Here is a 57,671-nt window from a genome sequence, read left to right on the forward strand (position 1 = left end):
TACTAAGAACGCACACGTCCTGTGTGCAACGTAGAAGTCACCACTTCCTGTGGAAGCACGTCCTGTGGCGGGCGTTGAAGTCACCACTTCCTGTGCATCTGAGCGAGCAGGCGCTTTTTCTGGACCATGAAAACGCCGAACTTTTATCCTTTCTTTCCTTATAAACATAGAAAAGGCTGTCTAAAGGGCAACCCCTTTTTAAGACAGCCTTTTCACTTTTACTTTTCACGTTTAAGTGAACGTTTCAAGTTTTGTACTGTTTCTTTGCGGTGTTCATTCTTTTTTTCAATTTGCTGCATTTCGTCTTCACTCAGCGCAGCTCCATGTTCTTTCGCAAATTCCGTCGTGCGGTTTACATTTTCTTCGGTATCAGAAATGATGTTTTGAATTTCTTCTTTTCGGTTATGACGCGGACGGTTATTTTTATGGGTCATGGTTGATACCTCCTTTAAGGTTCATCGTTAGTTTGTGACGATTTCCGGCCTGTATGAGATGAAAAAAATGCCGGCTTATAAGAAAAGCCTAAGCGCCTGGCAAGAGGTATGTTCGGCTACGGGGAAGGGACTTCGGTTGTGCATGTTTTTAAAGTATTAGAAAAGACGGTTTCATAATCCTAACGCTTCTTCTAATGCTTGTCGGTTCATTGGGCCGTAAAAGGTTTCGCGCAAGACCCCATTTTCATCAATGGCGTATGACACTGGTACTCCTTGCACTCGAAATGCTTCGATGCCATCTCCGCTCTCATCCAGCAGTACCGGCATTTTCAGCTGTGCCTGTTTGACAAATTGTTCTACATCTTCTTTTTTATACTCTTGTGTTGTTGCATTCACCGCAATAATGTTTATATCGTTTTTATTTTCTTCATAGTATCTTGATAATTTCGGCAATTCTTCCTGGCAAATGCCGCACCAGCTCGCAAAAAATACAAATAAAGACGGCTTGTTAAAAAAAGCATCTGTTTTATACACGTGTCCGTCTAGCCCGCCAAGTTCTATCGATGGAGCCTGCTGGCCCGTTTGTGCTACTTGGCTGCCTGCGGCTACTTGTACCGCTTCTTTTGCTGGATTGTTTGAGGCTTGATAAAATAATCCGGTAAGCAAAATCACACCGCATAAAGACAGAAACATGAGCCGTTTTCGTACGTAGTGCATAAAGAAACACTCCTTTCAGCAAAATGTGAGGTGAGAACATGCTGGTAATATTACGCACACTTGTTTATATGTTCACGGGACTGGTTTGTATTGCCATTCTTTTTTCTGCACAGTTCCCTGTTCTTTCAGAATGGCCGCTCGCTCTCCTGCTTGTGGTAACCGTTGTGCTGCTGGCGGTATACATGGGGTTGAAACATCGTTTGTAGCGCATCGTTTTTTGCAATCGAGAGAATCACTTCTGCACTGTTTTCCTCTCTAATTCGACGCAGCCGGCGTTTCATCTGTTCTTGTTTCAATGGATGAAGCAGTAACTCTTCGGTTGTTTTTTTTAATTCAGAAGGTGATTTCACCCATACTGCCGCCTGATGTTTTGTTAAACAATGGGCATTGTGCTCTTCGTGTCCAGGAAGCGGTGCATAAATCAGGATCGGCACTTCACTATGAACAGCTTCAGCCATCGTCATGCCGCCTGCTTTGCTAATAAGAAGATCCGCTGCCCGCAGCATTTCTTTAAAATCGCGCGTAAACGGAATAATATGAATGTCGTGATTGTCCGATGCAGTGTCATACACCCAATTGCCTCTCCCGCTTATCATCACAATCGTTGCTGGAACACAAAGCGATTTTAAAATATCTCCTGCCTCTTGATAAGGAAAAATACCGTCACCGCCGCCGCTAATAAGGATAAGCGGTTTATTTGGACTCCATCCGTATTTTAGACAGCATTCTTTTTTTGACAGGCGATAGTCACTCATATGAATCGGAATGCCAGCCGGATATACCATTTGATCGACTTTTTTCCAGCTTGTCTCTTCTGCTTCCGAGACGAACAAACCATTCACGGCAGAATGATGAGAAAGCGGCGGTGTCCAATAATCGGTGGAGACACTATAGAGAGGGATGTCCCATTTTTTGCGCTGCTTCACTTCACCAGCCATGGCAGTTAAGAGCGGATGAACCGACAAGACGATGTCTGCTTGCAGCGCTTGTTCGATTTGCTTTTGGTATAAGAATGATAAACATGTCACTATGGTGGATAATAAAGCAGAATGCGATGACTGCATCCATTTCCTCCATATTTGTGGACAAGTCAGCAGCATGCGTTCATATACTTTTTTACTCATCTCATAGAGAGAAGGTATTTTTGTTTCGAGCGGTTTCACAATCGCAGCTGTATCATTGTGCGCGGTAATGGTTTTTTTTAACTGCATTGCTGCTTGGTTATGACCGCTGCCATAAGAAGCAGTTAAAATATGAATATGCATGCGTTCGTCTCCTTCATCGGTTTGCCATAGTATATGCGGACAATTTTTGAGACATGCATAGCGCGCAAAACCGGTTTACTCATGCCGGGAGTTTCGATATGATAGAAAAGAGATGATACAAGGAAACGCCGTTTACATAGAAAGGAATGGAGAAAAATGACACGAGTTTTTTCAGGAATTCAGCCGAGCGGAACGTTAACGCTCGGAAACTACTTAGGGGCATTACAGCATTTTGTCGGGCTTCAAGATGAGCATGAATGCTTTTTTTGTATCGTGGATCAGCACGCAATTACTGTGCCGCAAGATAAAGTAAAACTGCGCCAAAACATTCGCAAGCTGGCAGCTCTTTATTTAGCGACAGGTATCGACCCAAAAAAATCGACGCTGTTTATCCAATCAGAAGTTCCGGCCCATGCGCAAATGGCTTGGATTATGCAATGTGTGTCCTATATCGGTGAGCTGGAGCGAATGACACAGTTTAAAGACAAGTCTGCCGGCAAAGAAGCCGTCTCTTCCGCTCTGTTAACATATCCTCCACTAATGGCTGCGGACATTTTATTATATAACGCCGATATCGTTCCCGTTGGAGAAGACCAAAAGCAGCACATGGAGCTGACACGCAATTTAGCGGAGCGTTTTAACCGCAAATATAACGATATTTTTACCGTGCCGGAAGCACAAATTCCACAAGTTGGAGCGCGGATTATGTCCCTGCAGGAACCAACGAAAAAAATGAGCAAATCAGATGAAAACCAAAAAGCATTTATTTCGATGCTTGATGACGAAAAAACGGTTATCAAAAAAATCAAAAGTGCTGTCACAGACTCAGAAAATGAGATTCGCTTTGACCGTGAAAACAAACCAGGCGTATCCAACCTCATGTCTATTTATTCTTTGTCGACTGGAAAGAGCTTGGAAGAGATTGAACAGGACTTTAGCGGCAAAGGTTATGGGGATTTCAAACAAGCAGTGGCAGAAGCAGCAGCCGGCTTGCTTCGGCCAATCAGAGAACGCTATGAGGAACTGATTCACTCCGACGAACTCGATGATATTTTAGATGAAGGAGCAGAACGTGCTCAACGTGCGGCCTTTAAAACCTTGAAAAAAGCTGAACGAGCAATGGGGCTTGGCCGCAAACGCAGATAACACATACGATAACAACGTTCTATAGACGTTATTGGGGGATTCCCTTATTCTCTTCTGCTGACAGAGTATTCGCCTGCTGTCTGCGGGGCGGCGGCGAAATGCCGCAAAAAGAAACCAGCTGCATAAGCTGGTTATAAAAAAATACCATGGTTACCATCTGGAGGGATGGCGTCCATGGTATTTTACGTTAAGGGCTTTTGATACAGCCCCTTTATTATGCTATGTTCTCTGTTCCTGCTGTGCGTTACGTGATGTATTTTCGTTCCAATTAATACCCTTTTTGTTTTCTCCAAATCTTACCTATTATAACACTGAAAACAATCGTACCGACCGCATACAAAACAGTCAAAATCTGCATTGATAGATAAGCTAGTCCGTCCACTACTACCCCTCCTGTCTTACCTTCTATTCCTCTTTATTATATGGAATGACAGGCATTCTGTAAAGACGGCCAGCCGAAAGGGAAATATGAGGCAATGGCTCACATTTCTTTCGGTTTTTCTACTTCACTTCTTCTTCGTGATGCAGATTCCAGATCTTTTCAAAAAACGGCTGGCCTTTGATCATTTTTTTGCATAATTCATAATGAGCGTCGGACCAATCATGCTTCACTTCTTGATACAGCCTTTGCCAAGCCGACTCTTTGTCAATATGCTGCATTTCTTCGTATCCGGCTGGATTCCACTCCGTATACCAATAGCGGACTTCTGCTGTTTCCCCAGACGTATACAATTGATCAAGTGCCATGAACAACAATTGCTTTAATTGGCGTTCTTTTCTCGTTAATCCCGCCATATATTGTGGATGCGGAGATAAAATGTGGTATTCTTTTGGCGGCACCTGCTCTTCTACATCAAAACATTTTTCTTCTTTTGTTTCATCCATGATTTCGTTGACAAGGCGCTCATGCTTTGGAGTAAGACGGCTTTTTCTAATTGGTGTCTTATAGCCCAGAGTGTCAATGGCCATAGCACGTTCACCATCAAACATAATGAAACAGTAATCCAATGTTACTCTTGTCATGTTTTTACGCAGTGTACTTTTTTGAAACACTTCACTCAGCAGTTCTTCTGGAACATCTTCCATTCGATTTTCAATGTAGTCAAATAACTTTTCTGTGACCTTCACAATTTCCGCTTGATCCAGCACTTCAATTTGATCTTCAGAGTGCCATTCATGGAAAGGACATACATTGTACCCGTTTTCTTCGCCTTCAAACCAATTAATCCAGACATCACGGATCCGGGCCATGGTTAAACCCTCCTTGCTATCCATTAGTATCCACAGTATAGTCAGAGAGAAAATGTTTTATTCTTCCTGCCCTTTCTTTCTTTTACTTTTTTTCCGGCCAATAAATACTCCCAACGATAAGAAGAAGTCCCGCTGCAAAAACCATCGCTTCCGTGCTTTTTACGATAAACTGCAAATATTCGACCATTGTCAGTCCAGCAGGAATATAGTTCATGTAAGCAATTAAACTAATTCCACCGGCCGCTGCCAGCCCAAAGCCTACCATCATCATGAATATTCTAGCGAACATCTCTTTTCGCTCCCTTGTCTTTCAAGTCAAAGACAATTTCTTTGTCATGTTCTATCATTAAAAACGAGGAAGCGCCATGAGTGACAGCTTTTTTTCTAATACTTGTCGTGCAAATGGTCTTGTAAATAGAGAGACTTTCTTGATGTGCAAAGGAAAATCCTCTATTCGCCTAACATTTTCCTAGTAATAATTGTTCGACATGGGCTTTATTTTATAAAATATGACTATATGCCAATCATCAGGAACAACGATAATCCATAAGGCGCTTACGTTTTATTCTAATGTATGCAGGAGGGATGCTTATGTCCACTCATCGGGAATATCTTCAACAAAAATTTTATAAAAAAATGGAAAACTATGATGAGCTCGTTCGTGATATTAATGAGCGTGCCCGCCATTTAGGCAACGAAACCTATTTAACCCACCTTCGGCTTTATAAAGAGCAAAAAGATCAAATGGAAGATATTATGCGTTATTTTGACCAAGCAGGGGTTGAGCCTTCCAAAAACACAACAGAAGCTATTTTAACGCTGGCTTTACAGGAATTTCACCAATACTTAATGGGAATAAAAAACGGAGAAAAATAACAAACATGGAGGACATATATGCGTGTGATTACAACACATAAAATGATGGATTTTGATGGACTGGCTTCTTTAATTTGTGCCGCCAAGCTTTATCCAGACGCGGTAATGGCTCTGCCTGCGGAGCAGACAGCACCCGTGCGTGACTATCTAGCACTCTACAAAGACACATTTCCATTTGTTTCAGCCAAAGATGTAACCTGGGAAGAGGTGAATCATCTTGTCATTGTTGATACGAACAATGTTCACAGAACGGATGCACCAACCGGACTTATCAAAGCAGACGATGTATGTATAACAGTGTATGACCATCATGCGCTTTTAGAAGAAGAAAAGTCGGACGTTATCCAGTATTATGTCGAACGGACTGGCGCCGCGGTAACAATACTACTAGAAGAATTAATCAAACAGCAGATTCCTCTTTCTTCCTATGAAGTAACGTTGTTTGCACTCGGCTTGTATACAGATACCGGTTCCTTCATGTATCCGTCGACGACGGTTCGTGATCTGCAGGCAGCGGTTTACTTAAAAGAAAATGGCATGGACTTAGATGTTGTGCAGCAATTTGCAGAACGTTCGCTGTCCGAACCGCAGCAAAACGCTTTCCAATCGCTGTTACAGTCTGCAGAACACGTACCGCTCGAGGGGCTTGATATCGTTATTGTTTCGATGGAAACAGACAACTATATAGCGGGGTTAAATGACATCACATCCAAAGTGTTAGAGATGACAGGCGCCCATGCTGTTTTTAATGTCACACAGCTGAAAAATAAAGTGGTCGTCATTGCCCGGGCAGCCTCCGACAGAATAAATGTCCTCCCTCTTATTAAGACGTTAAGCGGCGGAGGACATGAAAAAGCCGCTGCTGCCACAATAAAAAATGCGGCGCTAGATGAGACACTGCCAACAGTGAAAGAACAGCTGCCTTCCATTATCACACGAGCGCTAAACGCAGAAACGCTCATGTCCTCCCCTGTCAAAACGCTGGAGGAAGAAACGACGATAGATGAAGCAAAACAGCAAATGCTTCACTTTGGCCATAATGGATTTCCAATTATCAATCATGACGGAAACCTCGCAGGTGTCATTTCAAGGCGTGATGTTGATAAAGCACACGCTCACGGCCTTGGACATGCTCCTGTCAAAGGATTTATGACTAAAAATCCTGTCACTATTACAAAAAGAACCTCATTCGAAGAAATGCAGCAACAGATGATCAGTCATAATATCGGACGTCTTCCTGTTCTGGAAAAAAAACGTGTTGTTGGTATTGTGACACGTTCGGATGTGGTAGAACATATGCATCAGCATGCAGACAATCATCTGCCCATGGACTTAACTGCCCGCATGCGGGAATATATTCCATCTGATTATTATCAATTGATCCAAACGGCAGGCCGCCTTGCAGCCGGCATGAAGATGGAAGCGTATTTGATTGGCGGCATCGTTCGGGATATTTTATTAAAAAAACCAAATGAAGATGTCGATATTGTTATTGAAGGAGACGGCACAGCATTTGCTGATGCTTTTGCCAAAGAAACCGGCGGCAGCGTCACATTGCATGATACGTTTCAAACAGCAACCATTTCCACAAACACGGGAAGAAAGATTGATGTATCAACATCACGAGCTGAATATTATGAAGAACCGGCTGCTCTGCCTGTTGTTGTCCGCTCGCGGCTAAAAGAAGACTTGAGCCGGCGTGACTTTACGTTAAATGCCATGGCCATATCTCTTTCACCAGAATCATTTGGCACGTTAATCGATTATTACAATGGCCATAACGATATGCAGCAAAAACGTTTACGCGTCTTGCATAACCTGAGCTTCGTTGAAGATCCGACACGTATTTTGCGTGGTATCCGTTTTGAACAACGCTTTTCCTTTCATATGGATCCACAAACCAAGAGCTTTCTCCGCTACGCAACACGCTCGATTGCTTTACTCAGCCATACACGCATTGTCGCCGATATGAAGCGCCTGTTCGACGAAACAGACCCAGTAAAAAGCATAGCACGCCTGCATGAACTAGGCGTACTAGAACACTTTTTACCTGGAGCTGTGTGGAATGAAAAAGCATCTGCGTCGCTGCAAGCACTGCTTGGTTTCTTACAAACGTATCCCCGCTTTATAGAAGCGGAGGACAAATGGTTCTTTGTGACAGCTTGTCTGTATACAGACAGTGAACGCTCAGCAGATACATTGGAGAATATAGCCGTGACAAAGCCGCAGAAAAAAACAGCACACCATTTTATCACGTGGCTGCAACACGACAGCGAAGAGATATACACTTCTTTTGGAACATTTCATCATGCTGCCCGCTCCCTTGAAGACGGTGCGCTGCTTTTAGCTGCTGCCAGTGCGGCTGGCAGCCAGCAAGAAAACAAAGCCTCCTTTATTTTGTCCTATATAAAAAAACGGCAGCACATGCCTGCCTGGATTTCCGGGGATGATATCAAAGCACGGGGGGCAGCACCCGGTCCTGCTTTTGCCGATTATTTACTTGCCGTAGAGAAAGCTACATTAGACGATGACGTAAAAAATCGCCAAGAGGCACTAGCATATTTAGACGATGAAATGCGAAAAAAGGAAAAATAAACCGATAACACTCAAATTTTCACATGATCTTGTCATTTAATATTCAAACAGATGTAACATATCTGTTATAATCAAGGTTGAGTGTTTGAGGGGGTTAATTTCGGTGAGTAGAAAAAAGAGAAGAACATCATCGATGAAGAAAAAATTATACGTGCTCATGGCGTTGATTATTTTATTGTTTGCTGGCATCAGCATGTTTACAGTCTCTAAAAGCGCACAACCTTTTGCAGATGAACATAACGACCAGCAATCCAGTGAAGATTTGTCACATTCCAATGCTACCAGCCTGGCAAAAGAAAATCATGACCCAAACGGTCAGCCTGCAAAAGAAACACAGCAAAATACAAAGGAAGACCTTACTTTTTTGCTGGTAGGAGTGGATGATGAAGAATCAGGTGCCGCCCGCACCGATACGATTATGGTCGCAAACGTGCAGCCTAAACATGGAGAGGTAAAGCTTGCTTCCATCATGAGAGATTCTTATGTAGAAATACCAGGATATCAAAACAATAAAATTAATGCTTCCTTTGCTTATGGGGGCGTCGAATTATTGAAAGAAACGGTTGAACAAAACTTTGGCATCGACATTGACTATCACGCGACCGTCAACTTTGACGGTTTTGTAGATGTTGTTGATACACTCGCTCCTGATGGACTAGAGGTAAACATTGAGGAACGTATGTATTATCAAGATCATTCCGGGGAAGTGAGTATTGATTTTCATCCCGGCACCCACCATTTAAATGGCGAAGAAACACTGGATTACGTCCGCTTTCGAAGCAACGACAAAAACGATTTTGGACGAGTGGCACGTCAACAAGAAGTACTTGCTTTATTAAAGGATGAATTGTTTTCTGTTGCAAGTATCACGAAAACACCACAGCTAATCGGAGCCATTCATCCAAATTTTGAAACCGACGTATCCACGAGCAAAATGCTGTCGCTCGGAAAAGACATCTTATTAAATCCAGTAGAAAATATTAACACACTTCGCATTCCGGTAGAAGATTCATTTGTAGACGAACGGTACAGTCATGCTGGAGCTGTGCTGGAGTTAGATATGAAAGAAAACAGCCAGCAGCTGCAAAATTTTCTTGATGGGAACCTCGAGGAAAACAGACAAACGGCCTCTCGCAGCGACAGCACAAAGACAGAATAAAAACGACTGCCAGCTCGTCCTCTGCCGAGCAGCAGTCGTTTTTTCATTACGCTTCAAATTTTTTGAACACTAACGTTGCGTTATGGCCGCCAAAGCCTAAGGAGTTGCTTAATGCTGCTTGAATATCCACTTCACGTTTTTCATTGGGCACATAATCAAGGTCACAGTCAGGATCTGGTTCCATATAATTAATGGTTGGCGGAGCAATGCTGTCGTTCATAGCTTTTATCGTAAATATCGCTTCTATAGCACCTGCTGCTCCTAACAGATGACCTGTCATCGACTTGGTGGAGCTGATCATCATATTCTCGGCATGATCACCAAATACATTCCGCACCGCCAATGTTTCAAACTTATCGTTATACGGCGTACTTGTTCCATGGGCATTCACGTATTGCACTTCTTCAGGCTGTAAGCCGGCGTCGTTCATTGCCTGGCTCATTGACCTCGCAGCCCCTTCGCCTTCTGGAGCCGGTGCTGTCACATGGTAAGCATCTCCTGTTGCGCCGTAGCCTACAATTTCTGCGTAAATATCCGCTCCACGCTTTTTGGCTGATTCCAATGACTCGAGCAGCAAAATACCTGCTCCTTCTCCCATCACAAATCCACTGCGATTTTTATCAAATGGACAAGACGCCGTTTTTGGGTCATCTGATGTGGTCACTGCTTTTGCAGTGCTGAACCCTGCAACAGCCATACTTGTGATTGGCGCTTCAGCACCGCCTGTAATCATCGCATCCGCCTCGCCGCGCTGGATGACTTTGAACGCATCACCAATGGAGTTGGTTCCAGATGCACATGCTGTAACCGTACAAGAGTTAATCCCTTTTGCACCAGTAATAATCGATACTTGACCGGAAGCCATATCTGGAATCATCATCGGCACAAAAAATGGACTCACCCGCTTATAGCCTTTTTCTTTAAATTTATTAAATTGCTGCTCATACGTTTCCATGCCGCCGATGCCAGATCCAATCCACACTCCTACGCGTTCCGCATTTTCTTCGGTAATTTGATAATCGGCATCTTCTAGTGCCATCAGCGCCGAAGCGACTGCAAACTGCGTAAACCGGTCCATTTTTCTTGCCTCTTTTTTATCAATAAATGATGTCGCATCAAATTCATCTACTTCAGCAGCCACATTCATTGGAAAATCGTCTTTATTTACCCGCGTCAATTCTCCGATGCCTGAGACACCATCTTGAATATTCTTCCAAGAGGATTGAACATCCAATCCCACTGGATTGACAGTTCCCAACCCAGTAATTACCACACGGTTCTTTTTGTCCATTTGTTTTCTCTCCTTTGCCTAAATTTCCGGTTCAAGCAGGGAAGATTAACGTCCCCAGCGAATTGCTGCTCCTCCCCATACAAGACCTGAGCCAAAACCGACCATGACGACGAGATCTCCGTCTTTTATTTTACCATTTTTTATTTCTTCTACGACAGCTATCGGGATAGATGCTGACGAGGTATTACCGTATTTATGAACAGTTGCTGCCATTTTTTCTTTAGGAAGTTCGAGTCGCTGGCGCGCTGCTTCCATGATCCGGATATTGGCCTGGTGCGGCACGAGAAAATCAACATCATCTTTTGTCAGCCCTGCTTTTTCAACGACTTCTAGAGAGGTTTCTCCCATTTGGCGCACAGCAAATTTAAATACTTCACGCCCGTTCATAATGACTTTCGGATCTTGGCGAATATGCATCGCACCACTGCCATCTGCACCCAAATCCCAAGCAAGTATTCCTTTTCCTTCCGATACGGGTCCGAGCACCGCTGCTCCTGCTGCATCTCCAAATAAAACAGCCGTGTTTCTATCTTCCATGTCCATCACTTTCGATAACTTCTCGGCTCCAATAACAAGGACATGATTGTACGTGCCATTTTTAATAAACTGTTCGGCGGTAGACATCCCATAAATAAACCCTGCACAAGCAGCACTAATATCCATCGCTGCTGCGTTTACAGCTCCGAGTCTGTCTTGTAACAGTGCGGAGACAGATGGAAACGGATAGTCCGGTGTAACCGTTGCTACTAAAATCAAATCCAGCTCTTCTGCATGTAAGCCGGCGTCTTCTAGTGCATCCACAGCTGCATAATATGACATATCTGATGTGTTCACATCATCATGGGCAAATACTCTTCGCTCAATACCTGTTCTTGTTCGAATCCATTCATCACTGGTATCGAGTGTTTTTTCAAATTCCTTATTTGTAATTTCTCTTCCTTCATTATAACTTCCTATACCCCAAATACCCACATTTCTCATAAATGATGCTCCTCCTCTAATTGACCAAAAATATATGCGCAAACCTGCTCTGTGGTATTATTTATGATTTTAACACTTCCTCTTATGACCTGGTTTTAAGTTTAAACCAAATCGTATTCATTGTCTAGCTGCGTCCTTATTCTGCAGGCAGCTTTCCCGGCACAATATTCAGCTTTCCGTATATTTCAATATTTTTGCTGGATTTCCTCCCACCACAGCTCTACTCGGGACATTTTTTGTGACAACAGCACCAGAAGCTATGACTGCATCATTTCCAATGGACACGCCTGGATTAATGACTGCTCTTCCGCCAATCCATACATTGTTACCAACCTTCACTGGTTTCCCGCACTCTTTTCCTGACAGTCTTTCTTTCGGGTTAAGCGGATGGTGTGGGGTATAGATATGTACACCCGGACCAATCAGGCAGTTATCCCCGATGTTGATTTCTCCAACATCTAAAAAGACACAATCCATATTCATGAAAACATTGCTGCCAACGTGTATATTATAGCCGTAATCACAACGAAACGGCGTTTCCATATTGATATTTTCTCCGAAGCTGCCAAACAGCTGCTCGATAATGCGTTGGCGTTCTTCATCCTCTATTTCTGTCGTTTTATTCAGCAATCGTGTGAATTTTCTCGCCTGCTGCCTTTCTTCGATGAGTTCAGGATCCTCAGGCCAGTACATTTCTCCGGCCAGCATCTTTTCTTTTTCTGTTTTCATTCATACACCCTCTTTTATTACTTTTCGTTACTTTTTCCTATATTGTTGAACTGCTGCAAAAAATATAAAGAAACTCCACTTATCGGCGCCGAGCTCTTGTGTCAAAAGCCGCCGCTCTGCTTACCCTTTCATCTTTTCACAAAGATGAACGTTTCTAATGCGCAAAAAGAAGACCAGAATTCACGGAGAATTCTGGTCTTCTATCCTACTACACATGAACAGTTACGTCTGCATCTTCACGAAGCTGTTCAATCAATGTTTGAGCTGCTTCATTTTCTTTTTGCATTTTCACTTGCTCAGTGAGATCTGCTTTCATTTCTTCAAAAGACGGTATGTCTTCTACGCCCATTTGTTCTTGCTGAGCAGTCGTTTGATCATAAGCTTCTTGCAGTTCTTCTTCTGTTGGCTCTACATCACCAGCTTCTTCTGCAATCAACTGATCAATTTTTACTTGTGTTTCAATTTGTGACATAATTTCATCTTCACTCATGCCTTGTTCTTCAAAAGCTGCGAAGAGATCGTCTTGTGATTCCATGCCATTTTGTTCGACCAATTCATCCACTAATTGATTGACGTCTTCCTCAGAAGCTTCAAAACCACGGTCGCCCGCTTCCTGAATAAGCAGTTCTGTGCCAACCATACCTTCCGCTACTTGCTGCTTTAATTGATCTTGATCTACTTCTTGCCCTGTCATTTGTGACTGCATAGCAGCTCGTTGAAATTGGCTTTCATATGTTGTCGTAAATTCTTCTTTTGTAATGGATTCCCCATTCACTTCCGCTACAACATCAGGAACGCTGTCTATATCTGGCTCAGGCATTTCTGCTTGTTCTTGGCCTTGCCCTTCACCTTGTCCTTCACCTTGTTCAGTTTCTTCTTGGGCATTTTCTTCGCCGCCATTTCCTTCTTCTCCTTCATCTCCGCCGCAAGCGGCCAGCATGGAGATGGATATGGCAAATGCTGCACTTAATAACCACTTTTTACTCACACTCATTCTCCTTTTTCTGTGTCATTAATATTGTGCGGTTATTTTAACATACTTTATGCAACTTGAAACAACCTTTCCTCTTTGATTCACATAATCTTTCATTTTATAGCGTCAAATATCCAACTATATGGGTCCATCTAGAACCTTCGTTCCATACATTTTACAACTATCAGCGTTACATAGAAAAACATCTGCTATTCCCATTTCTTCGGAAACAACAGATGTTTTCCCCCCTTCTGTTCTCTCAACAAGAGAACCTGTTCCTATTTATATCCCGGCTTTTCCATTACTGGAGACCGGCATGTTATGCTGCTCTATTACTGGAATTATGATCTGATGAAAACACAACGTGATCTAATGACAAAGCGTTGCTGTTAGTAAGTGCAATGTAAACCGACATCGCTAGTAAAGCAAGATCAAATTCATAGCCATCTATAAAACCTGCGGAAAATTTCACACTAAACATCGCTCCGGCCATAATAATTGCAAATAAGATGGCTGCAAGCTTCGTACCAATTCCTAAGATCATCGCAATGCCGCCTATAAGCTCAATGACTGCGACAATATAAGCCATGAATCCAGGAACACCAATGCTGTCAAAAAAACCTGCCGTGTTTCCAATACCTCCCTGAAACTTATCCCATCCATGTACCAAAAATATAAGTCCTAAAACTACTCGAAGGAGGACAGTACCAATCTCTTGTTTGTTCATCTTTCACCACTCCTTTTAATTAATTACTTTTCGTAAGTAAGTATATTTTAATAATTATCTTTTGTCAATTAAATATAAGAAAATAAGTAATTTAATTACTGTTTGTTTTCACAAAAGACTTTTATGATAAAATATATGGAAAAAGGGGTGATTGATAATGACCAACCAATCTCAACTCTGCCCGAAATTTGAAAAAGCTATGAGTATTTTGAGTAAACGCTGGACAGGCTTAGTCGTTTATCAGCTTCTGAGAGGCTCCCAGCGATTTTGTGAAATAGAAGCTTCTATCGGCATCAGCGGACGGCTTCTGTCTGATCGTTTGAAGCATTTAGAGAACGAAGGAATGGTGAAACGAGATGTTTATCCAGAAACACCGATTCGGATTGAATACTCATTAACCGAAAAAGGAAGAGCGTTAGAACCTCTTATGAACGAATTAGAACAGTGGTCTAAGACGTGGATTGATGAAAAAGAAGCAGTACAACGATAAAAAAGCGTGTTTTTGCACAAATACTGCAAAAAAACACGCTCATCTATAGTGGGTAATAAACAGCCTTAATAGCGTCTGTCCTAACGGGGCAAGTGCATTATTCATTCTTTCTCCATAGACATTCTTCTCTTATGCCCCCTGCCACTTGTTATATACTTTTTTCCTTTCCCCTGTATTCATACATGCGTGTTCTACACGGCTCACCTGTGCACACATTTAGTTGGTACTATCTAATTACGAATCCAACTTCCACTTACTCGCTGGTGCTCCTTGAAGCGGGGGTCTTCCCGCCTGATCAAGAGAGCGCTCCCGGCTTATGGGCTTTCTTATTACATGCTCGTTCGTACCGTGCAGCAACTAGAAAGTGATACGTTACTCACTTCCTGTTTGATACATCCTGACCTGGCGCTTCTCCTCTTCTCTATCGAGCTTAACCGATTCAGACAAAGACCGGCCGATCATCAGTATATAAATAAACGCTGTGGATACTTTCCACACTGTCCCCCCTACTTGTTGACCAGACAGTGTATAATTGCTGTACAAAGGCTCTGAAAAAATAATATAAATACCAATCGGTGTAAAAAGCAGGGCTATCACAAAGATATAGGGGATACGAATCATCGGTGTTAATGCTTTGTCATTCCCTGTAGATGCAGCCATCGGCCACCACATCAAAAAAGCAGGCGCAAGCAAAATAAGCATAGCCGCTAATTGCAATAAAGGTTGAGACATGACTGTATCAAACACAACCGGCAAATAATAAAGGGAAAATAGAATGGGAAACAATGCACCGGCAATCATTGGTTTGGTGAACATTTCAAACCATCTTGTATCCAAATAACGATGCAGTGATGCTGCCATTTCCTCTGTCAACCCTTGAATGACAAGAATCGGAACAATAAAATACGTAATTGTCTGCTGAATCATATGTACAAAAAACGAATAGCTGCCCGCTTGCAGTGCTACTACGGACTGTGCCGCGAAAAAAAGGCAAAGGCCCAGTACAAAAGAAATTTTCTTCCCGCGGCTGGTTTCACTTTTTCCTTTGGCTGCTTGAACATAGCGTTTCCCAATAAAAATTAAACATAGCAGAAGAATCATACTCCACACGTAGTACATGTTCTTGTTGGCTCCTTTTCATCATTGTTATACACAGAAAGTCATCTCATCTATGAGATACATCGTTTCTATCTTTTCATCTATCATTTCTTTTTCTTCTTCTTTTCTATCATCTTGGTTTTTGTTTATCTGCCATTGTAAGGCACTCCATGTAAGGAAGCCGAAACATTCTCCCCTGTTATGATAACATAGATGCGTCCTCTAAAGGTGTATACAATCCATGTCACTATGATGGCTTGTGCAGCATCTTCGGAGCGAGGTAAACAATGCCGGCTTTCAAGGCGCTTGCGTTTTTCTTCACCTTTCATCCTTGAACAAAGGGAAACGTTCCTAATGCGCAAAAAGGATAACCTGGATCTGTGGAAAATCCGGCTATCCTTTTCATACGCAAGGTCTGTCTTCTGAGTCGGGCTGGCTTTATTTTAATGAACATCAGCTAATGCTTCACCCGCGGGAAGCGAAGTGTCTATCAGCTGTAAAAAATCTTTTAGGACAACTCCTCCTCGTTTTTATACTACTGTATTAGACATTAACGTAAAGCCATCATAACCTTGTTCTGCAACTTCCGCACATTTCTCATGGTACGGACCGTATCCGCCGACATAGATTGGAAATCCTCGCACTTTATCCTCAATATTAGCGCCTGTGTACCAAGAATCGGTCTTCGTATACAGCGTTGTGTCCGCAAGCTCACGACAATGCTTGCTCCATGCTTGTTCGGCATCCTCTTTTGCTTCAATTGTTTCAATATCATGCTTGCGCAAATAATCGATACAATCAGAGATCCATTCCACATGCTGCTCAATCGTAATTGGCATGTTCCCAAGCACAGAAGGACTTTCTGGACCAGTAATCATGAACATATTTGGAAAACCTGTTGTTGACATGCCAAGGTATGTCCTGATTGCCGCTCCATTTTCCCACTTATCTTTTAGACAGACACCTTCTTTGCCGACAATATCCATTTTAAACAGTGATCCTGTCATTCCATCATAACCAGTAGCAAATACAATAACATCAAGTTCGTATTCTCCATCGGCCGTACGAATGCCTTTTGGCGTAATTTCTTCAATTGGCGCTTTTTTTACGTCAACAAGACTGACATTAGAGCGATTATACGTTTCAAAATAATCGGTATCAATAATCGGCCGCTTGGTGCCGTAGTAGTAATCTGGTGTCAATTGTTCCGCTGTTTTTGAATCTTCTACCGTTTCTTTGATCTTCGAGCGAATAAACGCAGAGACGATTTCGTTCGCTCTTTCGTCGGTAATAACATCTTTATATGCAAATAATAGAGTCGTACCGCCAATTTCCCAAGCTTTTTCTAATGTTTTTTGACGTTCTTCAGGGGAATCGTCAAGTACCGACTTTTCTCCATACGACACCGGCAGTCCTGCCAGTGAATCACGCACGGTCTTCCGCATTTCTTGGAAGCTTGCTTTTGCCTGTACCACTTCTTCCTCAGAGTATGGATAATTTCGTGCAGGAACACTGTATTGCGGCGTCCTCTGGAAAACTGTCAGATGATCTGCTTCTTTTGCAATCACGGGAATGGCTTGGACGCCGCTTGATCCTGTTCCGATAATGCCCACTCGCTTCCCAGTAAAGTCCACTTTTTCATGCGGCCAGTGCCCCGTGTGGTACCAATCACCTTCAAAGCTCTCTAACCCTTTAAATTTCGGAATGTTGGCCGTTGAAATACAGCCAATGCCGGTAATAAAATACTTCGCTGAAATCTTTTCTCCATTCTTGGTTTCGAGCTGCCAGCGGTTCGTTCTTTCGTTGTATTCCGCTTTTTCAATACGCGTATGAAATTGAATATCCGGGCGTAATTCGAACTTATCAGCGACGAAGTTAAGATAGCGAAGAATTTCCGGTTGTTCAGGGTACTTTGAAGTCCATGTCCACTCTTTATAAAGTTCTTCAGAAAAGGTATAGTTATAATAGATACTTTCTGAGTCACAGCGAGCACCTGGGTAACGATTCCAATACCACACACCGCCGACACCGCCCGCTGCTTCGTACACACGCGTTTTCAGCCCAGCTTCACGCAAACGGTAAAGCATATACAATCCCGAAAAACCTGCACCAATGACAACAGCATCCAACGTCGTTACTTGCTCTTTTACAGACGCCATGATTATTCCCCCTTTAAAATGAATCGCCCTTAAGCACTACAGTGAAATGCTCTTTTTTGTTTCAGCCAAAAATTGATCCATTTTCTCAATGGTTCCTTTTATCTGTTCAGGGAAGACAGCCATATTCGTAAAGAATCCATGAATTAAACCAGGTTCTGTATAAGCTTCTACGTGAATGCCGGCTTCTTGTAAGCGTTTTGCATACGCCATGCCTTCATCACGGAGAACGTCACATTCTGCTGTTGCGACAAAAGCAGGGGGAAGACCGCTTACATCTTGAGCTAACAGAGGCGCAGCATAAATGTTTTTTGCATCTATCTCATGATTGATGTAGTAGTCTCCAAACCAAATCATCAAATCTCTGTCCAGTCCAAACCCTTCACCAAATTCTTGATAAGAACCTGTGTTATAACTTAAGTCCGTGACAGGATAAATTAACACCTGTGCGGCAATAGGCGGCCCTTGTCTGTCACGAGACATCATCGAAACCGCCGTTGCCAAGTTCCCTCCGGCACTATCACCGGCTACAACTATATTGGAAGCGCTTCCATTTATAGACGCAGCATGTTCACTCACCCATTCTAAGGCAGCGTAAGAGTCTTCTAGAGGAATTGGAAACTTGTATTCTGGTGCAAGCCGGTAGTCAACCGATACGACCACACGCTCTGTTTTATTGGCAATCATCCGGCACGTAGCGTCCGCTGTTTCTAAATCACCAATAACCCAGCCGCCGCCATGATAATAGACAAATAGCGGAAAAGGTCCTTCTCCTTCAGGAGTATAGATTCTTATCCCGATGTTAGCATCATCACTAACAGGAATTTGCTTGTCTTCCATTTTGGCGAGAGGGGCTAACTCTACATCTGCAGCAGGCATTTGTGCAAACATATCTCTTACTTCTTCGGGTTTCAATGTTTGGAGGAGAGGCATCTCATAAAATTGTTCGAGGTACGCTTTAGCTTGGGGAATTAAATTAGCCAATACACATCTTCCTTTCTTGCATTTTTTAAGATGCTTTAGAAAATAGTTTCCTAAAACCTCTACCCATATTGTACATTTTCACTTATAATATGAATATTCCCAATTTTGTGTATACTATTCCCTCAAAAGGAGATGGTCGTATGTATACCATTTATTCGTTGCAAGACCATATGCGTTCATTAAATTCTCTATCAAGCCAGAAAGAACAGCTTCTCCACATGCTCCATATCTATTTGGATGTGTTTCCAGCTAAAGATGCATATTTGTTTCGATACTCTCCTTTAGGATATCTTGGGGAAGGTGTCATTGGGCTGACTGATGCAGGTTTTGTTAGTATTGGCGACATTCGGGATGACCTGCGCACCCTTTCTATTATTTACAATGCTGTCTGTGAACGAAAAACACAATTTAGTTCAGGAGAAGAATATTTTTTAAAATACGCCAACAGCAAATATGCCTCCCGCTTTTCGATGGATTGTCTTGTCGTTACGCCTATCCCTTTCGAACGGACGGTCATTGGATATATTTGTACAACAAATATTGCGGAAGGGGTCGTTATGGATGAGGACCTGTTATCGTCACTCACTATGTTTGGACAGCTGGCCGGCTCCGCGTTAAATGAAACACTTACGATAAACAATGATTCCTCTCTTTTAAGCAATCGGGAACTAGAAGTAATGAGGCGGATTGCCAAAGGGGAAAGCACCAAAGATATGGCTGACTATATGGACATTAGTGAATTTACCGTTAAACAGTACGTAAAATCTGCGATTAAAAAGCTTGGTGCCCAAAATCGTGCTCATGCTGTTGCTGTTATGTTTCAACGCGGTCTGTTAAAAGGATAGCGCTTTTTCAGCAGCCCACTGAACAAACCTGTGTCGTATACACTTAGGCGCCTCGATATTTGGGGAAGACAAAAAATATCCGTCTTTCACCTTTTCCTGTCTGCTCTGCCCGTGCAAGAAAAAACTCTTATTCGCATTACATGAACAAGAGTTTTTCACACGTTCAATTAAAACATACTAGTAATGACCATCATAAGGAGCTGGGTAACCATGCCCTGCATAAGGGCCATAGACTGGGCCGTAACTTGGACCAAAAGAAGGACCATAATGAGGCCCATATACCGGTCCGTGATAAGGGCCAGGGCCACCATATCCGCCCCCATACAACAACGGGCCAACAGCTAATCCTGCTAGAAAAGGAATAAACGGAAAATACGGATTTCTCGGCGGATGGTGATGATGGTCGTGGCTTCTCAACCATCCGTGGTGCCAATAATATGGGTGCATGCGGCGACAACCTTTCTTTTCCATTAGATATTTTCACTATATGTAGAAAAAAGAAAGGTGTTACTAAGGGCCGTTATTCGTTTTTCGCATCTTCATATCCGATATTGTACGCCTCTTCCATCACTTTGGTTAATAATTCAATAGCAGGCTGCATGTCTTCCATATCCAGCTCGATGCCTTTTTTATCTAGTAATGTTTTTGCTTCGGGGAGATGCTGCATAGCCACTTGCATAAACTTCATTTTTCGTTCTTGATCCACTTACCTCACCTCCTGTCTCTTCTGTGTCGTTATTATTGAAGCACGTTTCTCTTGCAAGCGTCAATACTTATTCTGGCAGGTCTCCTGTCTCTTTATAGACTGTGATTTCTTTTTCCAGCTGCCCTTTAACATCTGCTGGTATAACCGAACTGTAGGTTCCCATTGAAATGGCTCCATCTTGAAAATCGACATGAATGATTCCGCTTTCTAATTCATTGTTCTGGTACTGCTCTGCAGCCAGGCGGTACACTGTACCAACGTGCTGCACGGTGCTTGTTAACACCGTGGACTTGCCTAAATCGGATTGGTCCCCGATATAGCCAATCGCATACAGCCCCTTGTCTTTTAACTCTTCAATGACTTCAAGGTGATAACCATTTCCTGCCGGATAAATAACATCTGCCCCCGCTTCTATCATACGGTTTAGTATCTGCAACGCTGTTTCTTTATCATCCCAGCTCCCAACGCTCTCTTCCATCACACGTACAGATGCATCGTCCGCTGACTGGGCGCCATTCATAAAACCTTCTACTTCTGGCTGCCATTCTTGCGCGGCAATCACTCCCACCGTGTTTGAATCACTCATTGCCTGTGATAACCGCCCAGCAAAAAATCCCATCGCATACCCATCAAAAATAATAGAAGTAACATTTTCACCACGTGCTTGACCATTCAAAGAAACAAAATGCATATTTTCATAATCATTGCTTAACTCTTCAAACATATCCGCAAACGTTTTGCCATGGCCAAACACAAGCTCAACACCCTCATCCTGCAGCGCGTCCAGTGATGTTTTCACCCCTCCTAAGCTGGTGATATTTTCTTCATACATGACTTCCATATTTAATTCCGACTGTATGCTTAACAGTCCTTCGAAACCTTTTTGATTCCACGTTTTATCATCGACTGTACTTTCTAATAAGAGTGCTGCTTTTACGTCAGTTGATGATGTGGCCGGTAAAACAGCTTGACAGCTCGTCAGCAGAAAAAAACCGAGACAAAGCATCCAGATAACAGCTTTGCTTTTTTTCATTATAATCAACACTCCTTTCAAGAAAAACGGCGGTTGAGAAATCCGCTCAACCACCACCCTTGTCATCGTAGACGTTGCTGCTTTAGAACGCATCTGCTGCAGACGGGACGCTTTCCATGGACGGACCGAGGGATCCTCGAGCGAGCAGGTGCTTGTGCAAAACTAAAAAAACGCCAGCTTTTATCCTCTCTTATCTTTATAAAGACAGTATGGCTGGCGCCAAGCTTTGCGGTGCAGATAACTGCTCCGTGTATATGCTGGTTTCGTTCACACGCTGTATTTTCCTATAGGTGTCTGTCAGACAAACAGCTCGCTTTCATCTTCCGGTTATGGTACGTTTTCGCGTTTCATTTCAAAACTCCTGCATTCGTTAAGACGTCCGTCTGGCATATAACCATTCACTGCCTAAAGCAGCCACAAGAGATAAAAGGACAGACAGCCCTTCTTGTAATTGAAATACAAACTGACATATAACAAATGAGACGATAAGCACGGCGCAAAACAGGAGCGTTCTTATGTATACAGCATAATGATTCATTTCTTTGTCTCTCCCTCTAAACAGATATGATAACACACCTCAACACTTCCCATTAGAAATTACAGTCCGAAAGTATTGAAAAACCTTTGATAGCAGCAATTATACGGCGCTTTCTTTAGTATAAAGAAAAAGCTGCTTTACCGCCATCGGCGCTAAAGCAGCTTTTTTTCTATTCCATAACCGAAGCAAGAATCGCTTTTTGTACATGCAGCCGATTTTCTGCTTCGTCGTAAATAGCAGAGTGCGGACCGTCAATAATGCTTGCTGCCACTTCTTCTCCGCGATGTGCAGGCAGGCAGTGGAGAAAAATGAAATCATCTTTTGCGTTTGCACAAAGGGCCTCATTAATTTGAAAGCCGGCAAATGCTTTTTCTCTCTTTGCTTGCTCTTCTTCATAGCCCATGCTTGCCCATACATCTGTATAAATAACGTCTGCATCTTTTACAGCGTCTTGCGGGGTGTTTGTCAGTTCAACGTTTGTCCCGTTTTCTTCGGCTGTCTGCTGAATTTCCTTCCACACTTTGTCATCTGGCTCATAGCCTGCTGGAACAGCAAGTGCTGCATCCATCCCCGTTTTTGCACAAGCTACTAACAGCGAATTCGCTACGTTATTGCCGTCACCAACAAATGCAGCTTTCAAACCGTCAAGGCTTCCTTTATGTTCTTTTATCGTTAACACATCAGCAAGTGCCTGGCACGGATGATATAAATCCGTTAATGCGTTAATCACAGGCACATCAGAGTGCGTTGCTAACTCTTCGACAGTTTCGTGTGAGTTCGTGCGAATCATAATCGCATCCAAATAGCGGGAAAGCACTTGTGCTGTATCTTTAATTGGTTCTCCCCGGCCAATTTGCATATCTCTTGGGCTTAAAAAGAGAGAATGTCCGCCAAGCTGTGTCATACCGACTTCAAATGACACTCTTGTTCTCGTTGATGCATTTTCAAAAATCATGCCAAGTGATTTTCCTTGGAGCAGCTGGGACTGTCCATATTGTTTGTGGTGTTCTTTTAATTGTTCAGAGAATGTCAACAGATCTTGGATTTCATCTGTTGTAAAATCCAACAATGTTAACACATCTCTCCCGACAAGGTTGCCGGGAGGCTGAATATGCTTGTCTTCACTCATTGGCTTACACTCCTTCTTCAGCTGTCACCGCCTGCTTCAGCCATTCTTCAATCGCTTTTGGTTCTTTTCTTTCTCCAGTCATTGCTTCCAGCATAATTTCTAATGTTTTGGTGTTTGTAACAACTGTCTTTCTTTGTTTTAATGCTTCTTGACGACGCTTTGCTCCAGTGGAGTAGCCAGTCTTTGGAAAGCTGATATAGGCTACCGCATCTTCTTTTTCTACCCAGTTCTCATATGACATGTTTTCATGAGCCGTATCCCATTCATTGTCATCAGAGACGAGCGTATAGCCGAGATTTTCTAACTGCTTTAGAGACGAAGCAGCATCATCCAGCTGGCTGTGATGGATATCGCAAAAGATACGTCCAGTCTCTTTAAAGAGAAGCGGAATTTGCGTTTCTGACCAAGCAAAAGCTTTTTGGAATGCTTCTTCTTTGTCTTGTGCGATACTAATCAATTCACCGGTAGACTTCATTTCTGCTTCTAGCAGCGGATCAATTCCAGCAAGTTTATCGTTTGAGAACACCGGTGCCTTGACGGTGTAGTACGGTGTTTCTTCCACAAGACCGGATTTTCCATCCGCCCAGTCTTTTACAGACTTGCCAAGCAGCATATGAACGGCGCCTTCAATAAGATGCGTACCGGTTACTTTGGAGAAAATCGGCACTGTTCTCGACGCTCTTGGGTTAATTTCAATTACGTAGAGCGTATTATCTTCATACACAAATTGAATATTAAATATCCCTTTAAAATTCATGCCTCTCGCAATGTTTTGTGCGTATTGAACGAGCAATTCTTTCGTTGTATCCTGCACCGAAAATGGCGGCGTTACCGCAATCGAATCGCCCGAGTGAACACCGGCTGGTTCAACATGTTCAAAGATACCAGGAATATAAATATCATGTCCATCGGTTAAAACATCTACTTCAAGCTCTTTGCCTGGAATAAATGCATCGATTAAAATCGGATACTCTACATTGTGTTTCATTTCTGTTAAATAGCTGGTGAGTTCTTCTTCACTCGTGTGAATCGCCATTCCTTGGCCGCCAATAACATAAGATGGACGCAATAGTACTGGAAAACCGATTTGTTTGGCTTTTTCAATCACATCATCTTTGTTGTAACCAGTCACTCCTGGAATATGCGGAACGCCCACTTTATTCATAAACTCATAAAAACGACCGCGGTCTTCTAGTGCATCTATCGTATCCGAAGAGGTACCAAGTACATTTAAGCCTGCTTTTTCGAGCTCATCAGTAAGCGAAATACCTGTTTGCCCTCCCAGCTGCACAATAACAGCTTCTACGTTTTCTGCATCAGCCACATGCAGGACGTCTTCACTCGTTAATGGTTCAAAATATAAGTGATCGGCCATTTCAAAATCAGTACTAACCGTTTCAGGGTTATTGTTCATAATAACAGCTTCATAGCCTGCTTTTTGTACTTCCATCGCACCGTGCACGGAACAGTAGTCAAATTCAATCCCCTGCCCGATACGGATTGGTCCAGAACCAAGGATTAAAATTTTCGGTTTCGTGCTCTTTTCTTCGCTGCCGTCACTGTGCTGATACCAGCTGGAGTAATAATATGGTGTTTCAGCAGTAAACTCTGCAGCACATGTATCTACCATGTGATAAGACGGCACGATTCCCCATTCTTTTCGCTGTTGGTAAACAGACAGTGCTTCTGTTTCCCATTGTTTGGCCATCCATTTATCCGTAAAGCCAGTTTTTTTCCACTGCATAAGCTGTTCTTGTGTGACATTTTTCCACGTCGTGCTTTTAATCGCTTCTTCTAGGCGGACGAGCTTTTCAAATGATTGTAAAAAGAACAAGTCAATTTCCGTTTTGTCATGAAGCGCCTGTGCAGTTTCTCCTTTTCTTAACAATTCCATCAGCACAAAAAAGCGCTGGTCGTCTTGGTTGTCCAGACGTTTATACAATGCAGAAACTGTGTGACCGACTAGTTCAGGCAGTGCTAAGCCGTCTGTTTTTATTTCCAGCGAACGTACAGCTTTTTGCAGAGCTGATTCCAGGTTACGCTCTATAGCCATGACTTCACCCGTTGCTTTCATTTGTGTGCCAAGTGTGCGTTTGGCATGCACAAATTTATCAAACGGCCAGCGTGGAAATTTCACGACAACGTAGTCAAGCGCCGGCTCAAAACTTGCATACGTATGGCCTGTTACAGGGTTTAACAATTCATGCAAGTGATACCCTACACTGAGCTTAGCTGCCATACGGGCAATAGGATAGCCAGTCGCTTTGGACGCAAGTGCCGAGGAACGGCTGACACGTGGATTTACTTCAATTAAGTAATATTGCTTGCTGTGTGGGTCAAGCGCAAATTGAATGTTGCAGCCGCCGACAATGCCAAGCGCTCGAATCACTTTTAGGGATGCGGCACGTAACATTTGGTATTCTACATCTGTTAACGTCTGCGATGGAGCCACAACAATCGAATCCCCTGTGTGCACCCCTACCGGATCAATGTTTTCCATGTTGCAGACAGTGATACACGTATCATTTTCATCCCGCATCACTTCATATTCTACTTCTTTAAAACCGGCAATACTTTTTTCCACCAAGCACTGGCTGATTGGACTTGCGTCTAGGCCGCCCGTTACAATATAGCGCAGCTCCTCTTCGTTATGAGCGATACCGCCACCGCCGCCGCCTAATGTATAAGCGGGACGAATAATAATAGGGTAGCCGGTTTTGGCTGCAAATTCCAGTGCTTCTTCTTCTTTTTCTACGATTTCACTTTCCGGAACAGGCTCGCCGATCTCTTGCATTAACGAGCGGAACAATTCCCGGTCTTCCCCTTGTTTGATTGATTCAATTGGCGTGCCAAGCAGCGTAACGCCATATTTGGATAAAATGTCTTGTTCATCCAAAGCAAACGCTAAGTTTAAGCCCGTTTGCCCGCCCAACGTGGCAAGCAGACCATCTGGCTTTTCTTTTTGGATGACTTTTTCTACCGATTCTACTGTTAATGGTTCAAAATATACTTTATCTGCACAGGCTTCGTCCGTCATTACCGTTGCAGGATTATTATTGATTAAAACAACTTCCATTCCTTCTTCTCGAAGTGCAAGGCATGCTTGTGTACCGGAGTAATCAAATTCTGCTGCCTGCCCGATAATAATTGGCCCGGACCCAATGACGAGTACTTTGTTGATGTCTGTTTGTTTAGGCATAGGTTTTCTCTCTCCCCTTTTTCTTAAGGTGTTGAAGGAATTGATCAAAGATTTCTTCGCTGTCTGCCGGTCCTGGATGTGCTTCTGGGTGGAACTGTACGGTCGTAATATCGTGCTTCGAGTGTGAGAGACCTTCGACAGACCCGTCATTAATATTGATATATTGTACCGAAAACTCTCCATCTGGCAGACTGTCTTCTTTTACAACGTAACTGTGGTTTTGAGATGTCATAAATACTTTCTTGGTCTGTTTATCTTGTACCGGCTGATTCGCTCCGCGATGGCCGAAACGAAGCTTCTCTGTGTCACCGCCAAAGGCAAGCGCGAGCAGCTGATGGCCAAGGCAAATCCCTAAAGATGGGTACGTTTGTGCAAGCTGCTTGTAATGAGGAAGCCACTCTTGCAGCTGCTTAGGGTTGCCTGGTCCGTTGGAGAATAACAATCCATCCGGCTCAAGTGCTTCAATCTCTTCCATTGGAGTATTAAACGGAACAACCGTAACTTTACAGCCTTTTTTCACAAGGCTTCGAACCATTGATTGTTTGTAGCCAAAGTCGAGCAAAGCGATATGCTGTTCTCCATCACCAAAAGTTACAGGCGCTGACACCGCCACTTTATCAATCAGCATTTGTTCACCAATTGGCTGATACGCACGAACATCTGTATTTTCAGCAGATGTTGTCATCACAGCACCCATGTCCCCTTTTTCACGAATGCTTTTGACAATGGCCCGAGTGTCTGCTCCTTTGATTATCGGCACTCCCGCTTTTTTGGCTGCTTCTTCGATGGTCTGCTTCGCTTCGTAGTGAAACACATCAGATGCGGCTTCACTGACTACCATACCTGCCGGCTGCGGTTTTATGCTTTCATAGTCGTGCTCGTTCCAGCCATAATTTCCGATCAGGGGATACGTAAACACGACGATTTGCCCGTGAAACGAAGGATCAGTCATTACTTCTTGATATCCGGTCATACCAGTGAAAAATACAATTTCGCCATAGATTTCTTCCTGATTGTCAGAAACCATCGTTCCTTCGAATACTTCTCCGCTTTCTAGCTTGATATATCCCTTCATATGTTTGTTCCTCCTCATAGTCTCCCAGGTGTATTTCTTCAACGTTTTAACGTCTCTTCTATTAATGCGGTTGCTTCTTTCAGCATTTCCCAATCGATTGTCAGCGGCGGCAGAAGCCGGAGTACGTTTGGCCCCGCTGCCAGCACCAGCACGCCTTTTTCTTGCAGTTTTCCAATAGTGTTGGCTGCTGGTTCATTCAATTCTATTCCGACCATCATGCCTTTCCCGCGAACTTCTTTGACAACTTCAGCTGAGGCAAGGCGCTCTTGTAATTCTTTCAGCAGTGCTTCTCCCTTGTCTTTTGCTTTTTGGCTCCAGTTTTCGTTTATTAATGTGTCAAGTGTCGCAGAAGCCGCTGCCATAGCAAGTGGATTTCCGCCAAATGTCGTGCCGTGGCTTCCTGGCCCAAACGCGTCTTTTAGATGGGCTTTTCCGATTACCGCTCCTGTTGGAAAACCGTTGCCCAGTGCCTTTGCTGTTGTAATAATATCTGGTTCGATACCGCTTAGTTGATGAGCAAAAAATGCTCCCGTTCGGCCAAGGCCCGTTTGAATTTCATCACAAATCAGCAGGGCTCCTGCATTTTCGGCGAGCGTCTCCGCTGCTTGTAAAAAAGAATCATCGGCAGGAATAACGCCGCCCTCTCCTTGAACCGGCTCCAGCATAACAGCCGCCGTTTCATCATCGATAGCGTTCTCCAGTGCCTTCACGTCGTTATACGGAACGTACTCAAATCCTTCCAGCATGGGTCCGAACCCTTGATGAATACTTTCTTGGCCAGTCGCTGCCATTGTTCCGAATGTCCGCCCGTGAAAAGACTGGAGAAAGCTGATGATTTTCTTTTTCCCCGTATGTTTTCTCGCCAGCTTAATCGCTGCTTCGTTGGCTTCTGCTCCGCTGTTTGCAAAAAACACTAGATCTGCGCACGAATGAGAGGTTAATTGTTTTGCCGTTTGTTCCTGCCCTTCGTAGTGAAAAAAGTTTGACGCATGCCAGCCTTTCTGGAGTTGTTTTTCCACAGCTTCAAGTACGGCTGGATGACCATGGCCTAAATTGACCACGCCAATACCTGCCATCATGTCAATGTACGTTTTCCCTGTTTGGTCGGTAATGGTTGAACCGGAAGCCTGCTCAAATGCGATGTTCCATTTTTTGTAAGTCGGGAAAAGCAATTCATCTGTTTTGATAGAGTTTGTTGTATTCATTTTCCGGTTCCTCCTTCATTTAATGAACAGCACGTTTTTCTTTAATAATCGTTGTTCCTTTCAACGTTCCATTTTCATGTCTGTTTTTGCCGTTTCCATTAGCAATGGTTACTTTTTCTAACTTATCAGTTAAACTGTCAGCTGCTGCTCTTACTTTTGGAATCATGCCGCCGTATATGGTTCCATCGTTGACGAGCTTGTCGATATCACTGACTGTCAATGTTTCTTGCATGTTTCCATCAATCATGACACCATCCACGTCTGTGACAAACATTAACTCCTCTGCTTGCATGGCTTGTGCCACTGCTGCGGCAGCTACATCAGCATTGACGTTTAATTTTCCGCCGTTTATGTCGCTTGCAATTGGTGCGATTACCGGTATAGAACCGGTTTTTACAATATGCAGCAGCAATGTTTGGTTAACATCTTCTACGTTGCCGACGTAACCGAGCGTATCAAGATTCAATGGTGATGCTTTGATGAGATCACCGTCTACTCCCGATAAACCAATTGCTGTTTTAGAAGTATCTTGAAAAGCTGTAACGATTTTTTTGTTGACTTTTCCGCTTAGCACAAGTTCAGCTGTTTCTAATACTTCGGCAGTCGTTTTTCGTAAGCCATCAACAAACTCTGGTTTAATCTGCATGGTGACTAACATGTCGTTGATAGCAGGACCGCCGCCATGGACGATAATCGGATGCTTTCCCATGTCTTTCATAGCGGCGATGCTTTGGAAAAAGTCAGCTGAGAGTTCCTCTACAGTAGAACCTCCGCATTTAATCACTACAATGCCGTCCATTGCCATCGTCCCTCTCTTTTATCGTTTTACGTACGGTATCCCGCATTAATCCGCACATATTCATAAGTGAGATCACAACCCCACGCTTTGCCTTTGCCTTCTCCGATATGCAAATCAACATTAATGGTAATATCATCTTGTTCCAGATAAGCTTTTGCTTCTTCTTCAGAAAAATCAACCGGTGTGCTGTTTTTTAATGTTTGGATGGAACCAAGGGAAATATCAATGTTTTCTGGGTTTAGTTCTACTTCGCTGTAACCAAGGGCAACAATGATACGTCCCCAGTTTGCATCCGTTCCGTAAATCGCTGTTTTTACTAAGTCTGAGCCGACAATCTGCTTAGCAGCTTGCCCTGCTTCTTCATCCGTTGCTGCACCAAAGACATTTACTTCCACAAGTTTTGTGGCACCTTCTCCGTCCCGGGCGATCTTTTTAGCCAAGTCTTCACATGTCAGCTGCAAAGCATTAATAAACTTATGCCATTCGGGATGATTTGGGTGCAGCGGCTCATTTGCCGCGTGGCCGCTTGCCATAACGACAACCATATCGTTTGTGGATGTGTCGCCATCTACCGTAATGCGGTTAAATGTTTTATCGGTCACTTCATGTAAAGCCGTCTGCAAATATTCTGGCTCTATGTCAGCATCGGTTGTAACAAAGCTTAACATGGTTGCCATGTTCGGATTGATCATTCCAGAACCTTTTGCTGTTCCGCCAAACGTGACACGCTTTCCATTAATCGTCGTTTGGTAGCACGCATGTTTTTTCACTTTGTCAGTGGTCATAATCGCTTCATTAAACAAATCAGCATCCTTAAAAGTAGGCATTGGCTTTAACTCCTGCATACCTGGAAGGATTTTTTCCATGTTCAGCCGTTCACCAATCACTCCTGTTGATGTAACAGCTATTTGATGGTCCGGTACATCAAACACCGACGCTGCTGATTCTCTCATCTTATAAGCATCCATCAGCCCTGCTTCGCCAGTACATGAATTAGCATTTCCACTGTTGACGACAATAGCGCGCAATTTGCCTTCTTCGGCGATGCTTTCTTTGGTTACCTGCAGGGGAGCTGCTTGAATTTTATTTAATGTGTATACAGCTGCACTTGAAGCAGGCACATCACAAAGAATAGCACCAAGGTCTTTCCTTTTTCGTTTCACCTTTGTATGCACGCCCGCTGCCGTAAAACCATACGGTGTAATAATGCTTCCTCCGTTCACTTCGACGATGTCTTCTGTACTTTGTAAAGTGCTCATGCTTCTCTCTCCCCTGTTTATTTATTATGGATATACCGGCACGATATTAAGACCGGCTGTTTCGTCAAAGCCAAACATCACATTCATGTTTTGAATGGCTTGGCCTGAAGCTCCTTTGACTAAGTTATCAATAACCGACACAATCGTTGCGCGGTTTGTCCTCTCATCTACCGTTATGCCGATATCACAGTAATTCGTTCCGTAGACTTCTTTTGTACATGGATACGTTCCGCTGTTTCTTAAACGGACAAACGCTTGATCATGGTAAGCGTTTTGATACAGCTTTTTCACGTCATTTTCTGTCCAATTCTTTTCTAACGGCGCATACATCGTTGCCATAATTCCTCGTGTCATTGGTACAAGGTGCGGTGTAAAAGTAACCGCAGCATCTGCCTGCATCCAGCGGCTTAACTCCTGTTCAATTTCTGGGGTGTGTTTATGCTCATTTACCTTGTAAACTTTGAAATTGTCATTCATTTCACTGAAATGAGTGATAGCACTAAGCGAACGACCTGCTCCTGTTGTACCCGACTTAGCGTCAATGATGACGTTGTTTGCATCAATCGCCCCCGCTTGGGTAAGCGGCGCCAACCCTAGCAGAACAGCGGTCGGATAACAGCCCGGATTGGATAAAATTGTCGTTGATTCAACCGCTTCTCTGTTCCACTCTGTCAACCCGTAAACTGCTTTGTCTAACAATGAAGCATCTGCTGCTTTTCGTCCGTACCATTTTTCGTATATACTGCCGCTTTTCAAGCGAAGATCCCCAGATAAATCAATTACCTTTGTCTTCTCTGCTATTTGCCCGGTGAGTTCCGCCGACACGCCGGGAGGGGTAGATAAAAATACGGCATCGTGTTGTTGTAAGTACTCTGGATTAATATCTTCTAATGTCTCATCTACAATATCTTGAACGTGCGGATAGCTTTCTGCCATCGTTTTTCCTTCCTGTGAAGAAGAAAAAACAGTGATTTTTTCAACGTTAGGGTGATTGTGCAGCAATCGAATTAATTCAATACCGCCATATCCCGTAGCTCCGACAATTGCAATTTTCATAAACTTGCACCTCGTTTTATCTTTATACATTTTCTGTTGATGTTTATTATAAGTGTGAATATATATTAATGCAACTGTATTTTTATATTTTTTTTGCTTTCCTTTGTTTTTTCTATTTACGCCTTTATTTAATAGGATATGAACAAATCCGCCTAATTTGGTGTTTCTATACGTACGCATGCATTTATATACATTTATTTGCAAACCGGAAACAGCCTGCTAAACAGCCAATAGAGCGGATGGATTCCCTGTTTACGCGTTAATCTGTATAAAAAAACCACCCTGTCCGCTTGTATGAAAGATAATACATACACAAAAAAGCACGGTGCTTATGAGCACCATGCCTATACCGTAACACCATCATCTATCTTGTTATCGTTATTTGCTATTCTCTTCTAATCTTTTATCCACTTGTTTTTTCAGCTCAACGGCTTCGTCAATAATATCAAACAGATGAAAGAAAAGCTTTTTCATGATTATCCATCCTTTGCAGTGAGTGTATCCTTAGTATGAACCGTTTTTTTTTCATACTCAAAACGAAAAACCATTCATGAAAACGAAAACAAAAACGATGTAAGCGTTTATCACCTTTTTGTATCTCGTCTTTTCTCCCGTTTTCAAAGAAATGGAAAGGAACACCCACTCTCTCGAACACTTTTCACAGAAAAGCGCAAGCAGCGTGAAAGAGGACGTTCGCCTACGGTGAACCTATCCACGTCGTGTGCGCCTGAGCGAGCAGGCCTTTTTCTGGACCATGAAAACGCTAAACTCTTATACTTTCTTATCTTTTTAAAAAAATAGAGCTGTCCCAACTTATGGAACAGCTCTTCTAGCACACTCTTTTATTCTAATGCTTGTTTTATTTTTTCAGCTGTTTGTTCGATTTCCTCTCCCCAGAAGTCGTTCTCCTCGGATGCAATCAGCTCCCCATTTTCATCAAACACTGAATATCCTCGCACCGATGAGGATTCACCTTTCATATCTGCTTTTTCAATCACGTCCATCGAAGCATCTGATAAAAATGGAAACGTAAAGCCTAGTTCTTCTTTTAGGTGTTTATGTTCTTCCGGAGAATCATTGCTTAGTGCATATATATCAGCATCCATACCTTCAAAAAGCTCTAAATTCTGCTGCAGCTGAACCAGCTGCGAAATACAATGCTGTCAGCCAACTCCTGTAAAGTGAAAAAATACCGTTGGCTTGTCTTTTCCAGAAATGCTGATTTCTTCCCATTCTTCATTTTGAAGCGTCATATCTTCTTCTTCCCCGCCGCAAGCTGCCAATACCGCTGCTGTCAGGGCGACAATAACGATGAGGAGTGCTTTCTTCATCCGCTTCATAGCTGTCTCCCCTCCTTTTTCATGCAGATTCTATAACATAACAAGTCTATCAATTTTTAACAGCCAGTGCGAATTCTTTTTATGAAGACGAGCTGGCTAATTGTTTCATATCTTCTGCCAATGGGGCAATATCATTCTCTAATCCGTCGTAGCTTCGAATCACGTTTCCATCAGGGTCAATGAGAAAAAATTTGGTAGAATGAATCACATTGTTCTGTTCGGGCACTTTTTCAACGGGACTGCTGAATGCCTCTTGTGACAATGTTTGTATCTCTTCATCGCTGTAACCGGTCAAAAAATGCCAGTTGTCAAAGTCAGCGCCATAATTTTCACCATAGTTCTTCAAACGATCCGGCGTATCAAATTCCGGATCGACGCTAAACGACACAAATTGCACATTTAGATCTTCTTTATTAATCTCTTCCTGCACATTTACCATATTTGGTGTCATTAACCCACAGACATCGGGACAGCGGGTAAAGATCATATCTGCCAGCCAATATTGTCCTTGTAAGTCTTCTTTTGTCACCACTTCTTCATCTTGATTTGTAAAAGAAAACGAAGGCACTTGTAACTTGGCATCGGTTAAATCCGTCCCGTTTTCCGCTGATTGACCTGTCTCATACAACCAGGCACACCCACTAAGCAACAGGCAGACAGCTGCAACAACAAACATCGAATTATATTTTCTCATACTATCTCCCTTACCGAAATAATTCTTGCGTATGTAAAGAAAAGCGCAAGCGCCTTGAAAGAAGGACGTTCGGCTAAGAGCGTCACATCCTGTGACAACGCCGAACTGATTCCCATCCTGAGAACCCGCGACAAGTCCTGGAGGGCAGGCACATGAAAAGCTGACCTTTGGCTTTCCATGGCCGGAATGAAGGAGCCTCGAGCGAGCAGGCGCTTGTACCAGCCATGACAATGCCCGGCATTTATATTTCAGAACGCTCTGTAGAAAACGGCTTTTTGCTCCTACCGTTGTTTTGCCTGATCAGCATGTGCCGGGATGTCGCTGATAGTCAGCTCGCCATCCTGCATTTTCTCTTTTGTTAACCACTGTTTAAAAACAAAGCCAATCGTTGAAACGTAAACAAACTCTTGTGCAATCTTCATCGTAACACCTGCTAGCTGCTGGTCGGGGTGCGGATCTAAAAACGAAAATCCGCCGCCGGCCGTGTTTAATAACTGAGGTGGAAGATCTGCCCCAGGCGGCAGGCAGTAAGCCATCACGTTTGCCCAGACAGCAGGATTGGTATATGTTTCATAAAGCGGGCTTCCGGCAAATATAATAAGAGCACAAGCAGGAGTAATTAAAATACCATTTCCAAAAATATAAATGATGCGACGGAAATCGGTTAATTCTTGCGATGGAAGCGGTGCAAGCATATGCCACCACATCAGCCAAGCCGAAGCAAACAAAGCTGCTTGATACACGCTGTGCAGCACCGGCTGCTGCATCACATAATCAAATACTGACGGGATATGATAAATGGAAAATAACCCATTAAACGCAATCAGCCCTAAAACAGGACTCATCACCATTCGATAAGTAATATAGGCCTTTTTCTTCCATTTGTGCATCCACGTTTGTAACACCCAAACGGGAATCGACAGAATAAAGAGTGGTACTGCAACAAAATAGGCAAATACCATTTGCGTCATATGCAGCGTTAATATCGAATGTCCGGCGATGTACAGAGGGCTTCCCCAGCCAAGGTACAGCGCAAGTAAAGCGAAAACGAAATACCATTTTTGTTTGGCTGGTATGTTTTCCGCCCCAATAAAACGGTGGCGTTGTTTTACTGTCACCCAATAATATATATAGGCCACTACTGCTAGGACAATCATCAATTCAGGAGTCCATAATGCCCGAAAAGAAAAAGTCTGAAAAAATTCACCCATGTGCGGCTGCCCCTCCTTTCTAGCTAAAGCATACCGCGCGCTTTCATTTCGTTTTCAACTACAGTAAAATAAATATTGTATTCTGCACTATTTTCAATATAGCATATTTTCTTTTCGATGTTAGCTATTTGCTTCTGCCATTTATTGATACTTTTTTAACAATCTGATGAACAAATCATATTCTCTATTATAGACAAAGAGTGGAGGAACCAACCTATGCGTAAACATTTAATTGTGCTGGACTTAGACGGTACGCTGCTAAAAGATGACAAAACAATCTCTACGCGCACATATAAAACCCTGCAAAAAGCAAAAGAACAAGGCCATCAGATAGCAATAGCCACTGGCCGGCCATACCGGGCCAGCAAAATGTATTATCAGCAATTAGGGCTTGATACCCCGATTGTGAACTTTAACGGTGCTTATGTGCATCACCCTGGTGATTCCTCCTTTGACGTGCACCACACACCGCTTGATTTAGAAACCGCCAAAACCATCATTGAAACGTGCCAGGCATTTGATGTACAAAATATTATGGCAGAAGTGCTGGACGATGTCTTTTTAGACAACTATGATGAAACATTCATTGATTTGCTTTCTTTAAGTGTAAAACCCGCAGCACACGGAGGACTTCAGCACGTGCTGCAAACCGCTCCGACATCACTGCTTGTCTATCCGTCTTTGCATAATGCTAAAGCACTGCGGGATCTGATTTCCGGCCGTCATGCCACTGCTGTGGAACAACGTTCATGGGGCGCACCTTATCATTTAATAGAAATCATTAAAACCGGCAACAACAAAGCCGCCGGCCTGCAAAAAACCGCTGCATACTGTGGTGTGACAATGGATGATATTATTGCTTTTGGTGATGAAGACAACGATCTGGAAATGCTGAAACAAGCTGGTATTGGCGTGGCAATGGACAATGCATCGAATGAAGCAAAACAAGCTGCAGATGAGGTAACTGCTGCCAATGAAGAAGATGGTATTGCCCTGTTCTTAGAAAAGAAATTAAACTTAGGTTCTGTCTAACAAAAATAAATACAAACACCAGTCGCAGACTATGATACGATGAAGGTGTTTCATATCCGTTACCTTTCACGTATAAAGGAGGCCGTTGCATTGAAAATTTATGAAATACCAAAAGATGCTGATCAACAAACACGTGAAAAAGTGGCTGATCTTCTTATGGGACAGATGGAATCCATTGGCAAAGATAATGCTTATGAGCTGCTGATGGAAGCCATTAACCTGACGTTAACTGAAAACTCCTGTGCCCATATTTTTGTAGCCGAGTATGAGAATACCATTCTTGGAGCTGCTTTTTTAAATTTAGGAATCAGCTTAGATAAAGGCGGTTACTATATTTGGCTCAACGACTTATATGTACATAAAGAATACCGCAACCAGGGCATTGCAAAGAAATTGCTTTTAAAAATTATTTATTGGGCAGAAAACCATGGCATTAAAGGCATTGAACTAGAAACCGGCATCAGCAATGCAGCGACAAAAGCATTATACAACTCCCTCGGCTTTTATGATGTCGTATCCAAACGTTACGGATTTCGCTTCTAAACAATGAGCTTTATGTACGCATCTTATACAACAAGCATGTCAGACAGCTGAAGAGCCTTCCAGCTAGAGAGGGGGGAAGATAATGATACCCCCAACATATTTTACAGAGCTAAAAAAGTGCCTGCCCTCACTGCGCTTAACCATGAGCCAGTCGAGGAGCAGGCGTTTTTATTTCTTTTTATTCTTTGTTTACAGAAGCATCGTAAATGGTGTCTACTGCTTCCTGCAATGTCTTGTTGAACTCTTCATCCGATTGCTCAACGTTTAACTCAGCGGTGAGTGCGCGGGAGAAACTTGCAATGAGGCCGTTGTTCTTTTTCAGCTTTTCATTGGCTTCTTCACGGGAATAACCGCCGGATAACGCAACGACACGAACGACACGCGGATGCTCTGCCAATTCTTTATACAAATCAGCCTTTGTTGGAATAGTAAGCTTTAACATCACATTTTCATTTTCGGACAGTTTATCTAAGTGCTTCGCTATCTCCGCTTTTAACAGTTCTTCGGATTTTTCTTTGTTTTCATTGTGAATATTTACTTCTGGTTCAATAATTGGAATTAAGCCGGCTTCAATAATGCGTTTACCGATGTCAAATTGCTGATCTGCCACTTCTTTAATTCCGTCTTCATTCGGCTCATGGATAACAGAGCGCATTTTCGTGCCGAAAATATTCCGTTCGTTAGCACGGCGCAAAGTCTCATCCAAGTCATGGATTGGTTTCATGAGCTGCACGCCATTTTCCTTTTCTGCCAGCCCTTTATCGACTTTTAAAAACGGCACAATCCCTTTACCAGCCAGATAATCGGCGGTATATTGTCCATCGATTTCACGATCCATTGTCTGTTCGAACAAAATGGCACCAAGAATTCGTTCAGAACTGAAAGCAGGAGACGTAATAATCCTTGTTCTCATCTCATGCACGAGGTCAAACATTTCATCTTCACTGTTGTAAGCATCTTCGGTAATGCCGTAAGCTGCTAATGCTTTTGGAGTACTTCCACCGCTTTGGTCAAGTGCTGCGATAAATCCTTTTCCGTTTTTCATTTTTTCAAAATGATTGCTATTCATGTGTTTCACCTTCTTTTCATATTCAAAAACATCCATCTATTATCTTCTCATTATTTAGCCATCTTTAAAACAGGTGATTTTTACATGACACCTATTTCTAGATGCTGCCTCTATCCAGGAAAGACAATCCATGTTTCTGTACCATGCTTTTGCTGCTGTCTATTCTCATCTAAGCACCTGTTAGTTGTTCTGCAAGACAGAGCTCCCATCAAGGGTTATGTACTTCCTTTTTTTCTTTTATTAGAACATTTCAGCCAGCGCTTATGCTGCCCGCGCAAGCAGTTTCCCCACTGCCTGTATACGGCGTTTTCCACATGCTGACGAATTCGATGATACATCCATGCTCACGTATTATTTGTTTCTATCCGTATAAAAAATCCCCCTTTTTTCATCACTGCTCTTCATTATTGCAAATTCCTGTTCTCTTCACACAGGCAGCTGAACATTTGGCTGCACCATGGCAACAGAAATATTCTCTATGCAGTTATTGTAACATGGTATTTCGACATCGTTGAGCCCCGGCCAATATGACCGCGAAGCTGAACGAACAATGATACATTTCTTTTATATGCGTCTTTCATGTTTCTCGCTTTGCTAGCGCCGATAATAGATTATCATCGTAAATCGGGCAGTGTTACTGCCAATATTTTCATACACGTGGTCTTTATCTGCTTCAAAACGGAGGGCATCTCCTTTGTGCAGCGTAAAACAATCACCGCCAATTCTTACTTCTAACGTGCCTTCTTGCAAAAATAAATATTCTTCCACTCCGTCTGGATGCGCTTTGGAATAATAAGCCTTCCACGGTGTAATATCTACATAAAACGCTTCAAATGGTGTGTATTGATCTTTTGAAAAAATAGGCTTCACTAAAAAACCGCCATGATCACCTTCCAACACTTCTAAGTCGTCAGCCATAACTTTTTTAGCAGAAGGGCGGGGGGTTTCGATAAACGATGTAAATGGAACATGTAATCCATTGGCAATTTTCCAAAGTGTCCCTACCGTTGGATTGGATTCGCCTCGTTCAATTTGTCCAAGCATGGGCTTACTAATACCAGTTGCTTTGGCTGCTTCTTCTAAGCTCAAGCCTTGATGTTTTCGTATTTCTCGCAAACGACTGCCGATATGTGCTGTTAACTGTTCTTTTTCCACAACATCACCTTGAAAGTTTGTATGTTATAACATACAATTAGTATACTATACTATGTCATCGACGAACAACATTTTTTGGGAAAAGGAGACAGCTACATGAAAGCAGCACTAACAGCCGCACCGAACCATTCTTTCATCCATGGCATGAAAGATGGTGTTTCTATTGCACTCGGCTATTTTCCAGCAGCCATTACGTTTGGTTTTCTCGCACAGACAACCGGTCTTTTACTGCAGGAAGCACTGGTCATGAGCTTGCTTGTATTTGCCGGAGCAGCACAATATATGGCTTTAAGCTTAATTGCTGCCGGCACCGGTGCTTTAGAAATCATCTTTACAACGTTCATCGTTAATATACGCCACTTTTTAATGAGTGCTTCTTTAAACGAAAAAGCTCTTCCCGACCATCCTTTAAAAAAAGCAGGATATGCGTTTGGTTTAACGGATGAAGTATTTGCGGTCACATCTACCAAAGACGGGCATGTCTCAACGGGCTATGTATATGGCGTATTTCTTATTTCCTACGCAAGCTGGGTTGTATTTTCCGGCGTTGGGCATGCTGTCGGACAACTGCTTCCATCAGTCCTGCAGCAAAGTTTAACATTCGCGCTCTATGCGTTGTTTATCGCACTGCTTGCTCCATCTGTAAAAAAACATCGGAAAATATTCTTTCTCGCTGCACTGGCTGCTGTAGTAAATAGTATCTTCACGCTTATAATGGCAGAAGGATGGGCTATCATTTCAGCAACTTTAATTGCTTCCGTTGTGATTGAATGGATTGAACCTCATCATACCAAAAAGACACCAGCAGATGTAGACAAAGAGGTGAATGCACAATGAGCACAGAACTTCTGTTGATTATTGTTGGAATGGCCATTGTTACTTATATCCCCCGCGTACTCCCGCTTGTTTTTTTAAATGCGAAAAAAATACCTTCTCGACTGGAAGGTGTGCTGAAAAATGTTCCTTATGCGGCATTAGGTGCGCTTATTTTTCCCGGCGTCCTGTTCGTGCATGAGAACATCTTCTTTGGACTTACGGGAGTCATTATTGCATTTACAATTTCTTTTCTTGGGGGAAATCTCATTTTTGTTGTTATCGGTTCTATTCTCATCTTAACCGTACTGACTCCCCTTTTTTAAACAATATGAGGACGGCTTTCTATCCTCTCACCGAAAGCCGTCTCTTTTTCATTCGTCTACAATAAATGATGTTGTTGTTTGTAAAGGGGATTTGAGTTTTTCACCGTTGACGGCATCCGCCACCACTTTAAATACGGCTGTATACGTTCCATTGGCAAGTGGTACATGAGAAATATCTCCGTCCCATGTCTTTGAAGAAGCTGGATCTATCGTTACTTGTTTCAGCGCCTGTGAAAACATATGCTCAGCCGCATATTGGTAAACAGGAGCAGATGCTTTATCTTTTCTTATCACCACATCAATCTCCTGTCCGCTTCGAAAAGATAGCTGCAGCGGCTTATCAGCCGTATTCACAAGCTCTAATTCCCAGATTTTGTCTTCCTCATCCACTGAGGCATGAAGCGCGACGTTATCCAACATATTCGCTTTGCCTGCACCCCCTTTTTGATCAACCGATGCAGCGCACGCTGTCAGCAATGGGAATAAAAGAAACAAAACAGCAGCGCCCAAACCTTTCAAAACCGTCTCTCCTTTCCCTATTACCTGTATGTTGTGGATAGGGTGTCCAACAACCATTGTTAATCTTTTCGGAAAAGACCATGAATTCCTGCTGTGTTGACTATATTCGTAAAGGCGTTTTCATCGACTTCTTCCATGACTTGCTGCAGCGCAAACAGCTCATAGCGAGTAATGACAATCATTAATACTTCTTTGTCAGAAGCATCATACCCACCTTTGGCCGGCATTCTTGTAATCCCTCTTGTTATATGTTTATGAATGGCATCACGCAGCTCATCCGGTTTTTTCGTTACAATAAAGGCGGTTACTTTGACGTGGCGGGTATGGATAGTGTCAATCACCCTGGAGCTGACATACAGCGAGACCAGCGTGTACAAGGCACTTTCCCAGTCAAACAGTAAACCAGCAGCAAGCACGATCATACCATTTAAAATGAAAAAGTATGTACCGACTGGCCTGTCACTGACACGCGCTAATACAAGCGCGACAATATCAAGTCCGCCAGCGGAAGCACCCCATTTCAGCGCCGTACCGGCACCAACCGCTGTAATTACCCCGCCGAACACACCATTTAACAATATATCTTCAGAGAGCGGCTGAACGGGTATTGTTTCAAGAAAAAAGGTTTGCAAAGCGACGTGTAAAAAGCTGTAAAACGTAAACAATTTCCCTACTTGCATCCAACCGAGCACGGCAATTGGTATATTGATGAAGAACAAAAGCATCCCGGTTGATAATGGCAGCAGCTCTGCAAAAAGCTGGGCGATACCTGTCGCACCGCTGGCGAGTACATTGGCAGGAATTAAAAACAAGTTCAAACCAATCGCCATAATGAAAGCACCGACTATAATAACTGCTACTTTTTTTATTTCTTGTGTCAAGGTGGTATTGCTCGTAATCATCGGATGGACACCCCCTATCCCACATGGATTGCGTGTTAAATATAATCTGCCACCCAATCACACATTTCAATCATTCCTGTGCGTGACACTTTGTGGCCGGCACTGTGGTTCAAATGATAGATAAAACGGCGGCGGTCACTGTATGTGTGTTTCATTTTTTCGTAAAAGTCGTAAGAGTATTGATACGGTACAACCGCATCATCACGCCCGTGCCAGAAAAACAACGGCCGTCCGTCAAGGGCAGCGTCATGTTGACTTAAATCGTAAGGCACCAGTTTTTGTATTTGTGCCTCAATATCTTCTTGTGAAATCGGCAGCGCTCCCTGCTCTTTTAGTACAGCTATTTGTTCACGTGCCAGTTTTTCCCACGAAGGGCAGCCCATTAACACAACGGCACCTTTAATCCACGGATACGCGGCAAGGGCACCGCACGTTAAAATGCCTCCCATTGACGTTCCTCCAACAAACAAGCGCGCATCTTGAATCAGCTGCTGCTCTTCTAAGGCAGACTTAATATTTTTTGTTTCAGATACGCTTTTGACCACAATCGACCAAAACTCCATCTGTGCCTGTTTCTCTGTTAAGCCTGTACCGCGTGTTCCGTGATGCACAGCCTCTGGCAAAATCACACGAATGTCCTGCATGGCAAGCCGATAGGCAACATGCAAGTTATGTTCCTTTCCACTTCCAAAACCATGCCAAAATATCACTGTAGGCAGAGGCTTATCTTGATTTTCTGTTTTATAAACGTGAAGAGACGGTATATCAGCGAATAATTCCTCGTTAATCGTCAACATAAGCAACTTCCTTTGCTATATTTAATATTTCGGACACATGCATTTATATCATCCTTATTCATTGTACTTGATTGGCGTTTCCCTTAAAAGACAAAAATATCGATTATTTTATCAGAAACACTTAAACCGCTGCTAACAGCGTTTCCTCTGTACAGAATGCTGTTGCTTTTTCGGCTGGTATACCAAAAACTTCAGCTCTATACAGTAGAAACATTCCTTTTTCTTCACTCTTCATAAAGGCAAACTTTCCTGTCCACAAAGAAAAACGGGCCAGCATCAAGCCTTTAGATGCAGATGAAAGTCTGGCTGCATTCACACTGATTTCTTCAACATGTTAACGACACCGCGAATTCATCTGCGCTGAGATTTTATGCTTTTCTACTCAGTACAAACAAAAAACTGTTCCTCCGTTCAAATAAGCGGGGGAACAGTTTTTTTACTTATCAAGCGTTTATTTGCTTTCTTCCATGCTTGTCCGAAGGGGCTCTTCTCCCTCTTCTTGTGCTTTGTTATAATGGTGGACAGAATGCATCGCACCCTCTGCAACCATATTGTTATCATCAATGTCATACGGTTCGGAGTGTCCAACTTTTTCATTCAAACGCTCATCTTCATCTTCTTTTGTTGTGCCTGTCCATTTGGCGATTGTACGTTGAGATGCTTGCTTGAGCCGATCACGTTTTTCTTCATCTCGCAGCAAGAATGTAGCGGTTCCAACGACACCAGCTACTGCTGATGACAGCAGAATATTTCTTTTCCTCATAAATCTTTTCCCCCTAACGAGTATTCTCTTGCGCTATTATTCTTTTTCCCTCTTTTTCCGAGAATAAACCTATTGTTTTGAAGGGTTACCTTTCATAACCAGGAAGCTGAAAGCCCCATAAGGCAATTCTTTCGATATCACGATCGTCATCAGCAATAAACCACACCGAGCCATTATTTACGTGATAAATATGTACTATTTTCCCAAGTATCGTTTCTTTAATATGTTCTGAACCGTACGCACGTGCTGCATCAAACAGCGAGTCGCCCACTTGAATGCCTTTCTCTGTTTCATAGTCAGGGGATGAAAGAATAATATATGTTAATGTATTATCAATCACTTCTACCTGCATTTCCGGCACGTCGCCAGAACGCTCTTTTCCAAACCTGTCTGTATATTCAAATGTGACATTCTCCCCATAAAAACCAATATAATCAGCGGCTTGTCCATATCCTTTCGTCCATTCCACATCATAATGACGATTTACTTCCTGCATTGAATCGCCGATTTTTATGTCTCCCGCCCGAAGCAGATCAACGGTTTCTAAATGCAGCCGCCCCGGATCATCAAGCCACTCCGCTTTTATTCCTTGCTGCTGCAACACTTCAATCGGAACAACATCGCGATTATGTATAGTGTCAATATGGTTCTGCTCCCGCAGCCAGTCATACGAGGACGCCGAAGCAGAGACAGCAGCACTTTCTTCTGTTTCTATGTATTCATTCAAAGCTTGTACAGCGGCCTGCACCGTAACATACAACGACCCATTATGAAACAATGGCGGACCGGTGTAGGTTTGCAGCTGACCGTCTATGTACAAGGCATGCCCATCCTCCTGACTTTCCGTGGAGGCGTTTGCTTCTGTCTGCTCGGCTTCTTGTTGAAAAAACATTTCTGCCTCGGCACTGTGATTTTGACACAGTCCAACTGCTAACATCCCGCTGCAAACAACTGCTATGACGTTTTTCTTCATTGTTTCCTCTCCCACTATTTTCGTTTTTTCTCTATTATATCTCATTTCCCCTCATTGCACAGATGTCTTTACTATGTTTTTTTCTTTCCGATAAGAAGACGGTAAAGCAGAATGGCTAAAGCGATGAGAAGCAAAAAGTGAATAATCCCCCCAGCGATTTCCAAAAACAGCCCAATCAGCCAAATCGCAATGAGAATGCCGATAATGGTCCAAAGCATAAGCTTTCCTCCTTTTTTACACGTAGTATATACCATTTCCCTTGCTGCCACACATCCTCCTGCTAATCAACACAGCTTTTATGATAATGACATCAAACTTTTGAGCGCATAAGAAAAACGGTGGTTGAAATACCCGCTCAACCACCATCCTTGTCACCGTAGAAGCTGCTGCTTTAGAACGCATCTGCTGCAGACGGAACGCTTCGGATAGCATGTTTCAAATAACAATCAAAATATGTACTTTATAAAAATACCCCCGAAAGTCAAGTGTTCTACTCTAACTTTCGGGGGAGCACACATCTTTGCTTTTTCATTTACGATTTTCATACAACTGCTCAATTTCTTCGACTGGATTTTCCATACCTGTCTCGGTAGTGCTGTCCCAAGCAAGCATCCCTCCAGCAAAGTTTTTAACCTTCTCAATACCGTTGTCTTTAAAATATAAAGCTGTATGGTGGCTGCGGCTGCCGCTTCGGCAAACGAGCACATAACTTTCGTCTTTGTTCAATTCATCAATTACTTCCGGCACTTGATTCATCGGCAGCAGCGGCACCCCTGGAATATGGCCCTCTACGTATTCGGAAGGCTCTCTCACATCAATAATGATTGGACGATTTTCTTCCTGCTTTTCATAGATACGCTTCAACTCTTCTTTTTCGATTTGTTCAATACCATCCAAATCATATGCCATCCTATTCCTCTCCTTTATACTCCATCATCTTTCGGTGGGTTGTTTCTTAATTTTAACAATCGGTACGTATGACTGACAAATACTTTCAGCACCGCATACGTCGGCACAGCAAGCAGCAATCCAACCAAACCGGCAAAGCGTCCGGCCACAAGAAGTAATAAAATAATGGTCAGCGGATGAATGTGCAGCTTTCTTCCCATCACTTGCGGGGAAATAAAGTTGCTTTCAATTTGCTGGACTATCACGACCACGATAACAACAAGCAGTGCCATGAACGGCGAATCAAGCAAACCGACAATCACCCCAGGAAAGGTACCGATCCATGGACCGATAAAAGGAATTACATTCGTAAACATGGCAACAGCTGCTAGAACAAGCGGATAGTCCAATCCAATAATCACATAACCAATATAAACACAAATCCCTACGAAAAAGCTGACAATAATTTGTCCTTGAATGTAGGAACTAAGGGCCGTGTCCATATCTTTTAAAATACGGCGGCTTTCTTCTTCTTGCTTGGCCGGCAATAAACGCAAAATAAATTCCGGCGCTTTTTCGCCTTCTTTCAACATGTAAAACAGGATGAACGGCAAAATAATCAACACCATAAGCACACTCGTTATCGCCCCGACCACGCTTGCGATGTTGCTGCCTAAGTTAGACAACGCCTCATTTACGTAGTCTGCCGCTCTAGCTGTCACTTCGCTCCATGAGAAACCTTCCAATTCATCTATAAACCGGTTAAACCACTCTTGATTTTGCAGCTGCACAATCATTCGCTGTGCTTCATTGATTAAACTTGGAACGTTATCAACCAGTGATAAAAACTGGTTTTGCAGTGCTGGCCCGACAATTAATACGAGCAGCGTAAGCACGCCCGCTGTTGCCAAGTACAGCATGAGAATGGCAACGCCTCTTGGCATTCGCAAATATTCCGATAAAACGTTGACAACCGGGCGGAACAAATAATACAGCACACCTGCAATGACAATCGGTGCAAATAATGTCGATACAAGCACGACCACTGGTTGAAAAATAAAATCAACGAGTGAACCTAAATAGATTATTAATAATATTAAAATAATCCCATAACTTACTTGGAAAAACTTACCCCGGGGCATTTCATCACCACATCTTTGTTATTTACCGTTTTATTATATCATATTTTACCAGCCAGCCTGACATGCTTAGGCAGCGTTTCTTTCTTATGGGAAATTTACAGGCTGAGATCAGCGGGGAAGGTGGCGTATGAGACAGCTCCGCTTTCCTACATGCTGTGTTTAGACACATCGTTTTGTAAAACATCTGCTGATTCCTGCTTTATTCGTTTTACCGTGTCTTTTCCAAATAGCATCATTTCCATCATTAACAACCCAAGCAGCACCCACGGCCCAGCACTTAGAATAACTTCGCGCACTGATTGAAATATTGTTTCCTCTAAAGCAGCAAAGCTTGCCGTAAACAAGTAAAGCATACCAAATGTGAAGTTTCGCGACCATTGCGACACATCGTATTGCCATACCCCTTGTACAATCCCGTATCGTCTGCAGCGCTGGAAAGCCCGCCACACTTCTATTGCCTCAATAAAGATAAAACTCATAAACGCACAACCCCAAATGACGACAATCGCGCTCGTTGGATACGCCTCGGTCATCCACGCCGCAACACCTGTAATAGAAAGTGCCCCGTGTACAATGCAATTCGTATTTTTCCAGTCATCAGCTATGTTCCATTCATAGGTAAACACGTACTTTCGTATCAAAAACCATACACTAACACCATAAAACAACAGTCCCAAGCTGATAAACAGAACATTCCCCCACTTTGGCAGGCCAACTGGATACATGTTCACTAGCAAAATCGCGATGGACTGTGTACTTACAGTAGCGAGCAGCAGCACCCCGTGCACATTATTTTTCGCAGAAGTCGTTACAATCCGCCAAAAACTGTGTGCGCATTGATACATATACCAGAAATACAAAAGCACATTCGCACCGCCAATAAAAAAGAAAAGCGGCCACAGCCCATGAAAATATTGGTCACTGACATTTAAAAGCATCGAGGTTCCTGCAATCCACGTTCCAATAGCAAACGTATCTACTGGATTTTGAAGAAACTGTTCTCGAAAGCGGTGAGCTTTTACTGTTTTCATAATATATGTTACAAACAATATCCAAATAACTGCTAAGCCCATCACTAAAATCTCTCCATAAAGAGACAACAACGGAACTTCATGTAACCCGCCATAAATAAAAATGCCGATGGCCATAATCGCAGCCCCTGCTGGAGCTGGCAGCTGTTCGTTTTTCAAATACTTTTGATAGAAAAAAAGACTCACGCTCAAGATGAATCCAAATAACATGACACTCTCCAACATACTCCATACCCTCTTTAATAGAATACCTTACGCTGCCCCTATAATATTGTAATTATTTGTCAGCTATTGCGGCCGTATTGTTTTGACAATACCATTTTTTTCTGCTTAAATAAAACGTGATATATGTACAGATTACTAGAAATAAGGGGGAAAACTCAATGAAGAAACAGTGGTCTCTACTGCTCGTTATGCTCTTCTCACTTGGTATGCTGCTAGCTGCCTGCGGCGGCGGTGACAATGGCGGCAATGACGCTGGAGAAGATGGCGGTGGTGATGAAACTGCCAATGAGTCGATGGTAGAATTGCAGCTTGGAACCGGTTCTACTGGCGGTACTTACTATCCACTCGGTCAAGAAATTGCGAATGTTTTGAATGATAACGTTGACATTGAAGGTTTTGATGTTAGTGCGGTCTCATCCGATGCTTCGGTAGACAACCTAGCACAAATTGGCCGCGGTGATATGCAGTTTGGCCTAAGCGTCCACCTCACTGCACTGCAAGCGCTTGACGGAGAAGGCGACTTTAATGGTACAACAATTGATAACTTTGGATTTATGGGACATGTTTACCCTGAAGTTATGCAAGTCGTTACAACAGAAGGCACAGGCATTACTTCTATCGAAGAACTAGAAGGAAAAAGCGTAAACCTTGGCCCTCCAGGAAGTGCCACAAACTCTGCAGCTAAGTTAATTCTTGAAGCTCACGGTCTAGAGGAAGGCGATTATGAAGCATACGAAGAAGGCTTTGGTGATGCAGCCGGACGTCTGCAAGACGGCAATCTCGACGCTAACTTTGGTTTGCTTGGCTTGCCGGCAGGTAATGTGAACGAACTTGCAACACAACGCGATGTGGTGATTTTACCAATCGAAGGCGAAGCTTTGGATTATATTGAGGAAAACAGTGATTACGGACAAATGGACATCGAAGCGGATGTGTACGACTTCTTGGATGAGCCTGTAAGCACCGTAACAGCATATGCCATTCTCGTTGGGTCGACAGATCAAATCGATGAAGACACTGCTTATGAGATTACGAAGCAGCTTTATGAAAATGCTGACAGCATCTCTCATCAGCAAAGTGAGTTTATGACTATGGAAAACATCACAAATGGCTCCGAGGGGCTTCCGCTTCACCCTGGATCAGAGCGTTACTTTGAAGAAGAAGGACTTCTTGATGGATCAAATGATGGCTCCGAAGAAGAAGCTGCTGAGGAAGATGCCTCTGAAGAAGCTGATAATGCCGAAGAAGAAACAGATGAAGATACCAGCACAGAAGAAGATACAGAAGAAACAGATGCGGGAAATGAAGAAGCTTCTGAGGAGGAATCAGAAGAATAATCTTGTTGTCATAGCGCACAAAGTGGCTGTCAAAAAGGGTATTTCCCCTTTTTGACAGCCTTTTTATGCTTTGTCTTGTATTTTCCTCATACATAGGAATGGTAATGATACGTCTTGGGGCTTGTTCATATAAATAGTTTCGTGGGCACAGCAGCTGAAGAGGACGCCGTGAGTGCTTTATGTTTACCATGCAATAAGATCTCTTCTCGCGGAAAACGAAGGGATGCCAACAACCCTCATCAACATAGATTCGGGAGAAGTTTATTTATGAGATGCTCTCTTTTTAACGAAAAAATGCCTGCTGACAACCTCTCCCCCCTTTATTGGATAAAATTTCATATAAACAGGACTTTTTTTTTTGCTGTCAAATAATATAGTATAGAAAAGTACCACCACCATAACCACGAGAAGAGACAAATCGTTTTTTATTTAGTATAATATGAAAGTTGCTGCTTGTATTCTCCAGGCTTTATATTAGAAGGAATTTTCAAACAATTTATTTGTTAGGTGGTGACTGTTATGACAAAGACTCCAGACAATCAAGAAATTTCACAGGACGAGTTGTTAAAAAAATACGACAAAGAGTCTACATACCGTACGAATTTAGGCACATGGGCAATACTTGTCACTGTCATCGGTATTGCATTGACCATCTTTCATTTATGGACAGCTAATAACCCTTACCGCTCGGTTATTCAAGGTGCAATTCACCTTGCCGGGGGCATGTCCCTGATTTTTTTGTTATATCCTGCAAAAAAATCAATGACGAATAAAAAAGGCATCGCCTGGTATGACATTGTCCTTGCTTTCATTGCTTTATTTGCCAATTTTTACATCGTCGTCAATTATGATGATTTGTTCCGAAGCTCTGTAGTGCTGGGCTATGAATGGTTTGATAAAGCAGTAGCTGCTGTGTTTATTGCTCTGCTGCTAGAGGGAACACGCCGTGCTGTCGGCCTTCCTATCGTCATTATTGCACTCGTTGCTGTTGCATACGGTTTATGGGGAAGCGGCATTCCATATTTCGGGCACGCCGGATTTTCGTTTGACCGCCTCATGACAGACCTGGTTTATTCGAGTGAAGCAATTTTTGGTACTCCGATTCAAATATCATCAACGTATATCTATTTGTTTTTATTTTTTGGCGTCATGCTTGTGAAAACGAATATCGGCCAGTTCTTTAATGACCTTGCTTTCGGTGCAACCGGCCGCTTCACTGGCGGAACAGCCAAAGCAGCGGTTTTTGCTTCTGGTATGCAAGGAATGGTGACTGGAAGCTCTGTTGCTAATACAGTCAGTTCCGGCTCTTTCACGATTCCGATGATGAAACGAGCAGGATTCAAACCTGAATTTGCTGCTGCTACAGAAGCGTCTGCTTCTACAGGCGGACAGATTATGCCGCCAATTATGGGCGCTGCTGCGTTTATTATGATTGAAACAATCGGTGTTCCCTATAACGAGATTATTCTCGTCGCACTCATTCCCGCCCTGCTCTACTTTACTGGTGTTTTTATTGGTACACACTTTGAAGCTAGAAAGTTAAAGATATATGGGCTTCCGAAAGAAGAACTGCCTTCTTTCACTCATTTATTAAAAAAGATGGATTTGCTGCTTCCTTTAATTGCTATTCTTTTTATGCTCTATAGCGGCTTCACGCCAACAACAGCGGCGTTGTGGGGGATTTTTGCAGCATTTGCCATCAGCTTTATACGCAGTGAAACAAGACTTTCTATTAAAGATATGCTTTATACATTGGAACAAGGAGCTAGAATTGCGCTGCCTGTTATTGCAGCCTGTGCGACAGCAGGTATTATTGTAGGTATTGTGGTGTTTACTGGTTTAGGTGGTAAAATTGCAAACGGCATTATTGATATCGCCGGCGGAAACTTCTTTCTCGTGATGTTCTTTACCATGATTGCCTGCATTATTCTCGGCATGGGCCTTCCGACTACGGCAAACTATGTGGTTACAGCATCTTTAGCCGCACCGGCGCTCATCGAATTTGGCGTACCGGAAATTGCTGCGCATTTCTTTGTATTCTACTTTGGTATTGTTGCTGACATTACACCGCCTGTTTGTCTGGCAGCTTATGCAGGGGCAGGGATTGCAAGAGCAAACCCAATGAAAGCTGGTGTCACCTCGGTGAAACTGGCCATTGCAGCGTTTGTGATACCGTATATTTTCGTCACCAACCCTGTCTTAGTATTACAAGATGCAACTGTCCAAACATTGATCCCGGCGTTAATTACTGCCTTTATCGGTATGGTTGGTATTAGTGCTGGAATGATTAACTATTTTGTTGTCCAAAACAATATCCTCGAGCGCTTGCTGCTTATCGCCGGAGGTATTATGCTTTTGCTGCCAGAACTGTATATTTCCCTGCCTGGTCTTGGATTGATTGTACTTGTTTACATCATGCAGCGTTTTCGCAAGCATCGTCAGGACTAACAGCCCTCACATACCCATTCTTAACACAAAAGCCGAACAGGGATAGTCCCCGTTCGGCTTTTTTAATCATAAAATACATCAAATGTTTCCCATAAACCTTCTAACTCTTTAAGTCTCGCCTCTACTTTTTTATGTTCTGAACGGGTTACAGCCGTAATCAATGCACTTACAATACTTAAGGGAGCAGAAAATGAATCGATAAACGAGTTAATTTCTGTGGCTGCCAGCAGCTTCCGATCTCCGTACGGAACGAGCGGAGACATTAAGTGGTCGGTCAGCACAAGTGTCTTCGCTCCTCGTGATTTGGCATACTTCAGCACCTCTACTGTACGTTTCGTATAACGAGAAAACCCAAAACCAATGACTAAATCATCAGGCGTTATATCGAGTAAATGTTCCGATACGCCATCCGCTTCACGAACCATTTCTGTGTTTTGCAAGACAAGGTCTAAGTAAAATTCCAGAAAAGAGCCAATGCTTGCTGCACTGCGGTAAGCAATGATGTAAATCCGGTTTGCATGAATAATATCATGTACGGCTGCTTCGAATATTTTTGTGTCCATTTGCTGCAAGGTTTCTTTTAAATTACGCATATCATCCGCCAAAATTTCGCTCACGGCATTTTCGGGCTGGTCGGATTCATCTGTTGTATGCGCAAATACTTCTGCTGACGTCCACTTTCTCTGTAGCGCTTCCTGCAAATGACGCTGCATATCTGGATATCCATTAAAATCCAAAAACACAGCAAAACGAATCACTGTCGCTTCCCCTACTCCGGCATTTTTCGCTAATTTAGATGCCGTCAAGAAAGGAGCTGTTTCTGAATAATTAATTAAATAATTGGCAATTTTCTTTTGTGATTTACTCATTTGGTCTTGCAATTCCATAATACGTTGATAAACATCGCTTTCTAGCATGGCCGTCTCATCCCTTTACACCATCTTTTGTATGAACAGCACCCTGTAAGAAGACGTTCGGCAAGAGCAAAAGAATGTTTATAAAACACATACAAAAATACCGTAAAACGTGTTGTTTTAGGCAGCGAGTACGTGTAACGAAAAAGTAACTACGTTGTACAACAGCATTTCCTGTGATTATACCGAACGAACTCCGAGCTTGAAAGACATGACAGGGTATAAAAAGCACGGGCATGCCAGCGCCTCGACTCCCGCAAGGCTTAAGAGACAAGCAGGAAGTGTTCCGCCACCGCGCCAAGGCGGCCGCAGCTAAGAGAAGTACTGCTCTGCTGCCGCTTTACACTTAAACGGCTCATAGTTGCGCCGGTTATGAAACACGCCCATCTTTCTTCATGTTCTCTTCTTTTCTCAAAAAAAGAGAAAGGGCGGCGGCTGTTTGCAAAAGCTCACCGGTTCTTTCTCTTTTTTGTACTACTAGAAACGAGCTCCTCCATAAACTTCACGCAACACATCATCGTATGCTGTGATTGTCTTATTAATGTCTTCATCCGTGTGTGCTGTAGAAACACTGTAACGGCTCATCGGCTTGATATAAATGCCTTTATTCAACAATCGAAAGTCTATTTCTTTTCGTGTCGCAAGGTCCGTTTGCTGAAGGTCTCGATAGTTTCGTACTTTCCCATCATTATTTAATATTACACTAAATATTGTCCCGATGCCAAGCGCCTCTCCTTTGACACCATATTTTCTCAACGTTTCATTTATACCGTTTTTTAGGGCTTCCGTTCGTTTTAAAGCGGCCCCTAAATCTTTTTCTAAAATATCCAACACGGCCATTCCCGCTGCTAAAATCATTGGGTGTCCATTGTACGTACCACTGTGAAAGAGAACATCCTTTGCCGAAGAGCGTTTGCTCGTTGAACTGTCAAAAACATCAGATCCTTGGGACGCTGCACTGTGCATCATGATTTCTTCTTTTCCACCGACAACCCCGACTGGATAACCACCGCCAATGGCTTTGCCTAGTGTGGTTAAATCAGGCTTTACGCCATATAACGCTTGAGCTCCGCCAAGCCCCATACGGTAGCCGGTTTTTACTTCATCAAAAATCAGCACGATGCCTAATTGTTCTGTTATTGCACGAAGTCCCTTCATAAATGACAGTTCTGCTGGAATAAATCCAGCCTGCACGGGTTCAATCATTACAGCACCGACCTCGTCTTTGTGCTCCGTTAAAATCTGTTTACACGCTTCTAAATTGTTAAATGGTAAGGCAATCGTGTTACGTACGTGTGCCGGATGCATCCCTTTGGACTCTGGCAGAGACTTTGGTGTATCTGCATCGCCAGCGCTTTCTACATTTGGGTTGACACTAATCAGCATTTGATCATACCCGCCATGGTAGTGGCCTTCAAATTTTGCGATTTTATGTTTTCCGGTATGCGCAGCAGCCAATCGCAAAGAAAGCAGCGTTGCTTCCGTGCCGGAATTCGTATAACGGAGTCGTTCCATGCTTGGAAAGTGCTGTTTTAACCTTTTCCCCATTTCCACTTCTAAATAGTGCGGGGTGCCAAACAACCAGGTTCCATCCTGCTCCATTTGATCCATAACGGCTTTTTTCACACGTTCATGCCCATGCCCCGTAACGAGAGAACCATAGCTCATCAAATAATCAATATATTCATTGTCATCCACATCGGTCAATTTTGCCCCTTTTCCATGCTTCATGACAACCGGATGAGGGTCAAAATATTTAATGTTTGCTGTTACTCCCCCCGGCATCACTTGCTGGGCTTCTTCCATAAAACGTTCCGATGACTTGGTTTTCTCTTTGTAATCTAACATTGGATGTTCTACTTTCTGAACGGCCATTTGTCTACTCCTCTTCAACGAATTTTAAACTTCAAAAATAAGTAATTATGAATTGTATTTTTCATTGTAAAGGATAAACAGCTCTTTGTGAAGTATATATTTCATTTTTATAAAATTTGAAGTTTGTACTTCATAATATGAATAACCTCTTTCATTATTTACTTATATTGAATATAAAATATCAAAATGGGCTGCTGCTGAACGTTCAAGGAAACTTTTCCTTCATTTCCTCTTTCCTTTTTAAATTTTTCTTTCTTTTTTGACTATTTTAAAACATCACTGTTATACTTCAACTGAACTGTTTCCAGTGATGGAAAACATAATGGAGAAAGGTGTGGAGTACATGGCACAACCGAAGTACATTACGAAAATTGATCAAATTAAAGAAATTCCGGAAACAGAACGTGAACGGCTGAAAAAAATCACCGAAAAGTTCGTCTTTCGTGTAAATGAGTACTATTTAAGTTTAATTGACTGGGAAGATCCGAATGATCCAATTAAAAACCTCGTCATTCCAAATGAAGGAGAACTTGCCGAGTACGGACGCTGGGATGCTTCTGATGAAGATACCAACTATGCAGCACCAGGCTGTCAACATAAGTATGAAACAACAGCACTTCTTATCTGTTCTGAAGTGTGCGGTGCATACTGCCGTTACTGCTTCCGTAAACGCCTCTTCCGTAACGACGTAAAAGAAGCTATGTCTGATGTAGACCCAGGTCTTGAGTACATCCGCAACCATCCAGAAATTAATAACGTGCTGCTTACCGGTGGGGATCCGTTAATTTTGGCAACAAAAAAACTTCGCTATATTATTGAAGAACTCCGTGATATCCCGCATGTTAAAATTATTCGTATCGGCTCCAAACTTCCTGTCTTCAATCCGATGAGAATTTATGAAGATGAATCATTGCTTGAGCTGATTAAAGAATATTCAACACCGGATAACCGCATTTACATCATGGCTCATGTCAACCATCCGCGTGAAATTACAGATGAAGCGAAAAAAGCGTTTCAAGCGCTCCACGATGCTGGTGCGATTGTCGTCAACCAAACTCCAGTATTAAAGGGTATCAACTCGAATTCAGATGACTTAGCTGAATTGCTGGATAAATTGTCCTGGGCTGGTGTAACACCGTATTATTTCTTTATTAACCGTCCAGTTGCCGGTAATAATGATTTTGTTCTTACCTTGAAAGAAGCATACGATGCGGTAGAAAAAGCAAAAGCAAAAACGAGCGGCCTTGGAAAACGTATTAGACTCTCTATGAGTCACACATCTGGAAAAATTGAAATTCTTGCTATTGAAGATGGCAAAGCGTATTTAAAATACCATCAGTCCCGCGACGGACAATATGGAAAGTTTATGGTACTTGATTGCCCGGATGACGCTGCTTGGTTTGATGACCTTCCTGGCAATGAACAACATTGGAAAAAACCCGAAAAGAAAATCGAGGAAGTTGTATCTGTTAACAAAATGCCGGATATGCCGCAAAAGCGCAAAAGAAGAGCAGCTGCTTCCAAATAATGCCTGCATTAATATTTCGTTGGACTTGGCACAAAGCCAAGTCCAATTTCGTATAAAAACAAACAGCCGGTGCTTCAGCGGAATTTTCTTTTTCAGCTATTCTCTCTTGTTTGCTTTTTTCATGTTACACTGTCATAAGAAATTAACAGAAAGGTGTCTGTCATGTTTCGATTTTATTTGATCCTGATTTTATGTATCTTGCTGACAAGCTGTTCATCATCCCCCTCTTCTGACGGACGCCAATCAACGCAAGCAGAGCAAACGTCGTTTTCCCTCGATCATTACACGATTCAATTTGAAACAGTAAAAAAAACAACTGCTGCGAATAAAAACGGATTCTTTTTGCATTTCACGGTGCGGGCAAGTGATCAAAGCAGAAACCTTGTCCCTGCTTCATTTTCGTTCATGTTTCCTGAACAAATCACAGATGATATGGGAAATGAATACAACCGGTTCCAAGAAACAATCGCAAAGCGCGATAAAACAGACCATCATATTCTTCATGTGCACCAATTTTATCGTGGAAAACCCGCCCCTGACAGCACCCGGTTATATGTTACCTGGCAGCTAAAAAAAGAGTCTCAGACAACAGTGGTGTTTGAAAATGTCACCAAAGACATGCTGCCAGTTACACGTGACGAACTCACACTGCAAACATTAGACTTACAAGACAATCAACTAACGATTCGAGCAGAAGACATGTGGGATGCAAGCGGATTGACATGGCGCCTTTTGATGGATGATGAAAACATCCGCCCGCTGTTTTCAGAAACAGACAGCGATGAGCGCTCCTTTCACGGTCAGTATCGATTTGCTGTAACTCCTGCTTCCCCCTATACTCTGACAGCCAAACGGACTTCCTCTCCTGATATGCTGACATGGGAGTTTCCCTTTGTCCTAACGCTTGATAAATAATAAATCTGTATCAAAAGGGCATAAAAATGACCTTTGGACGCCCCTTTTTGGTTCTATAAGATTCGTTAAGGATTGCTTATATTCTCTTCTAGGAATGGCTCTTCCTATTCTCTTGCTGCAGGCAAGACTTCAGCTGACCAGCAGAAAATCACCGCCGGTGAACCTTCAGCGCTTGCTTCGACGCGGCAGAACATGCTAGTGCCGGCACACGATGTGGCTGGTCTTAACCGACGCCCCACAAGCGTCTCATTTGATTGCCATTCAAGGGTGTTAAAATGAAAAATAGCTCCTATCGTTCTTTCGCCATTTGATTTAAAACTCCCTTTTCATGTTACATATGCAAAAAATCGCCGCTTTTCGTATAATGAAGGCACTCAGCCACTGCATAAACGAAAGCAGGCGATTTGTCATGAGTAACCAAAAGGCTACTTTCCAATATTGCACCATAAATAAGTTGTATCTTTCTATGGATTTTTCCAATCAGCAGCTTTTAACTCAGCCCCCACTACATCTTTTCTTTTATACATTTCATATCCTCCGCTGCTTATCGACACTATTTTCGACGCTTCGAGGATTTGTGAAGGCATTTCCTAGGAAATAGTCTTCTTCCCCGCAGAAAAAGCAGCTGGATAGTGAGGTGTGCCGCTTCGCAGACTTGTTAGATATTCACCCTAATACTGCTTTATCATTTGCCATTTTCTCACCGCGAATGTGCTGGAATTCATCTAGTAACTTTTCAATCGTCAACGCTTCTTTTTCTTGTCCCTCTACATCAAGAATAATTTGTCCTTTATCCATCATAATTAACCGGTTGCCCAAATCCAATGCTTGCTGCATGTTATGCGTTACCATGAGCGTTGTTAGCTGAAACTTATCAACAATATCAGCCGTAATATCCGTAATCAGTTCCGCTCGGGACGGATCCAGCGCTGCTGTATGTTCATCTAAAAGAAGGATATTTGGTTCAGTAAACGTTGCCATTAACAAGGACAACGCCTGCCTTTCTCCCCCTGATAACAATCCAACTTTCGCCGTTAACCGATCTTCTAATCCCAGGTTCAATGTTTCCAAGTGTTCTTTAAATAACGTTTTTCGCTTTTTATTCACACCGGGCTTTAAACCGCGCTTTTTATTGCGGGCAAAGGCCATCGCCAAATTTTCTTCAATTGTCATCGATGGAGCCGTTCCTGCCATCGGGTCTTGAAAGACTCTGCCAATCAACTGTGAACGCTGATACTCTTGCAGATGTGTCACTTGCTTATCATCAATAACAACATCGCCGGTATCTGGCAAGAGCGAACCAGAAATGACATTCATTAATGTCGATTTACCGGCACCGTTGCTTCCAATAACGGTTAGAAAATCGCCATGACCAAGCTGCAAGTCAACGTGCTGCAATGCTTTCTTTTCATCCATGGTTCCTTCATTAAACGTTAATGATATATGATTTAACTCCAGCATTCCCCTCTCTCCTTTCTACTTCCCTGCCATAGTCGCTATCTCCTTGCGTTTACG

Annotated in this window: 57 protein-coding genes (1 of these 57 running past the window's edge); 14 read left to right on the top strand and 43 right to left on the bottom strand. The window is 42.9% G+C overall.

Going from position 1 to position 57,671, the window contains the following annotated elements; genetic code table 11:
* Positions 1-218: 218 nt before the first annotated feature.
* From BLT18_RS12860 to BLT18_RS12870, 3 genes are all read right to left on the bottom strand, one after another.
* Complete coding sequence (locus BLT18_RS12860; protein ID WP_091274776.1) at positions 219-434, bottom strand: hypothetical protein; 216 nt, start codon at positions 432-434, stop codon at positions 219-221.
* Between the two features lie 171 nt (positions 435-605).
* The gene (locus BLT18_RS12865) at positions 606-1,151 is read right to left on the bottom strand and encodes a TlpA family protein disulfide reductase (protein ID WP_091274778.1); all 546 of its coding nucleotides are present in this window, start codon (positions 1,149-1,151) and stop codon (positions 606-608) included.
* A 125-nt stretch (positions 1,152-1,276) separates the two neighbouring features.
* Positions 1,277-2,416: a glycosyltransferase gene (locus tag BLT18_RS12870; protein WP_091274780.1), complete on the bottom strand. Its 1,140-nt coding sequence runs from the start codon at positions 2,414-2,416 to the stop codon at positions 1,277-1,279.
* Positions 2,417-2,572: 156 nt separating this feature from the next.
* Between BLT18_RS12870 and trpS the strand changes: the two genes are divergently transcribed.
* Complete coding sequence (trpS, locus tag BLT18_RS12875; protein ID WP_091274782.1) at positions 2,573-3,562, top strand: tryptophan--tRNA ligase; 990 nt, start codon at positions 2,573-2,575, stop codon at positions 3,560-3,562.
* A 501-nt stretch (positions 3,563-4,063) separates the two neighbouring features.
* On the opposite strand, the gene BLT18_RS12880 is transcribed toward trpS, so the two are convergent.
* Both BLT18_RS12880 and BLT18_RS12885 read right to left on the bottom strand, forming a co-directional pair.
* Complete coding sequence (locus BLT18_RS12880) at positions 4,064-4,813, bottom strand: DUF3603 family protein (RefSeq protein ID WP_091274784.1); 750 nt, start codon at positions 4,811-4,813, stop codon at positions 4,064-4,066.
* An 82-nt stretch (positions 4,814-4,895) separates the two neighbouring features.
* Positions 4,896-5,102, bottom strand: coding sequence for a hypothetical protein (locus tag BLT18_RS12885; RefSeq protein ID WP_091274786.1), 207 nt, complete (start codon positions 5,100-5,102; stop codon positions 4,896-4,898).
* Between the two features lie 302 nt (positions 5,103-5,404).
* Here BLT18_RS12885 and BLT18_RS12890 point away from each other — a divergent pair, with 302 nt between their 5' ends.
* From BLT18_RS12890 to BLT18_RS12900, 3 genes are all read left to right on the top strand, one after another.
* Positions 5,405-5,689 carry a hypothetical protein gene (locus tag BLT18_RS12890; RefSeq protein WP_091274789.1) on the top strand — a complete coding sequence of 95 codons (285 nt, stop codon included), beginning with the start codon at positions 5,405-5,407 and terminating at the stop codon, positions 5,687-5,689.
* An 18-nt stretch (positions 5,690-5,707) separates the two neighbouring features.
* Complete coding sequence (locus tag BLT18_RS12895; protein WP_091274793.1) at positions 5,708-8,284, top strand: CBS domain-containing protein; 2,577 nt, start codon at positions 5,708-5,710, stop codon at positions 8,282-8,284.
* A gap of 103 nt (positions 8,285-8,387) precedes the next feature.
* Entirely contained in the window at positions 8,388-9,443 is a 1,056-nt protein-coding gene (locus tag BLT18_RS12900) for an LCP family protein (RefSeq protein ID WP_091274795.1), read from the top strand.
* A gap of 46 nt (positions 9,444-9,489) precedes the next feature.
* On the opposite strand, the gene fabF is transcribed toward BLT18_RS12900, so the two are convergent.
* The 5 genes from fabF to BLT18_RS12925 all read right to left on the bottom strand — a co-directional run bounded on the left by fabF (position 9,490) and on the right by BLT18_RS12925 (position 14,144).
* Positions 9,490-10,734 carry a beta-ketoacyl-ACP synthase II gene (gene fabF / locus BLT18_RS12905; RefSeq protein ID WP_091274807.1) on the bottom strand — a complete coding sequence of 415 codons (1,245 nt, stop codon included), beginning with the start codon at positions 10,732-10,734 and terminating at the stop codon, positions 9,490-9,492.
* Between the two features lie 45 nt (positions 10,735-10,779).
* Entirely contained in the window at positions 10,780-11,715 is a 936-nt protein-coding gene (locus BLT18_RS12910) for a beta-ketoacyl-ACP synthase III (protein ID WP_091274809.1), read from the bottom strand.
* Positions 11,716-11,883: 168 nt separating this feature from the next.
* Complete coding sequence (locus BLT18_RS12915) at positions 11,884-12,444, bottom strand: sugar O-acetyltransferase (protein ID WP_091274811.1); 561 nt, start codon at positions 12,442-12,444, stop codon at positions 11,884-11,886.
* A gap of 208 nt (positions 12,445-12,652) precedes the next feature.
* Positions 12,653-13,438: a SurA N-terminal domain-containing protein gene (locus BLT18_RS12920; RefSeq protein ID WP_091274813.1), complete on the bottom strand. Its 786-nt coding sequence runs from the start codon at positions 13,436-13,438 to the stop codon at positions 12,653-12,655.
* A 298-nt stretch (positions 13,439-13,736) separates the two neighbouring features.
* Positions 13,737-14,144, bottom strand: a complete 408-nt coding sequence (locus BLT18_RS12925) for a DoxX family protein (protein WP_091274815.1) — start codon at positions 14,142-14,144, stop codon at positions 13,737-13,739.
* Positions 14,145-14,301: 157 nt separating this feature from the next.
* Here BLT18_RS12925 and BLT18_RS12930 point away from each other — a divergent pair, with 157 nt between their 5' ends.
* Complete coding sequence (locus tag BLT18_RS12930) at positions 14,302-14,634, top strand: winged helix-turn-helix transcriptional regulator (RefSeq protein WP_091274817.1); 333 nt, start codon at positions 14,302-14,304, stop codon at positions 14,632-14,634.
* A 372-nt stretch (positions 14,635-15,006) separates the two neighbouring features.
* Here the strand turns inward: BLT18_RS12930 and BLT18_RS12935 are convergent, their stop codons facing one another.
* The 3 genes from BLT18_RS12935 to BLT18_RS12950 all read right to left on the bottom strand — a co-directional run bounded on the left by BLT18_RS12935 (position 15,007) and on the right by BLT18_RS12950 (position 18,872).
* Positions 15,007-15,753 carry a cytochrome c oxidase assembly protein gene (locus BLT18_RS12935; RefSeq protein ID WP_091274818.1) on the bottom strand — a complete coding sequence of 249 codons (747 nt, stop codon included), beginning with the start codon at positions 15,751-15,753 and terminating at the stop codon, positions 15,007-15,009.
* 509 nt (positions 15,754-16,262) lie between these two features.
* The gene (locus tag BLT18_RS12945; protein ID WP_091274824.1) at positions 16,263-17,891 is read right to left on the bottom strand and encodes a flavin-containing monooxygenase; all 1,629 of its coding nucleotides are present in this window, start codon (positions 17,889-17,891) and stop codon (positions 16,263-16,265) included.
* A gap of 36 nt (positions 17,892-17,927) precedes the next feature.
* Entirely contained in the window at positions 17,928-18,872 is a 945-nt protein-coding gene (locus BLT18_RS12950; RefSeq protein ID WP_245705268.1) for an alpha/beta hydrolase, read from the bottom strand.
* Positions 18,873-19,012: 140 nt separating this feature from the next.
* Here BLT18_RS12950 and BLT18_RS12955 point away from each other — a divergent pair, with 140 nt between their 5' ends.
* Positions 19,013-19,717, top strand: coding sequence for a response regulator transcription factor (locus tag BLT18_RS12955; RefSeq protein ID WP_175487504.1), 705 nt, complete (start codon positions 19,013-19,015; stop codon positions 19,715-19,717).
* A 177-nt stretch (positions 19,718-19,894) separates the two neighbouring features.
* On the opposite strand, the gene BLT18_RS12960 is transcribed toward BLT18_RS12955, so the two are convergent.
* From BLT18_RS12960 to ctaG, 15 genes are all read right to left on the bottom strand, one after another.
* The gene (locus BLT18_RS12960; RefSeq protein ID WP_245705269.1) at positions 19,895-20,164 is read right to left on the bottom strand and encodes a penicillin-binding protein; all 270 of its coding nucleotides are present in this window, start codon (positions 20,162-20,164) and stop codon (positions 19,895-19,897) included.
* Between the two features lie 73 nt (positions 20,165-20,237).
* A complete protein-coding gene (locus BLT18_RS12965; RefSeq protein WP_091274922.1) occupies positions 20,238-20,405 on the bottom strand; it encodes a ComZ family protein in 168 nt (55 codons plus the stop codon).
* Positions 20,406-20,490: 85 nt separating this feature from the next.
* Positions 20,491-21,456, bottom strand: coding sequence for a BMP family ABC transporter substrate-binding protein (locus tag BLT18_RS12970; RefSeq protein ID WP_245705270.1), 966 nt, complete (start codon positions 21,454-21,456; stop codon positions 20,491-20,493).
* A 370-nt stretch (positions 21,457-21,826) separates the two neighbouring features.
* On the bottom strand, positions 21,827-21,994 hold the full coding sequence (locus BLT18_RS18275; protein ID WP_175487505.1) for a hypothetical protein: 168 nt from the start codon (positions 21,992-21,994) through the stop codon (positions 21,827-21,829).
* Between the two features lie 169 nt (positions 21,995-22,163).
* A complete protein-coding gene (gene argF, locus BLT18_RS12975; protein ID WP_091274832.1) occupies positions 22,164-23,123 on the bottom strand; it encodes an ornithine carbamoyltransferase in 960 nt (319 codons plus the stop codon).
* 4 nt (positions 23,124-23,127) lie between these two features.
* Positions 23,128-26,322 carry a carbamoyl phosphate synthase large subunit gene (locus BLT18_RS12980; RefSeq protein WP_091274835.1) on the bottom strand — a complete coding sequence of 1,065 codons (3,195 nt, stop codon included), beginning with the start codon at positions 26,320-26,322 and terminating at the stop codon, positions 23,128-23,130.
* A complete protein-coding gene (locus tag BLT18_RS12985) occupies positions 26,315-27,397 on the bottom strand; it encodes a carbamoyl phosphate synthase small subunit (protein ID WP_091274838.1) in 1,083 nt (360 codons plus the stop codon). Before BLT18_RS12985 ends, BLT18_RS12980 begins: the two co-directional genes overlap by 8 nt.
* A 38-nt stretch (positions 27,398-27,435) precedes the next feature.
* Positions 27,436-28,602, bottom strand: coding sequence for an acetylornithine transaminase (locus tag BLT18_RS12990; RefSeq protein WP_091274841.1), 1,167 nt, complete (start codon positions 28,600-28,602; stop codon positions 27,436-27,438).
* A 19-nt stretch (positions 28,603-28,621) separates the two neighbouring features.
* On the bottom strand, positions 28,622-29,407 hold the full coding sequence (gene argB / locus BLT18_RS12995; protein ID WP_245705271.1) for an acetylglutamate kinase: 786 nt from the start codon (positions 29,405-29,407) through the stop codon (positions 28,622-28,624).
* A 20-nt stretch (positions 29,408-29,427) separates the two neighbouring features.
* The gene (argJ, locus tag BLT18_RS13000; protein ID WP_091274844.1) at positions 29,428-30,660 is read right to left on the bottom strand and encodes a bifunctional glutamate N-acetyltransferase/amino-acid acetyltransferase ArgJ; all 1,233 of its coding nucleotides are present in this window, start codon (positions 30,658-30,660) and stop codon (positions 29,428-29,430) included.
* Between the two features lie 24 nt (positions 30,661-30,684).
* Positions 30,685-31,716 (bottom strand): N-acetyl-gamma-glutamyl-phosphate reductase, encoded by a 1,032-nt coding sequence (argC, locus tag BLT18_RS13005; protein ID WP_091274928.1) that lies wholly within the window; start codon positions 31,714-31,716, stop codon positions 30,685-30,687.
* Between the two features lie 842 nt (positions 31,717-32,558).
* The gene (locus BLT18_RS13010; RefSeq protein WP_281242361.1) at positions 32,559-32,870 is read right to left on the bottom strand and encodes a peroxiredoxin family protein; all 312 of its coding nucleotides are present in this window, start codon (positions 32,868-32,870) and stop codon (positions 32,559-32,561) included.
* A gap of 9 nt (positions 32,871-32,879) precedes the next feature.
* Positions 32,880-33,056 carry a hypothetical protein gene (locus tag BLT18_RS18280; protein ID WP_175487506.1) on the bottom strand — a complete coding sequence of 59 codons (177 nt, stop codon included), beginning with the start codon at positions 33,054-33,056 and terminating at the stop codon, positions 32,880-32,882.
* 79 nt (positions 33,057-33,135) lie between these two features.
* Positions 33,136-33,750, bottom strand: coding sequence for an SCO family protein (locus BLT18_RS13015; RefSeq protein WP_091274848.1), 615 nt, complete (start codon positions 33,748-33,750; stop codon positions 33,136-33,138).
* Positions 33,751-34,031: 281 nt separating this feature from the next.
* Entirely contained in the window at positions 34,032-34,961 is a 930-nt protein-coding gene (gene ctaG, locus BLT18_RS13020) for a cytochrome c oxidase assembly factor CtaG (protein ID WP_091274850.1), read from the bottom strand.
* A gap of 216 nt (positions 34,962-35,177) precedes the next feature.
* On the opposite strand from ctaG, the gene BLT18_RS13025 reads away from it, so the two are divergent.
* Both BLT18_RS13025 and BLT18_RS13030 read left to right on the top strand, forming a co-directional pair.
* Positions 35,178-35,993, top strand: a complete 816-nt coding sequence (locus BLT18_RS13025) for a Cof-type HAD-IIB family hydrolase (protein ID WP_091274853.1) — start codon at positions 35,178-35,180, stop codon at positions 35,991-35,993.
* Between the two features lie 90 nt (positions 35,994-36,083).
* Positions 36,084-36,536, top strand: a complete 453-nt coding sequence (locus BLT18_RS13030) for a GNAT family N-acetyltransferase (RefSeq protein WP_245705273.1) — start codon at positions 36,084-36,086, stop codon at positions 36,534-36,536.
* Between the two features lie 178 nt (positions 36,537-36,714).
* Here the strand turns inward: BLT18_RS13030 and BLT18_RS13035 are convergent, their stop codons facing one another.
* Entirely contained in the window at positions 36,715-37,605 is an 891-nt protein-coding gene (locus BLT18_RS13035; RefSeq protein WP_091274930.1) for a fructose bisphosphate aldolase, read from the bottom strand.
* Between the two features lie 594 nt (positions 37,606-38,199).
* Positions 38,200-38,760 carry a helix-turn-helix domain-containing protein gene (locus tag BLT18_RS13040; protein WP_091274857.1) on the bottom strand — a complete coding sequence of 187 codons (561 nt, stop codon included), beginning with the start codon at positions 38,758-38,760 and terminating at the stop codon, positions 38,200-38,202.
* A 96-nt stretch (positions 38,761-38,856) separates the two neighbouring features.
* On the opposite strand from BLT18_RS13040, the gene BLT18_RS13045 reads away from it, so the two are divergent.
* Together BLT18_RS13045 and BLT18_RS13050 are read left to right on the top strand one after the other, a co-directional pair.
* Positions 38,857-39,597, top strand: a complete 741-nt coding sequence (locus BLT18_RS13045; protein ID WP_091274858.1) for an AzlC family ABC transporter permease — start codon at positions 38,857-38,859, stop codon at positions 39,595-39,597.
* Positions 39,594-39,899, top strand: coding sequence for an AzlD domain-containing protein (locus BLT18_RS13050; RefSeq protein WP_091274861.1), 306 nt, complete (start codon positions 39,594-39,596; stop codon positions 39,897-39,899). The genes BLT18_RS13045 and BLT18_RS13050 overlap by 4 nt, the downstream gene beginning before the upstream one ends.
* A gap of 48 nt (positions 39,900-39,947) precedes the next feature.
* Here BLT18_RS13050 and BLT18_RS13055 read toward each other — a convergent pair whose 3' ends face one another.
* The 9 genes from BLT18_RS13055 to BLT18_RS13100 form a co-directional block, all read right to left on the bottom strand.
* Positions 39,948-40,418, bottom strand: a complete 471-nt coding sequence (locus tag BLT18_RS13055; RefSeq protein WP_175487507.1) for a BsuPI-related putative proteinase inhibitor — start codon at positions 40,416-40,418, stop codon at positions 39,948-39,950.
* 59 nt (positions 40,419-40,477) lie between these two features.
* Positions 40,478-41,320: a YitT family protein gene (locus tag BLT18_RS13060; protein WP_091274865.1), complete on the bottom strand. Its 843-nt coding sequence runs from the start codon at positions 41,318-41,320 to the stop codon at positions 40,478-40,480.
* A 35-nt stretch (positions 41,321-41,355) separates the two neighbouring features.
* Positions 41,356-42,117, bottom strand: a complete 762-nt coding sequence (locus tag BLT18_RS13065; RefSeq protein WP_091274866.1) for a serine aminopeptidase domain-containing protein — start codon at positions 42,115-42,117, stop codon at positions 41,356-41,358.
* Positions 42,118-42,568: 451 nt separating this feature from the next.
* The gene (locus BLT18_RS13075) at positions 42,569-42,880 is read right to left on the bottom strand and encodes a hypothetical protein (RefSeq protein ID WP_091274870.1); all 312 of its coding nucleotides are present in this window, start codon (positions 42,878-42,880) and stop codon (positions 42,569-42,571) included.
* Positions 42,881-42,965: 85 nt separating this feature from the next.
* The gene (locus BLT18_RS13080) at positions 42,966-43,853 is read right to left on the bottom strand and encodes a hypothetical protein (RefSeq protein WP_091274872.1); all 888 of its coding nucleotides are present in this window, start codon (positions 43,851-43,853) and stop codon (positions 42,966-42,968) included.
* Positions 43,854-43,924: 71 nt separating this feature from the next.
* A complete protein-coding gene (locus BLT18_RS13085) occupies positions 43,925-44,071 on the bottom strand; it encodes a lmo0937 family membrane protein (RefSeq protein ID WP_139184738.1) in 147 nt (48 codons plus the stop codon).
* Positions 44,072-44,381: 310 nt separating this feature from the next.
* Positions 44,382-44,762, bottom strand: a complete 381-nt coding sequence (locus BLT18_RS13090) for a rhodanese-like domain-containing protein (protein WP_091274876.1) — start codon at positions 44,760-44,762, stop codon at positions 44,382-44,384.
* A 14-nt stretch (positions 44,763-44,776) separates the two neighbouring features.
* Positions 44,777-45,883 carry an AI-2E family transporter gene (locus BLT18_RS13095; RefSeq protein WP_091274879.1) on the bottom strand — a complete coding sequence of 369 codons (1,107 nt, stop codon included), beginning with the start codon at positions 45,881-45,883 and terminating at the stop codon, positions 44,777-44,779.
* A 146-nt stretch (positions 45,884-46,029) separates the two neighbouring features.
* Positions 46,030-47,139, bottom strand: a complete 1,110-nt coding sequence (locus BLT18_RS13100) for a TDT family transporter (RefSeq protein ID WP_091274881.1) — start codon at positions 47,137-47,139, stop codon at positions 46,030-46,032.
* A gap of 158 nt (positions 47,140-47,297) precedes the next feature.
* Between BLT18_RS13100 and BLT18_RS13105 the strand changes: the two genes are divergently transcribed.
* Both BLT18_RS13105 and BLT18_RS13110 read left to right on the top strand, forming a co-directional pair.
* Positions 47,298-48,476: a TAXI family TRAP transporter solute-binding subunit gene (locus tag BLT18_RS13105; RefSeq protein ID WP_091274883.1), complete on the top strand. Its 1,179-nt coding sequence runs from the start codon at positions 47,298-47,300 to the stop codon at positions 48,474-48,476.
* A gap of 519 nt (positions 48,477-48,995) precedes the next feature.
* Positions 48,996-50,924: a TRAP transporter permease gene (locus BLT18_RS13110; RefSeq protein WP_091274884.1), complete on the top strand. Its 1,929-nt coding sequence runs from the start codon at positions 48,996-48,998 to the stop codon at positions 50,922-50,924.
* 62 nt (positions 50,925-50,986) lie between these two features.
* Here the strand turns inward: BLT18_RS13110 and BLT18_RS13115 are convergent, their stop codons facing one another.
* Positions 50,987-51,841, bottom strand: a complete 855-nt coding sequence (locus tag BLT18_RS13115; RefSeq protein WP_091274887.1) for a MurR/RpiR family transcriptional regulator — start codon at positions 51,839-51,841, stop codon at positions 50,987-50,989.
* A 474-nt stretch (positions 51,842-52,315) separates the two neighbouring features.
* Complete coding sequence (locus BLT18_RS13120; protein ID WP_091274889.1) at positions 52,316-53,713, bottom strand: aspartate aminotransferase family protein; 1,398 nt, start codon at positions 53,711-53,713, stop codon at positions 52,316-52,318.
* Between the two features lie 343 nt (positions 53,714-54,056).
* Between BLT18_RS13120 and BLT18_RS13125 the strand changes: the two genes are divergently transcribed.
* Positions 54,057-55,241 carry a KamA family radical SAM protein gene (locus BLT18_RS13125; protein ID WP_091274892.1) on the top strand — a complete coding sequence of 395 codons (1,185 nt, stop codon included), beginning with the start codon at positions 54,057-54,059 and terminating at the stop codon, positions 55,239-55,241.
* Positions 55,242-55,403: 162 nt separating this feature from the next.
* Complete coding sequence (locus tag BLT18_RS13130) at positions 55,404-56,156, top strand: hypothetical protein (RefSeq protein WP_091274894.1); 753 nt, start codon at positions 55,404-55,406, stop codon at positions 56,154-56,156.
* Between the two features lie 666 nt (positions 56,157-56,822).
* Here the strand turns inward: BLT18_RS13130 and BLT18_RS13135 are convergent.
* Both BLT18_RS13135 and BLT18_RS13140 read right to left on the bottom strand, forming a co-directional pair.
* Positions 56,823-57,617, bottom strand: coding sequence for an ABC transporter ATP-binding protein (locus tag BLT18_RS13135; RefSeq protein WP_091274898.1), 795 nt, complete (start codon positions 57,615-57,617; stop codon positions 56,823-56,825).
* Positions 57,618-57,632: 15 nt separating this feature from the next.
* Positions 57,633-57,671, bottom strand: the final stretch of a protein-coding gene (locus BLT18_RS13140; RefSeq protein ID WP_091274901.1) for an ABC transporter permease. Its footprint extends 942 nt past the window's final position; the window shows 39 of its 981 coding nt (coding positions 943-981); the start codon falls outside the window, past its right edge; it ends in the stop codon at positions 57,633-57,635.

Source organism: Alteribacillus persepolensis, from assembly GCF_900099605.1.
Lineage (GTDB): Bacteria > Bacillota > Bacilli > Bacillales > Marinococcaceae > Alteribacillus > Alteribacillus persepolensis.

Bases quoted from the DNA above. Each gene is read 5' to 3' on its own strand.
- BLT18_RS13120 (WP_091274889.1), bottom strand. From the start codon at position 53,713: ATGGCCGTTCAGAAAGTAGAACATCCAATGTTAGATTACAAAGAGAAA.
- BLT18_RS18280 (WP_175487506.1), bottom strand. From the start codon at position 33,056: ATGAAGCGGATGAAGAAAGCACTCCTCATCGTTATTGTCGCCCTGACA.
- fabF (WP_091274807.1), bottom strand. From the start codon at position 10,734: ATGGACAAAAAGAACCGTGTGGTAATTACTGGGTTGGGAACTGTCAAT.
- BLT18_RS13050 (WP_091274861.1), top strand. From the start codon at position 39,594: ATGAGCACAGAACTTCTGTTGATTATTGTTGGAATGGCCATTGTTACT.
- argJ (WP_091274844.1), bottom strand. From the start codon at position 30,660: ATGAGCACTTTACAAAGTACAGAAGACATCGTCGAAGTGAACGGAGGA.
- BLT18_RS13085 (WP_139184738.1), bottom strand. From the start codon at position 44,071: ATGCTTTGGACCATTATCGGCATTCTCATTGCGATTTGGCTGATTGGG.
- BLT18_RS13035 (WP_091274930.1), bottom strand. From the start codon at position 37,605: ATGAATAGCAATCATTTTGAAAAAATGAAAAACGGAAAAGGATTTATC.
- BLT18_RS12870 (WP_091274780.1), bottom strand. From the start codon at position 2,416: ATGCATATTCATATTTTAACTGCTTCTTATGGCAGCGGTCATAACCAA.
- BLT18_RS12865 (WP_091274778.1), bottom strand. From the start codon at position 1,151: ATGCACTACGTACGAAAACGGCTCATGTTTCTGTCTTTATGCGGTGTG.
- BLT18_RS12970 (WP_245705270.1), bottom strand. From the start codon at position 21,456: ATGAAAAAAAGCAAAGCTGTTATCTGGATGCTTTGTCTCGGTTTTTTT.
- BLT18_RS13045 (WP_091274858.1), top strand. From the start codon at position 38,857: ATGAAAGCAGCACTAACAGCCGCACCGAACCATTCTTTCATCCATGGC.
- BLT18_RS13095 (WP_091274879.1), bottom strand. From the start codon at position 45,883: ATGCCCCGGGGTAAGTTTTTCCAAGTAAGTTATGGGATTATTTTAATA.
- BLT18_RS13105 (WP_091274883.1), top strand. From the start codon at position 47,298: ATGAAGAAACAGTGGTCTCTACTGCTCGTTATGCTCTTCTCACTTGGT.
- BLT18_RS12930 (WP_091274817.1), top strand. From the start codon at position 14,302: ATGACCAACCAATCTCAACTCTGCCCGAAATTTGAAAAAGCTATGAGT.
- BLT18_RS13025 (WP_091274853.1), top strand. From the start codon at position 35,178: ATGCGTAAACATTTAATTGTGCTGGACTTAGACGGTACGCTGCTAAAA.
- BLT18_RS12895 (WP_091274793.1), top strand. From the start codon at position 5,708: ATGCGTGTGATTACAACACATAAAATGATGGATTTTGATGGACTGGCT.
- BLT18_RS13135 (WP_091274898.1), bottom strand. From the start codon at position 57,617: ATGCTGGAGTTAAATCATATATCATTAACGTTTAATGAAGGAACCATG.
- BLT18_RS12920 (WP_091274813.1), bottom strand. From the start codon at position 13,438: ATGAGTGTGAGTAAAAAGTGGTTATTAAGTGCAGCATTTGCCATATCC.
- BLT18_RS13075 (WP_091274870.1), bottom strand. From the start codon at position 42,880: ATGAGGAAAAGAAATATTCTGCTGTCATCAGCAGTAGCTGGTGTCGTT.
- BLT18_RS12980 (WP_091274835.1), bottom strand. From the start codon at position 26,322: ATGCCTAAACAAACAGACATCAACAAAGTACTCGTCATTGGGTCCGGG.
- BLT18_RS13125 (WP_091274892.1), top strand. From the start codon at position 54,057: ATGGCACAACCGAAGTACATTACGAAAATTGATCAAATTAAAGAAATT.
- BLT18_RS12925 (WP_091274815.1), bottom strand. From the start codon at position 14,144: ATGAACAAACAAGAGATTGGTACTGTCCTCCTTCGAGTAGTTTTAGGA.
- BLT18_RS13110 (WP_091274884.1), top strand. From the start codon at position 48,996: ATGACAAAGACTCCAGACAATCAAGAAATTTCACAGGACGAGTTGTTA.
- trpS (WP_091274782.1), top strand. From the start codon at position 2,573: ATGACACGAGTTTTTTCAGGAATTCAGCCGAGCGGAACGTTAACGCTC.
- BLT18_RS12860 (WP_091274776.1), bottom strand. From the start codon at position 434: ATGACCCATAAAAATAACCGTCCGCGTCATAACCGAAAAGAAGAAATT.
- BLT18_RS12945 (WP_091274824.1), bottom strand. From the start codon at position 17,891: ATGGCGTCTGTAAAAGAGCAAGTAACGACGTTGGATGCTGTTGTCATT.
- BLT18_RS13015 (WP_091274848.1), bottom strand. From the start codon at position 33,750: ATGAGAAAATATAATTCGATGTTTGTTGTTGCAGCTGTCTGCCTGTTG.
- BLT18_RS13090 (WP_091274876.1), bottom strand. From the start codon at position 44,762: ATGGCATATGATTTGGATGGTATTGAACAAATCGAAAAAGAAGAGTTG.
- BLT18_RS13080 (WP_091274872.1), bottom strand. From the start codon at position 43,853: ATGAAGAAAAACGTCATAGCAGTTGTTTGCAGCGGGATGTTAGCAGTT.
- BLT18_RS12885 (WP_091274786.1), bottom strand. From the start codon at position 5,102: ATGTTCGCTAGAATATTCATGATGATGGTAGGCTTTGGGCTGGCAGCG.
- argB (WP_245705271.1), bottom strand. From the start codon at position 29,407: ATGGCAATGGACGGCATTGTAGTGATTAAATGCGGAGGTTCTACTGTA.
- BLT18_RS13115 (WP_091274887.1), bottom strand. From the start codon at position 51,841: ATGCTAGAAAGCGATGTTTATCAACGTATTATGGAATTGCAAGACCAA.
- BLT18_RS12955 (WP_175487504.1), top strand. From the start codon at position 19,013: ATGTATACCATTTATTCGTTGCAAGACCATATGCGTTCATTAAATTCT.
- BLT18_RS12935 (WP_091274818.1), bottom strand. From the start codon at position 15,753: ATGTACTACGTGTGGAGTATGATTCTTCTGCTATGTTTAATTTTTATT.
- BLT18_RS12880 (WP_091274784.1), bottom strand. From the start codon at position 4,813: ATGGCCCGGATCCGTGATGTCTGGATTAATTGGTTTGAAGGCGAAGAA.
- BLT18_RS13100 (WP_091274881.1), bottom strand. From the start codon at position 47,139: ATGTTGGAGAGTGTCATGTTATTTGGATTCATCTTGAGCGTGAGTCTT.
- BLT18_RS12965 (WP_091274922.1), bottom strand. From the start codon at position 20,405: ATGAAGTTTATGCAAGTGGCTATGCAGCATCTCCCCGAAGCAAAAACA.
- argF (WP_091274832.1), bottom strand. From the start codon at position 23,123: ATGAGTGAAGACAAGCATATTCAGCCTCCCGGCAACCTTGTCGGGAGA.
- BLT18_RS12890 (WP_091274789.1), top strand. From the start codon at position 5,405: ATGTCCACTCATCGGGAATATCTTCAACAAAAATTTTATAAAAAAATG.
- BLT18_RS12990 (WP_091274841.1), bottom strand. From the start codon at position 28,602: ATGAATACAACAAACTCTATCAAAACAGATGAATTGCTTTTCCCGACT.
- BLT18_RS12910 (WP_091274809.1), bottom strand. From the start codon at position 11,715: ATGAGAAATGTGGGTATTTGGGGTATAGGAAGTTATAATGAAGGAAGA.
- BLT18_RS13060 (WP_091274865.1), bottom strand. From the start codon at position 41,320: ATGATTACGAGCAATACCACCTTGACACAAGAAATAAAAAAAGTAGCA.
- BLT18_RS13065 (WP_091274866.1), bottom strand. From the start codon at position 42,117: ATGTTGACGATTAACGAGGAATTATTCGCTGATATACCGTCTCTTCAC.
- BLT18_RS12915 (WP_091274811.1), bottom strand. From the start codon at position 12,444: ATGAAAACAGAAAAAGAAAAGATGCTGGCCGGAGAAATGTACTGGCCT.
- BLT18_RS18275 (WP_175487505.1), bottom strand. From the start codon at position 21,994: ATGAATCATTATGCTGTATACATAAGAACGCTCCTGTTTTGCGCCGTG.
- ctaG (WP_091274850.1), bottom strand. From the start codon at position 34,961: ATGGGTGAATTTTTTCAGACTTTTTCTTTTCGGGCATTATGGACTCCT.
- BLT18_RS12985 (WP_091274838.1), bottom strand. From the start codon at position 27,397: ATGAAGGGATATATCAAGCTAGAAAGCGGAGAAGTATTCGAAGGAACG.
- BLT18_RS12960 (WP_245705269.1), bottom strand. From the start codon at position 20,164: ATGCACCCATATTATTGGCACCACGGATGGTTGAGAAGCCACGACCAT.
- BLT18_RS13130 (WP_091274894.1), top strand. From the start codon at position 55,404: ATGTTTCGATTTTATTTGATCCTGATTTTATGTATCTTGCTGACAAGC.
- argC (WP_091274928.1), bottom strand. From the start codon at position 31,716: ATGAAAATTGCAATTGTCGGAGCTACGGGATATGGCGGTATTGAATTA.